A 43,107-nucleotide genomic window follows, 5' to 3' on the forward strand; every position below is an offset into this window, starting at 1 on the left:
GGACAGCGCGGCGCCGCCGAAGCGGCGGCGGAACAGGGCCGCCCGCGAGCGGGAGATCCTGGAGGCGGCCGAGCGGATCTTCGGCGAGCGCGGCTATCAGGGCACGTCGATGGACGATGTCGCCGCCGACGTCGGGGTGTCGAAGCCGCTGATCTACCAGTACTACGGCTCCAAGGACGGCCTGTTCCTCGCGTGCCTGGCGCGCCTGCGCACGCAGCTCCTGGAGACCGTGGCCGACGCGGTGATGGCCGCGACGGACGCGGAGGACGTTCTGTACGCCGGTTTCGTCGCCTGGTTCCAGTTCCTCGACGACCACCCGCAGGCGTGGTCGGTCCTGATCGACGAAGGCATGCTCAGCACCGGACCGGCCGCCGGCCCCGCCGCCGCGGCCACCGATGAGGTCCGCGCCGCCTTCATCGAACTCATCTCCACCATGGTCCGGATGAACCTCCCACCCGGCCGCACCGCCGACGACGACGAGATCGAGATCGTTGCCCAAAGCATCTCCGGCGCCACAGAACGGCTGGCCATCTGGCGCAGCCGCGCCGCTGAACCACCCTCGCCGGAGAAGGTCGCCCGAACCCTCAAAGACCTCCTCTGGCAGGGCCTCCAGACCCTCCGCAACTCCTGACGGCGCTGGTTTGCGGTGTTCAATCACGAACCACCTGGCTACGAATGCCCGTTCTGCCGACTGGCCGCCGGAGGCGAAGACCACCTGACCAGCCAGGCCGACATCGTCCTCCGAACCGGCCGCGCACTGGCCTTCGTCGCCTCCCGCTGGTGGCCGAACAACCGCGGCCACGTCCTGGTCGTACCAACCGCCCACCACGAGAACCTCTACGACCTGCCGGCCATCGACGGTCACGCCGTACACGACGCAGTACGGGAGATCGCCATCGCGATCCGCCACACCTATGACTGCGATGGCATCTCTACCAGGCAACACAACGAACCAGCCGGCTACCAAGACGCCTGGCACTACCACGTCCACGTCTTCCCGAGATACCCCGACGACAACCTCTACAACACCAGGCACCTCCCAGATCCGGCCACAGCGGACGAACGCCGACCCTACGTACGCCGCCTCCGCGCGTACTTGGATTAGTTGCCAAAGGCATCGGTTATCCACAGGTGCGAGCTGTTGTGGATGACTGGGTGCAGTCCTGTGGACAACTGAATCCCTTGAAAACAAGGGTTCCCGGCTTTGGAAACTGTCGGTGGGTGTCTCTAGAGTTGCCGGTATGGAACTCCTGGGCGAGCGGCCGGTGTGGTCGATGAGTAGCAGCGAGAAGCTGACCACTCTCGACACCCTCGACGCCGAACTCGCCCGCCTGGAAACCTACCGCCTCCACCTCATCGCCGCCCTCGACCACGACGGCCACGCCGAGGAGATCGGCGCCCACGACACCGCCCAACTCCTCACCTTCCGCTACCGCCTCGACCCACCCCAAGCCCGCCGCGACCTCCGCCTCGCCCGAGCCCTCCCCAAATACCCCACCGTCGCCAACGCTCTACCCGACACCACGCCAGAGGCACAGGCAGAGGCATGGCCCGAGGCTGAGGTGTTCCTGCGCCCCGCCCAGGCCGAAGCCATCGTCTTCGCCCTCGAAAGGGTCCCGACCACGGTCCCCGTCGAAGACCTCGCCGTCGCCGAACGCGAACTCGTCAAACTGGCCCGCCACCTCAACCCCAGCGAACTCCGCAAAGCCGCCCAGCGCGCCCGCGACCTCCTCGACACCGACGGCCCCGAACCCACCGAACACCAGGCCTACGCCCGCGAATCCCTGACCCTGACGACCGCCGACAACGGCGTGAAGTTCCGCGGCTACCTAGCCAACGACAACGCAGAACTCCTCCGCACCCTCATCCACACCGGCGCCCGCCCCCACCGCACCATCGACGGCGAGCTCGACCCCCGCCCCCGCGACAAACGCCAAGCCGACGCCCTCACCACCGCCCTCACCATCGCCGCCGCCGCCACCGACACCGGCTTCAAACTCCGCACCACGCACACGACAGCCGCAGCAGCCACCCAGCCCATAACCGACGCCGACACGCCAACCTCAGCCACCAGCCCGACAGCCACCACCATCACCACCGGTCCCGCAACGTCCCTCGTGGACCGAACGGCAGCGACGAGCGGCTGGCTGCCCGGCTTCGGCGCCAAAGCCAACATCACCGTCACCATCGACCTACACGACCTCAAAGCCGCCACCGCCAACGCCATCGGTGACACCGTCTACAGCGACGGCCTCTCCGCAGCCACCATCCGCCGCCTCGCCTGCGACGCCAACATCATCCCCCTCGTCCTCGGCTCCAACTCCGAACCCCTCGACGTCGGCCGCGCCGAACGCCTCGTCACCCGAGCAATCCGCCGCGCCCTCAACACCCGCGACAAGGGCTGCGTCATCTGCGGCGCACCACCCGTCCAATGCGACGCCCACCACCTCACCTCCTGGATCGACAACGGCCCCACCGCCATCCACAACCTCGCCCTCCTCTGCCGCCGCCATCACACCGACCTCCACAACGGCCACTGGACCATCACCATCACCAACGGCGTCGTCCACGTAACCCGCCCCACCTGGGCCGACCCACCTCCCCCAAGCCGCAGCGTCCAACGAGCTCATCAACCGCGCCCCGTCCAAGGCGCCGACCTCGTGGCCGCCGAGAGCTCCCCGGGACAACCGCACGAACCCAACGCCGGTCATTTATGGCACATGTCCGCCCCACCCTCACCACCCGCCGGACCAACCCCATCGGGTCCTCTCCGCACGCCCCCATCGCGCACCGCTCCTCCCCGTGTACCCACACCGCCAGGCCCCGGCCCGACGCCTCCACCATCCGCGGACACGGCACCGGCTGCCCACAACTCGGATGTTCTCGGCGACCGGGAGCCGGATGTCGACCACGTCGCCTCAAGCCCCACCACACCAGGCACGACCCCATCGGGGGTGATCACCGCCTCGCCCACGCCCGACTCCTCCAGCCTCGCCACAAACACAACCCGCCCAGGCCTGCTCCACCGACGCCTCCAAGCCGAGCACCCCGAAGGCATCACACCATCCGCCCTCCGCGAAGCCGCAAGCCTCGCCATCTGGGGCGAACCTCCCACCCCCACCCCCGAGCCCATCGCCCCAGACAGCACCCCACTCCCCGACGATCCCCCAAACGACCACCCCGACCGATTCGCCGACCCATGGCAAGACCCCAGAACCACCTCCGGACCCGCGCCATAACCCACCCACGCGGACCGGCGGCCCGAAGCCACCACCACGACAAGGCTGCGAACCGCCGCTGCCCGCAGCCGTCGATCGTCGCCGCACATGCGCGTCCTAGAACCGGTCGCGTCGACCTCGGGACCCGATCAACTCGCCAAACTCACGGCTGCCGCGAATGCCGAGATCGGTTGGCGCCCTGGCTCAGCCGGCGATCCTCACCTGCGCTCCACCGAGCCCACCGCCGCGTCACCACGTCCCGCCCAAGGCATACGCGCACCATCCACGCCCGCAACCGCAGTCGCCACCTGCGCCGGACGCGATCAACAGACCACCTCCCCAGGCGGCGAACCCTCGCGCCACCGCGCTCCGCCCACCCATCGCCTATCCACCCCGGCACCCACGCCAAGCCGGTGGCTCGTGACACGGCTCTGCGCCACCGCCGCGAAGAGGCGTCCTTCTGCGTCACCCGCCCCCAGCTCGGCGACACAGGCCGGGTGTCCACAGCACCCCGCGCCAAGCCCTTCGGCGCGTGACACCGATCCGCGTCCGCCGCCGAAGGTGGCCGATCGGGCAGCCGCCGCGGAGCGGTGTTCTTTTGGACTAGTCCCCGTGCTGACGGATGTCATGGGTGGGTCGTGACGGGCGATCCAGGGGTGGGGCGACGGCCGGCGGAAAGCTACAGGTATGACGACAACGACTGCGGTCAGCCTGCGGGGTGTGACCAAGAAGTATGGGGACGTGCAGGCCGTCGCCGGGGTGGATCTGACCATCCGGGCCGGTGAGGTGGTGGCGTTGCTGGGGCCGAACGGTGCCGGTAAGTCGACGACGATCGAGATGCTGCTCGGGCTGGTGAAGCCGGATCAGGGCAGCGTGCAGGTGTACGACGGGACGCCGGTCGAGGCGATTGCCAAGGGCCATGTCGGGGTGATGTTGCAGAGCGGCGGGATCATCGAGGACGCCAAGGTCGGCGAGCTGCTGAACCTGGTGGCCGGCCTGCACAAGGACCCGATGCCGGTGAAGGAAGCGCTCGAGCGGGCCGGGATCGCCGACCTGACCGACCGGAAGATGAAGGGCCTGTCCGGCGGCCAGAAGCAGCGGGTGCGGTTCGCGATGGCGATCATTCCGCAGCCTGAGCTGATCGTGCTCGACGAGCCGACCACCGGCATGGACGTCGAGTCCCGGCGCGACTTCTGGGCGTCGATGCACGACGAGACCGCGCGCGGCCGGACCGTGCTGTTCGCGACGCACTATCTGGAAGAGGCCGACGCGTACGCCGACCGCGTGGTGCTGATGCGGCACGGCAAAGTCGTTGCCGATGGCACCGCTGCGCAGATCAAGGCGAGCGTGTCCGGCCGGACCATCCGGGCCACCGTTCCCGGTGCCGACCTGGCTGCGCTCGCGTCGCTGCCCGGCGTACGGAATGTCGAGACGCGCGGCGAGGTCGTTCTGCTGCAGTGCGCGGACTCCGACGACACCCTGCGTTACCTGCTGGAGAACACAGCAGCCCACGACATCGAAGTCACGTCCGCCGACCTGGAGGACGCCGTACTGGCCATCAGCGCAGAGCAGGAGAGCCTGGCATGAACCGCGACTACTTGATCTTCGACATCCGCCGCACGCTGCGGAACCGGCGGGTGCTGATCTTCTCGATCCTGATGCCGCTGGTGCTGTTCATGATCTTCGGCATGACGCTGCCGAAGGACGCCAGCGAGGGCGGGATCTCCGCGATCGCGTACGTGATGGTGAGTATGGCGATGTTCGGCTCGATGTCCGCGGCGATGAGCAGCGGCGGCGTGATCGCGGCCGAGCGCGACGGCGGCTGGAACCGGACGCTCCGGCTCACCCCGCTGAAGCCGCAGGCGTACGTCGTCACCAAGGTGATCCTGTCCCTGCTGCTGGCGATCCCGCCGCTGCTAGTCGTGTTCGTCTTCGGCATGATCTTCGGCCACGTGCACCTGAGTCTTAGCCAGTGGGTGACGGTCGCGCTGGTCTCCTGGCTCGGCGCCCTGCCGTTCGCGGCCATCGGCCTGGTCATCGGGTACATCGCCAAGCCGGACAGCGTGCAGCCGATCACCGGTCTGAGCACGATGCTGATCGCGGCCTTCGGCGGACTGTGGCTGCCGGTCGACCAGATGCCGTCGATCATGAAGCACATTGCCCAGCTGACCCCGGCGTACTGGACCGGTCTGACCTCCCGTAGTGCGCTGACCGCGGGCGGCGTGGACACCCAGGCGCTGCTGGTGGTGCTCGGCTGGACCGTCGTCCTCGGGATGATCGGCCTGCGCCGATTCCGCGCCGACACCGCGCGGGCCTGAGCTCGGGACCCGGTCTCGACACCGAACCCACTACCGTGACCATCATGAGGACGCTGCCAACCCTGCTGGATGGGCCGGACCGGGAACGGACCGGACCCGGCCGGTGGGGTTGGCTGGCGGCCGGGATCTGGTTGTTCTACCTGTCCCAGCCGTTCGAGGAGATCCTCGATCACCAGCATGGCCCGACCCGGGTCCTCGGTTTGGTCACGGTGATCCTGTTCGCGGCGTCGTACCTCGGTTTCTTCGCCTGGATCCGCTGGGTCGGGCTCGGCGTCGGCGGGCTGCCGACCTGGCAACGGCTGGCCTACCTGGCGGGCATGCTCGCGCTGTGCCTGCTGATGCTGCCGTCGGCCGGCCAGAAGGCGCTCACCTGCCTGGTCTACATCGCGGCGATCGCGATGATGGCGCTCGACGTCCGGCTCGCCGTGGGGATCGTCGCGGTCCTGCTCGGAGGCGCCGAGCTGTCGATGCGGCTGGTGCCGGGCTGGTCCGATGACGGCAGCTACGGGTTCGCGATCTTCCTCGGCGCGCTGGCGGTGTTCGGCCTGCGGCGGGCGATCCAGCGCAGTATCGAGCTCAACGCGACCCGCAAGGACATGGCCGAGCTGGCCGTGCAGGAGGAACGGAACCGGTTCGCCCGGGACCTGCACGACATCCTCGGCCACTCGCTGACCGTCATCACCGTGAAGGCGGAGCTGGCCGGCAAGTTGATCGAGGCGAACCCCGAGCGAGCCGCGGCCGAGGTGGCCGATGTGGAGAGTCTCGCCCGGGCTGCGCTGGCCGATGTCCGGGCGGCGGTCGCGGGATACCGCGAGCTGAGTCTGGCCGGCGAGCTGGTGTCCGCCCAGGCCGCACTCCAGGCAGCCGAGATCAAGGCCGATCTTCCGACCACGATCGACGAGGTCCCGGAGGAGATCCGGGAGCTCTTCGCCTGGGTGATCCGGGAGGGCGTGACGAACGTCGTACGGCACTCGGGGGCGAAGCGCTGCACGATCAAGCTCAGCGCCACCCAGATCGAGGTCATCGACGACGGCAAGGGCCCGACACCCGGCGGGGGCGCGTCCGGGCACGGGCTCGTGGGGTTGCGCGAGCGGGCGGACCAGGCCGGCGCGAGTGTGCAGGTCGGCCAGGCACCTGGCGGCGGATTCCGACTGGCTGTCAGAGTTGGCCCGTGAGTATCCGACTGCTGATCGCCGACGACCAGGCACTGGTCCGTGGAGCCCTGGCCGCGTTGCTGGATCTCGAGTCCGACCTGGAGGTGGTGTCCGAGGTCAGCCGTGGTGACGAGGTGATCGAGGCCGCGAAGGCGACCAAGCCGGACGTCGCCCTGCTGGACGTCGAGATGCCGGGACTCGACGGGATCGAGGCCGCCGCGGCACTGCGGTCCGCCGTGCCCGGGGTCCGGGTGCTGATGGTGACCACCTTCGGCCGGCCCGGGTACCTGCGCCGCGCGATGGAGGCGGGTGCTGCCGGTTTCGTCGTGAAGGACACTCCCGCGACCCAGCTCGCGGACGCCGTCCGCCGGGTGCACCAAGGTCTCCGCGTGGTCGATCCGTCACTGGCCGCCGAGACCCTGGTCGCGGGAACGAGCCCGCTGACCGGCCGGGAGTCCGACGTACTGCGCGCCGCCCGGGAGGGAGGCACGGTCGCTGACATCGCCAAGGAGCTCCACCTGTCCGAAGGCACCGTCCGGAACCACCTCTCCGCCGCCATCGGCAAGACCGGCGCACGCACCCGGGCCGAGGCCGCCCGGATCGCCCTCGACAACGGGTGGTTGTAGTCCGGTCACAACCTCTAGGCTGACGCTCTAGGGGAGGGGGATCTACGATGTCGATCGAGCAATTCAGTGTGGCGGGGCGGCTGGCGGACACCGGTGAGGGGATCACCGGGGACGAGTTGCAGCTGGCGGCGCGGAATCACGGGATGCCGCTGGAGGGGCTGCGGTACGAACTGACGCCGCCCGGACTGCACTACGTGCTGGTGCACTACGACATCCCGGCAACGAACGCGGCCAATTGGCGGCTCACTGTGGACGGGTGCGTCGAGCAACCGTTGTCGTTCGGGCTGACCGAGATGCGGGCGATGGGACGCCGGACCGTCCGGGTGACGTTGGAGTGCGCGGGCAACGGGCGGGCCGCGTTGCAGCCGCGGCCGATCAGCCAGCCCTGGTTGACCGAAGCCGTCGGTACGGCGGAATGGACCGGCGTGCTGCTGTCCGATCTGCTGCGGGCGGCCGGGATCCGCGAGGATGCCGTGGACGTGGTGTTCACCGGCGCGGATCACGGCGTGGAGCGCGGGGTCGAGCAGGATTATCAGCGCGGGTTGAGTGTGACCGAGGCGATCGACTCCGGCGCGATCGTCGCCTGGGAGATGAACGGTCAGCCGCTGCCGCCGCAGCACGGGTACCCGCTGCGCCTCGTCGTACCCGGGTGGTACGGAATGGCGAGCGTGAAATGGCTGCGGTCGATCGAGCTGATCGACCACGAGTTCGACGGGTTCCAGAACGCGGTCGCGTACCGGATCCGCACCGCGCCGGACGACCCCGGTGAAGCGGTCACCAGGATCGAGCCGCGGGCGCTGCTGATCCCGCCGGGCTTCCCCGACTTCATGAGCCGGCACCGGTTCGTTGCCGCTGGCACCGTTCCGCTGCTGGGCCGGGCCTGGTCCGGCTGGGCGCCGATCGAGCGGGTCGAGGTCAGCACCGACGCCGGGGTGAACTGGCACGAGGCCACGTTGGATGCCCTCGGCAACGACGAGCTCGCCTGGCGGGCCTTCGCCTACGACTGGGAGGCCACGCCCGGCGAGCACGTGCTCACGGTCCGCGCGTACGACGCCAGCGGCCGCGAGCAACCGATCGAGGCCGGCTGGAACCGCGGCGGTTTCGCCAACAACACCGCCCAGCGGATCAGCGTTTTGGTCACCTGAGCCGCGTGTCGCTGGACGGTTCCGGCGTACTGGAGTTACATCCTGGAGACGTACACGGTCTCACTCCAGGAGTGGTGCGGTGAACGAGTCGGGCACTGAGATCCACCTGCACGCGCGGGTCTTCCGGACCGCCGGCGAGTGGTACGCCGATGTCGACGACGAACTCGATCCACAGCCGGACAACCCACTCTGGTGGGGCTCCTACGACTCCCAACGAGCCGCCATCGACGCAGCCTGCTCCCGAATAGCAGCCATGCACCTCGCCCTCCACACCCCCAACTCACTCCGGCTTGTTGTGTGAGTCGCCGCCTACGCGGTACGGGGTGGTGATGCCTTCGTACATGAGGTGGGTCATCAGGCCCTCGGAGGCGTGCGGGAGGTTGTGGCAGTGGTCCATCCAGAGGCCTGGGTTGTCGGCGACGAAGGCGATCTCGTAGGTCTGCTTGTTGCCGACCTCGAGGGTGTCGACCCACCAGGGTGAGCCGGTCGCGGCGACGCCGTTGCGGGACAGGACGACGGCGTGGTGACCGTGCAGGTGCATCGGATGCGCCTGGCCACTGGTGTTCGAGATCGTCATCCGGACAATGTTGCCCTCGGCAACCATGTACATCGGGACGTCGGGGAACTTGTGCCCGTTGATCGTCCACCACAGTCCCGGCTTCCCGTCGAGGAACCCGGGTCGCCGCCCGATCCGGTACTCGAAGTTCCGATCAGCGTGAGCCGGATCGAACCCGAGCGGCGCCGCCGTACCGTACGTCAGCAGATCCACCGTCTCCCCCGGCAGCTCGCCCGAAGGCGGATCCACCGGCCCGATCCCCAGCGACACCGCGGCCGCACCCGCCACTAACCGCATGCCTTCGGCCGGCACGACAGCCTCCAGATCCACCCGCGCCCCGGCGGCCAACGGGTACGCCGCAGTCAGAGGCGTCGGCCCGTGAACCTCCCGGCCATCCACCGCGACCACCTTGTACGGCGTCCCGAGCAGCCCGACCCGCAGGATCGCGTTGTCGGTGTTGATCACCCGGACCCGCGCCGTCGTCCCCGCCGGCAACTCGACCCGCTGACTCCCCGTCCGCCCGTTGATCGTCCGCTTACCGTCGTACGTATGGATCGCGGCGACCACCTCACCAGGCGTTGCCGGCGCGATCACGATCGGGCCGAACAGCCCACCCTTCACCTCGTCACTCGACACCTGGTGCGAGTGGTACCAGTACGTCCCGGCCTGCGCCGCCTTGAACCGGTACACATGCTTCCCACCCACGGGTACGGCGTCCTGCGTCACTCCGGCGACCCCGTCCTCGGCGTTGGGTACGTCGATCCCGTGCCAGTGCAGCGTCGCACCATCGGACACGGACTCGTTCACGAACGTCACCTGGACGAGATCGCCAACGCGAGCCCGGATCAGCGGACCAGGCGAGGTCCCGTTGACCGTGTAGCCGTCGACCGTCTCACCACTGGCCAGCTGGAACTTCTGCTTCCGCGCCGTCAGCGTCACCGCGACATCCGGCGTACCGGTGGCCGGGCCGGTGAGATCCGCGACGCTCATCCCACCGTGGTGATGGTCATGCCCACCAGCATGGCCGCCGCCGTAGTCGGCGTACCCCATGTCGGCCGGGTTGTAGGAGCTGGGGACGAGGCTGGTCGCCCAGAGATACCCCAGCGGTACGAGTACCGCCAGCGTGATCCCCAGCGCGACCAGCCGGCCCCACCTTCGCCGGGATGTGGGCTCAGCCACTGGTGGTCACAGGCTGCTTCGGTACGACGGCCCGCCGTCCGGCAGAACTCGCTATACCTGCGATCGCCAGACCGTTGACGGCGTGCAGCACCCCAAGCGCCGGGATCCCGAAGGACACCACCGCGAGAAGGAACTGCAGCACGACCAGTCCGACCACGATCCCGGCCATCGTCCGCCCGCGCGGGACGTCGGTCAGGAACGACACGATCAGGAAGACCAGCGCGAGCAGACCGATCACCATGCCGGCGACGCTGTGGTAGGTCTGCCCGAGGTTGCTGTAGTCGGCCCCGATCGAGGTCCCGTCGTCAGCGTCCTTGTCGACGGTGAACAAGGCCAGCGCGATCGACGCGACCTGGAGCACCACCGCGAGTGCGATCAGCTGACCGAGCACCCGGTAGACGGCCCTCATGCCCGCCGCTCCATCCGGCGCTTCCGGATGATGAACACCGCGGCCACGATCAACGCGAACGGCAGGACCGGCGGATGCCCGGCATCCACCACGCAGGCGATCGACGCCAGCAGCCCGACGACGCCGATCGCGACCAGCAACGGGAACGGAAGCCGGCCGAGCGGCCCCTTCTCGGGCCGCCGCGCGCCGAAGGGACCCGGCTGCTGAGCCTTGGGGCCACCAGCCTGGCGAGCGCCCGGAAGATCCGTGAACAACGCGGCCAGATCGGCGTCCGTCTTCGCCTGCAGGGCCTGGTCGATGCGCTCGGCGTGTTCCTCCGCGCTGAGCCGGCCGGCTTCGTAGTGCTCGCCCAGACGCTTGATGGCGTCCTCGCGTTCGCTGTCGCCGATGCGGATCGGACCGCCCGGCCTCTCGTCGCCCATGACTCTCCTCGGTGCTCGTGAATCGATGGCACCAAGGTTGTCGTCCGGAGCCCTCTTACCGCGTCGCCTCAGCGGCGACACCTCTCCTACCCCCGGAGGAGCACACTGCACCGCTGGACGCAGTACGGCGTACTCCCCCGGGCGTAGACGGATCCCGGGGAAACCCTGGCGCGGCCGCCAGGGTCCCCGGCATCCTCAGGCGTTGGCCGAGAGGATCTTGTTCACGTCGTTGTTGGCCTTCGCGAGCGAACCCGGCTCGGCCTCGAACGACATCACCGCGTCCATCGCCGGCGTCATCACCGCGGTCACGTCCGCGGCGTTCGGGTTGGCCGGGTACGGGAAGACGTCACCCGCCTCGACCGGTTCCAGGAACGGCGTGACGTCCCAGCCGTTCTTGGCGAACGCCGCCTTCGCCGCCGGCATGCTCGCCGCCACCGCCGGGAACACCACACCCGCCTTGGCGACGATGTCCTGCGCGGTCTGCGAGCCGAGGAACTTCACCCAGGCCCAGGACGCCTCCCGCCGGGTGGTGCCCGCCCAGATGGTGTCAGCCAGCCCGTTCATCATCGACATCCGTTTCCCGACCGGGCCGATCGGGAGCCGGGCCAGCTTGGTCTTCACCTGCTTCAGACCGCCGTACGTCCCGAGCATCCAGGATCCGTTCGGGGTGATCGCGTACTTTCCCGCACCGAAGCTCGTGGTGACGTCCACCCCGGACTTCGCCTGCGCGTACGTCGGCATGTACCCCTTGGTGATGAGTCCACGCCACCAGCCGATCGTGTCGGTGAACTTCGGGTCGCCGTAGAAGAACTTCGTCCCCCACGGCTCGCCCTCGGAGTACTTCCAGCCGTTGATCGCGGCGTACCAGCTCCAACTGGTCTGACCGTCGCCACCGCCGGCGTCGGAGTACCCGAGTCCGTAGACCTTGACGTCGTCCTTGTCGAACCCCGGCTGGTCGCCGCGGCGCCCCTTGGAGTCCACTGTCAGCCGGCGGACGACCTGCTCGAAGGTGCCGCCGTCCCGCGGGTTCCAGGTCATCGAGTTGAGCTGCTCGGGGCTGATCCCGGCCGCCTCGGTGAAGGCGCTGTTGTAGAAGTAGACCTCGGTGTCCCAGTCCTTCGGCAGGCCGTACCGCTTGCCGTCGGCCCCGATCCAGCGATCCGCCAGTCCCTTCTGGTAGATGCTCAGATCCAGGTTGTCCTTGGCAACGAAATCGTCGATCGGCAGCACCTGGCCCTTGTCCGCGAACAGCGGGTACTTCGACGAGTGCCCGGTGAACACGTCCGGCGCGGTGTCGGAGATGAACCCGGTCACCAGCTTGGACCAGTAGTCGTTCCAGCCGTACTGCTCGATCTTCACCGTGTACTGCGGGTTCTGCTCGTGGAAGACCTTCGCGGCCTCGGTGTACATCGGCAGCTGCGCGGAATCCCACAGCCAGTAGATGACCTCGCCCTGACCGCGGGCCGCGGCACCGTTGTTGCATCCGGCAACCGCCGACGCGGCGAGCCCGGCCAGTCCGGCCTTGAGCAGTGTCCGTCTCGAGAGTTTCATCGGATACCTCACTTGATCCCGGAGAAGCCGATGGAGTTGGTGATCTTCTTGGCGAACGCCAGGAACAGGATGATCATCGGCAGCGCCGCGATCAGCGTCGCGGCCATCAGGCCGGCCCAGTCCGGTCCGCCCTGCGGCGTCTGCGACCGGAACACGCCGAGCGCGACCGTCAGCACCCGGACGTTCTCCTGCTGGCCGACCAGCAGCGGCCAGAAGTAGTCGTTCCAGGAGTTGATGTAGGTCAGGATCGCGAGCGTGGCGATCGGCGCCGCGCTCATCGGGATGATCAGGCCGAAGAAGATCCGCCGGTGCCCGGCACCGTCGATCATCGCCGCCTCCTCCAGCTCCCGGTTGATCCCGAGGAAGAACTGGCGCAGGAAGAAGATCGCGAACGGCGTCATGAACGCACCCGGCAGGATGATGCCGGCGAAGCTGTTCAGCAGGCCGAGGTTCTTGATCAGCACGAAGTTCGGCAGCGTGGTGAAGATCGGCGGCACCATCAGCGCGGCCAGGAACAGCGCGAACACCTTGTCCCGCCCGGGCCAGCGCAGCCGGGCGAACGCGTACGCCGCCATCGCGCTGAAGAACACCTGGCAGACCGTCGTGATGGTTGCCACGACCAACGAGTTGCGCAGGTACAGCCAGAAGTTGACGGCCGCCCCCGAACCACCCTGGGCCTGGGCCTCCTCGATCGTCGACAGTCCGAGCACCCGCTTGAACGCGCCCAGCGTGGACTCCACCGGGAGCAGCGAGCTCGGGTGGCCGGGAAGCTGGGTGTTGTCGGACAGCGCCGTACGCAGCATCCAGTAGAACGGGAACAGCGTGACGATCAGCAGCACGATCAGGAACGCCCAGGCGACGACCCGGCCGACGTTCAACTCCCGCACAGAATGAGACGACAGCCTCATGCCAGATCACTCTCCTTCGCGCGCAGCAGCCGGAGCTGCAGCAGGGAGACCACCGCGAGGATCGCGAACAGCACCAGCGCCATCGCGGAGGCGTACCCGAAGTCGAACCGGGTGAACGCCCGCTCGTAGATGTAGTAGTAGATGACCCGGGTCGCGTTGATCGGGCCGCCCTGCGTGGTCACCGCGACGGTGTCGAAGATCTGGAACGACCCGATCATGGTGACCACCAGGACCATCACCAGAACAGGCCGCAGCAGCGGCAGCGTGATCCGCCAGAACGTCTTCCACTCCGTCGACCCGTCCACCTCGGCCGCCTCGTAGACGTAGTTCGGGATCGTCTGCAGGCCGGCGAACACCAGCAGGGCCGTGTAGCCCATGTGCCGCCAGATGTTGATCCCCGCAACCGTCGGGATCGCCCAGTGCGAGTCGCCGAAGAACGCGACCGGATCGATCCCGATCCAGGTCAGGCCCTGGTTCACGATGCCGACCTGGAAGTCCAGCATCCAGTACCAGACCAGCGCGACCACCACGTTCGCGACCAGGTACGGCAGCAGGATCGCCGCGCGGACCGTGATCGACTTGGTCAGCCGGTACATCAGCATCGCGATCCCGATCGCCAGGATCGTCTGCACGCCGATGTTGATCACGACGTACTCGACCGTGACCAGCAGCGCGTTCCAGAAGAAGCTGTCCTGGATCATCCGCCGGTAGTTGTCCAGGCCGTTGAACTGCGGCGCGGACAGCAGGCTGTACTCGGTGAAGCTCAGGTAGGCGCCGCGCAGGGTCGGCCAGATGTAGAACACGACGAAGCCGAGCGTGGCCGGGGCCAGGAAGATCATTGCGACCTTCAGGTCCCCCAGGCTCCGCCGCCTACCGGGCGGAGCCTTCCGATCCCCGTGATCTCGCCTGCTGTCGGGTGGTGCGTTGGTGGTCACGGTCACGGGGATCTCCTTCTCAGTCTGCGATCGACCGGGCTTAGTCGATCGCGGTCACTTCCAGCAAGATCGCGCTCTCAGGCCACTGGGCCGGGATCAGCACCCCGGCCGAGGCCAGTGCGGCACCGTTCAGTTCGACGCTTCCACCGTTGGCCGACCAGGCCGCCGTCCGCGACTCGGGACCGGGTGTCGCGACCTTGCTCACTCGGTAGGTCCGCTGCGGGTCGAGCCCGGGCAGCCGGACCCGGCCGACGGCCGACGTGACCGACTGCGTCAGCTGTACGGCGGCGTACACGGCGCGGGCGCGGTCCGGGGAAACCACGCCGTGCAGGAGGAAGTCGGCCGGACCGCGGTCGGCGCGGACGACCGTGCCGGTGTGCAGCAACGGCCGCAGTTCCTTGTGCAGGGCGACCCAGCCGGCCAGCTCCGCCCGCTCCTCGGGAGAGGCGGACGCGATGTCCCACTCGATGCCGAAGTGGCCGAACAGCGCGGTGATCGCGCGGAACGACAGCGACTGGGTGCGGCCCGTGGTGTGCGCTCGCGGCGGGCCGATGTGGCAGCCGATCAGCTCCGGCGGCAGCAGCAGCTGCGTGTACCGCTGGATCGTCTGGCGCTCGAGCGCGTCGTTGCTGTCGCTGCCCCAGATCCGGTCGGTGCGCTCCAGGATGCCGAGGTCGACGCGGGCGCCGCCGGACGAGCACGACTCGATCTCCAGGCCCGGGTGCCGGCGCTTCAGCTCGTCGATCAGCCGGTACACGGCCAGCGTCTGCTCGTGGATGCCGGCGGTCCCGGTCAACTGGTTGCCGCCGTCGACGAAGTCCCGGTTGTGGTCCCACTTCAGGTACGCGATGTCGTACTCGCTCAGCAGGCTGTCGAGCCGCTCGAGGATGTAGTCGTACGCCGCCGGGACGCCGAGGTTCAGGCCCTGCTGATGCCGCGCGGTCGGGGGCATCCGGTGGCCGGTGGCCAGGATCCAGTCCGGGTGCTCGCGAGCCAGGTCGGAGTCCGGGTTCACCATCTCCGGCTCGACCCAGAGGCCGAACTGCAGGCCGTGACCCCGGACGTGGTCGACGAGCGGGTGCAGGCCCTTCGGCCAGATCCCTTCGTCGACGTACCAGTCACCGAGCCCCGCGTGGTCGTCGCGCCGGCCGCGGAACCACCCGTCGTCGAGCACGAACCGCTCCGCGCCGACCTCGGCGGCCGCGTCCGCGAGCGCCTTCAGCTTGTCCAGGTCGAGATCGAAGTAGACGGCTTCCCAGGTGTTCAGTACGACGGGACGCTCGGTCTTCGGGTGGTTCGGCCGGGCCCGCAGGTACTCGTGGAACCGGGCGGACAGCCGGTCGAGTCCGACGCCGTACGAACCGTAGATCCACGGAGTGCTGTAGGTGCCTTCCGGCTGCACGCGACCCTCGCCGGGGAGGAGCAGCTCGCCGCCGCCGATCACGCCGTACCCGCTCATGCCGCGCTCGGCGTACGAGCGGTGGTTGCCGCTCCAAGCGGTGTGCACCGACCAGATCTCGCCGGTGCCGAAGTCGAAGCCGGGCGTACCGGCGATCAGCAGCAGGGTCGCGTCGGCGCCGGTGCGGCCGCGGCGGTTGTCGCGGATGTGCGCACCTTGGGTGAACGCGTGCCGCTGCGGGTGCCGCTCGCCGATGTGGCGACCGGTCATGTCGAGCAGTTCGGTCGCCTCGGTCGGGACCGGGAGTGCGAGGACCAGGCCGTCGACCGTGTACGGCGTCTTACCGGTGTTCGTGAGGTCGGCCTTGGCCCGAACGAGACCGCTGTCGGTCAGCTCGATGGTCAGGCGGATCGTGAGCCCGGCGTCGGGATCCTCCGCGTCGACCTGCACCGCGTTGTCGGACTGCGCGACGCTGGTCAGCCGGAAGCTCGCGGAGAAGTTCTGCCCGTCGCGGTGGCCGCACAGGCCCGGCAGGCCGAACCAGCCGGTGGCGTGCTCCGGCACGATCGCGATCGGCTGGTTGTCGTCCAGGCCGTTACCGTCCTGGACCGCACCGGCCCCACGCCTCAGTTCCAGCAGAGCTTTCCCGGTCAGCTCACCCAGATCCGCACCCCAGTGCAGGACGGACGGAAGGGCCGGACCTGAGCAGTCCAGCACCAGGCTGACCCCGGCAGCGCGAAGCTGTAGCACCTCGATGTTCGACACTGTTGATTCACTCTGCTTTCTGATTGATTTCAGGACGGAACTATTTACCCCGCGGCCCCAGATGTCAATGCTTCACGAAGTTAAGTAAATACTTTACGACTGGCATCGTTGTCAGCCCAGAGGTTGGGGAACCGCTCTCCCCGCAGCGCGGTCAGAACGACAGGCGCGCCCGTACCGGCAACTCGTGCAACGCAGGCTCAGACTCCGGCCGGTCGGGCAGCGCGCTAGCCGCCTCGGCTTCGTCCAGCGCAGCCTGCAGCCGGCTGACATCCTCGGCCAGCCGCTCCCCCTGCACCCCGTCGATCGGAGCATGCTCGGCCTCGGCCTTGGCGGCCATCAGCTCCGGCAGGTACGGCGGCCGCTCGGGCAGCTCGAGCTCGCGAAGGTCGGCCTGGACGATGCCGGTCCGCATCAGATTGATGCCGGTCAGCAGCACCCGGAAGGTGTAGAGCAGCGGCTTGAGCTCACCGTTCCTCTGGAAGAAGTCCCACTGGGTCTTCGCGAATCCGCGGTAGTGGTGAGCGTGCCACTTGGTCAGCAGCCGGCCGCCAGGGCGACCAGTTCCTCATGCTCCGGCGTGGTGACCACGACCAAGGGCGAGAGCACCTGCTCCAGCACGTAGCCATTGCGGCGCGGCATCAGGCGGGCGAACTTCGCCAGGTCGTGGGTGACGAGGCCGACCTCGGCCTCGTTCTCGAACCAGGTCCGGTCCAGGGTCTCCGGGCCGGTGCGCAGACCAACCACCTCGGCCGCGGGCAGGACGTGTACGCCGCGCAGGTCGACGTCAGAGTCTCGGGACGGGAAGCCATAGAGGTGCGCGCCGGAGACCGTGGCGAAGATCAGGCGGTAGGGCTGCTCACCCATGATCTGACGCAGCTCGGCGTAGTCGAGGGTGCGCATGTCACGTGTCACGGATGTTCCTCTTCCGGACGGACCTGAGCCAGGTGTCGACTCTGGCGGCATCGGGTGTTGCCGGCAGGACAGTCCGTTGCAGCGCGTCGTCCAGATCCTCATGCAGCGACAGCCGCCAGTGCTCGACCTCGTCCCACGACAGCTCGCCGCGCTTGACCGCGAGCAGACGTTCGCGGTGCGGGCCGACGTCGACGACAAGTCTTGCCTCAAGCAACAGAGTGCGGGCCGCGAGCAACAACCGGATCAGATGCATGACGTGCTTCCACTTCGGCGCACCGTCGCGGCGGAAGTCCGCCTCCAGCTTCTTGAACTGGCTCAGCACATAGCCCGAGTACGTCTGGTAGGCCAGCTGGGACAGGAAGGCCTCGCGCAGGTCGACCAGCTCCTCCCCCAGCGGCGTCTGCCGGACGACGAGCGGCGAGTGCAGCACCTCGAGGAGATTCGGGTTCGCCTTCAGCGCGAGCTCGCAGAACCGCTCGACCTCCCACGAGAACCACTCCGGCTCCGGCCCGTCGACATGCGTCGGTGGCTTGGCGAGGGACCAGAAGGACTCGGTCGGCGCCACGTAGACCCCGCGCGTATCCGTGTCCGAGGTATCGGTGTCCAGACCGAATGCCCGCGACCCCACGACCGCGGCGTAGATCGTGTGCTCCAGCACCAAACGGTCGCCGTCAGGCTGATCCAATTCGATCGCCTCGTCCTGGTACGCCGTACGCAGACTCAACTGCTCGCGTTGGGCCAGGGTCTCCCGGCCGTCGACGAGCCGGACTGTGTAGCGGCCGTCCGGGGTGATGCCGGCGACCCGGCCGGTGGCGCCGCGCTGCGCCGTACCGCCGTGCTCATCGGGCGCGGCGACGCGGATCACCACTTGCGTCCCCACCGGCAACTGCGGCCCCTGCACCGACATGCCGCCATGCTCCCCCACAACCGGACCACCCGGACGCCCAGCCCATCCCAATTGCCACCTCCACAGCACTCTCAGCGTGCCGGAGCCCCGCATGCGCCATTGGAATGGCCTGGCGGTCCGCCCATCTATTGACAGATTTTTCTGTCAATAGGAGATTGGGGGCATGCTGCGGTACGTCGAGGAGCCCGAGAAGGTGCGGTTGGCGTTGTCGCCGATCCGGCGGCAGCTGCTGGAGTTGCTGCGGGAGCCGTCGTCGGCGACGCAGCTCGCGGCCGCGCTGGAGCTCCCTCGGCAGCGGGTGAACTACCACCTGCGCGAGCTGGAGAAGGCCGGGCTGGTCGAGCTGGTCGAGGAGCGGCAGCGGCGTGGGTTCACCGAGCGGATCCTGCGCGCATCGTCCTCTCTTGTCGTCGATCCAGCCGTGATGGGCAGGGCGTTCACTGAGATCCATGACCAGTACGCCGCTGAGCACCTGGTCGACGTGGCAGCCGGCACGGTCCGGGACGTGGCCCGGATGCAGAGCGCGGCCGATGCCGCGGGCAAGCGGCTGCTGACGTTCACACTCGAAGCCGAGGTCCGCTTCGCCGAGCCCGGCGACATTCACCGCTTCACCGACGCGCTGACCGAGGCGGTCCGGCGGACGGTCGAGCAGTTCGACACCGAGGGCGGGCGCGCGTACCGGCTGATCGCGGGCGGCCACCCGGCGCCCCGCCGTACCGAAGGAGACTCATGAACGACGAGAGACCACAGATCGTGGTGACCGTGGCGGCGCCTGTCGAGACGGTCTGGCAGGCGTTGCGGGAGAAGGAGAAGATCCGGCACTGGCACGGCTGGGAGTACGAGGGACCCCAAGGCGGGCTGGAGGAGGAGATCGACCTCATCTACTACAGCCACGCCGTCGAGGAGGGCACGACGCTGACGCTCGGCAGCGGCGACGAGTTCGTGGTCGAGCCGGTCGAGGGCGGGTCGCGGATCACGCTGACCCGGGCACCGCACGGCGCCAACCCCGAGTGGGAGGCGTACTACGACGACGTCACCGAGGGCTGGACGACGTTCCTGAACCAGCTGCGGTTCGCGGTGGAGCACCACCCCGGCGACGCCCGCCACACCCTGTTCTACTCCGGGACCGGCCCGCTCTCCCCGATGGCCGAGCTCGGCATCTCCCCCGGCCCGGCCGGCAGCTCCTACGAGCTCGAGCTGGTGGGCGAGCAGGTCAAGGGCGAGGTCTGGTACACCTCCGAGCACCAGGTCGGCCTGACAGTAGATGCCTGGGGCAACGGCCTGCTGGTGCTCAGCCACATCCCGCCCGGCGAGCAGAAACCCGACGGCGCCACGATGGCCGTCCTCAGCCTGTACGGCGACACCGACTGCGACGCCCTCGACGCCCGCTGGCACACCTGGTGGGACCCCCGCTACCCAGAAAAACTCGACCTCGGGACTTGAGCTCCGGAGCTACGCCGGATACGGGATGACACGCAGTTTCTCGCCCGGGAAGATTCCAACCTCGGCAAGTCGCCGGTCATCGACGGACTGACGCTTCTTCCGCGCCCAGGCCGTTCCGATGGCGTCGAAAACGGTGCCTTGCTCGGAGACAAGAGCCCAGCTCTCGAGGTACTGGAATGGTCTGATGTGCGGAGCCATCGCGAAATACAGTGCGTCAAGCAACTCGCGGACCGTGGCGTCCTCGTCGACCGGAAACAGCACTGGACTCCGCTCCGGCGCTACCGCATCGATCTCCACCTCGACGCTGCTCGACACCACCGCCTGCTGGAACTGATCGGCCAGCTCCTCCCGCTTGCCGGAGGTGCCGTCCGATTGGCCGACGAGGAGCTCCGCGACCGCTTTGCCGTAGACGTGGACTTCTGCGCGACTGTTCCGACTGACACCGGCCGCGTACATCTCGGGCGTGATCTCCCCGGAGTACTCGCGAGGCGGGTACAGCTTGGGCGCGTGATTGGTCAGTAGCCACACAAAGACGACAAAGACCCCGATCGGGAAAGCCACCGCGAAGATCGCGAACAACAGCCGCGCGGCGCCGTCCGTGGTGATCGACGCGACTCCGGCCGTCACTTCGCTGAGTGCGATGAACAGCGCGATGATCCACAGCGGAGAGGCCCCGCTCGGGGCGTTGGACGTGGTCAGCGGCACAGCGTGCTCCAAGGTCTGCTCAGTTGACCGCAGACTCCCCACCACTGTCCGCGACAAACTCTCGGAGGAGTCTCGAGCAACGATTCTGACACGGCGGTGACAGGGCGCAAAGGTGTCAGCACTCTCGGTCTACCGGAGGAGGTTACCCGGAAGTACATTTTTGCCGACGGTGGTCGGGTGGGGGTCCTGACGATCACCGAACTCCGGCGAGAGAGGCCCTCCGGTGGTCCTTCCGACCTCTGTTTTTCCGTCCTGGCGTCGAGTGTCCCTGATCCTTGTGCTCTCCATGACCGGCCTCGGCCTGGTCGCCACCCCCGCGCACGCCGATGGCCCGGGGTCCGGAACGCCGTACGTCGTCACCGTCGGCGACTCCTACATCTCGGGCGAGGCCGGCCGCTGGGCCGGCAGCTCGAACAACTCCGAGGCGCCGGCCGACGCGCTCGGTGCGCACGCCTACCACGACAACGCGAGCCATACCGCCGAGCAGATCCCGAAGTGTCACCGCAGCCAGTCGGACGAGGCGTACATCGGCGGCGGGGTCGGCGGGCTGAACCTGGCCTGCTCCGGTGCTCGCACCACGACCGGCACCGGCGACGACTTCAAGCCGGGGATCGACTTCTACGACAACGGCGCCGGCCGGCAGGGCCAGGCGAAGATGCTGCAGGTGTTCGCAGCCACTCACAACGTCAAGCAGGTGGTCGTGTCGATCGGCGGCAACGACTTCAACTTCGCGGCGATCGTGACGCAGTGCGTGCAGGACTTCCTGCTCTCGCCGTCCTGGTTCCCGGACTACTGCCGGGACGACTCGTCGGTCGTCAACAACTTCACGTCCGCCAACATCACCGCCGTACGCGGCCGGATCGCCACCGCGTTCCAGAACATCCGCACCGCCATGCGGAACGCCGGGTACGGCGACAACGCGTGGTCTCTGGTCGTGCAGACGTACCCGTCACCGATTCCGGCCGCCAGCGGGTTCAGGTACGGGCAGAGCGGTTACACCCGGCAGAGTGTCGGTGGCTGCGGCTTCTGGAACGCGGACGCCGACTGGGCGAACAGCACGGCCCTCGTCAACATCAACAACACCGTCCGCGCCGCCATGGGCCAGTCCGGCCTGACCAACACCCGCCTGCTCGAGCTCCAGTCCGCCTTCAACGGCCGGCGCCTGTGTGAGAACACGGTCGGCCTCTACGAGGAAGTCGGCCTGTCCTCGTGGACCCAACCGACCGCGGTCGACAAGACCGAGTGGATCAACCAGATCCGCACCGTCACCACGGTCGGTTCCAACTACTACATCCAGGAATCCCTCCACCCCAACTACTGGGCCCAGCTGGCCCTCCGCTCCTGCGTCCGCCAGACCTACACCCAATCCCGAGGCGGCACCTGCACGATCTCCGGCACCGGCCTCCTCAACGGCGAACCCCGCATGACCCTCAACTAGCCCTTCTTGGGCCGAGCGTAGGCAACGGATGCTGACGTGTCCCCTCCCAGTACTTCCATCAGGTCAGCATTCCGCTTACGTTCGGCCCGAGTATTCACCGGCACCTCGACGTGCATGGCGTCGTACATCGCGAACCGATCCAGATCCATACACGTCTTGATTGCCGCACCCCAGGCCAAGGCGGACGCCACCGCGCCCCGATACGTGATGTACGCAAAGCCGTACGGCACCAGCGCGACGAGCAACCACCAGCCCGCAGCCAGCAACCAGACGGTCGTGATGGCCGCCGACAGCAACCCATAGAACGCCAGCCGAATCGACACATCCATCTGCTCGCGCGAGTCATCGAGGTACGCCGCCCGGGCCGGCGCCGCCGTCATCGCAAGATGCGGCGCGAGGGTGATGAGGTCGAGTCCGTACGGTTGTCCGACCGCATCCTCGGTCTGCCGCAGCGCGTTGCCGAGCCGAGTCGGCAGCAGGCGGTCGGCGTCGGTCGGCATCGTGTCCAGAACCTTCAGGATCGCGTCCTCGGCGAGCGTCAGGCCGTGAACCGGCGAGCCCTCCGGCACCGCCGACATAGTGACCCGTCGCTTCGCCAACTGCTCCTGGTCCTTCTCCAGCTTGGCGAACTTCTCCGCGCCGACCTTCTCTTTGATCATCGCGTCAAGGAGAAGCTCGCGGCGCGCGGCGAGCGCGCCGGCTCGGCTCTCCAGCCGTTGCTGCCGGGACCGATGACGTAGCGCCAGGGCGGTAGCCAGGCGCACGGCGAAGGGACGCGGACCCCAGTACCCCTCCAGCAATTGCGTCGTGGCAAACAGGAGCGGATGCACCGCGAAGCTCAGCAACAACGAAGCGGCGAGCGCAAGGCCGAAATCGCTCGCCGTCCAGTGCTCGAATGCGTCGCCCGCCCCGCTGAGCTTGAACTTGCCGAGAGGTTCTGCCGCGCCCCTGAGTGCAACCATCCAGACGACGAACATCAGCGACGGCAGCAACGACGTCAGGCTGAAATAGCGGCCGATCTGGTTTCCGACCGACGTCGCGGCCTCGGAGAGTCCCGCGGCCATCAGTCCTCGTCCTGCTCGTCCCACTCGTCCCAACCGCAACCGCCGCAGAACAGGGTTCCGTTCCGGTCACGTTTGAGGAAGCCGGTCTGGCAATGCTCGCAGCGATCACCCTCCTTGCGCTTGGGCGTCCCCGCCGCCTGCGGGTTGCCGCCCCTCAACCCCAGGCCTGCCAAGGTGCGCACCAGCACGATCGTCGTGGCGCGTAGCCGACCGTTCATCGCGGACCTCCCACCCCTGGTGACTGTCAGTATGTCCCTCGGACCGGGCGGGGAGCCAGGGGCGGCGCGGCGGGGGCCTTGGATCGGCGGGGCTTGAGATGCTGTGGGCTGAGGTGGAGGGAGCGCGGGATGCGGGTGCGACAGGTGACGGTGTGGGCGGTGCCTGTGCTTGTTGTTGCCGTGCTGGCTGGGACCAGTGCTTTGTTTGGTGAGGCTGCTGCCGCGATCGTGCTCGGGGTCTTTGTTGCCTTCGGCGTCGGCTGGGCGGTGGGAGCAGGTATTGATCCGGCGACGAAGGTCAAGCTGCCGACTTCGCTCGTACCGAAGAAGCCTGCGTCGCTGGTGAGTGGGGTCGATCTGAGTGGGGCCGATCTGAGTGGTGCTGACCTGACCGGCGCGGATCTGCGTGGGCTGGATCTGCGGGATGTGAAGCTCAACCGGGCGATTCTTCGGGATGCGGATCTCCGGGGTGCGCGGTTGTCGCAGGAGCCTGACCAGTGAGCCGGCCGCCGTACCCTCGATGGGGTACGGCGGCCGGCGTGTTTCAGGTCAGCTCAGGTTGAGGCCTGTGTCGTCGATGACGAACGAGGTCTGCAGGGAGCTGTCTTCGGTGCCGGTGAAGCTGATCGACACCGTTTGACCGGCGAACGACGACACGTTGAACGACTTCAGCGAGTAGCCACTCGCCTTGTTCAGGTTCGAGTACGTCGCCAGCGTGGTCGTGCCCGCCTTCACGGTGAGCTTGTCGTACTGCGTGGTCGTGGTGGTCTCGGCGGAGTCGATGTGCAGGTAGAACGACAACGTCGCGCTGCACCCGGCCGGGATCGCCACCGACTGGCTCAGAGTGTCGGTGTGGGTGCTGCCGTAGCCGTCCAGCCAGGCCTTCCAGGTACCGCTACGCGCGGGCTGGGAGGCGGTGTTGTCGATCACCCCGGCCGACGCCGACCACGGCGCCGCCGTACCGGTCTCGAAGCCCGGGTTTCCGAGCTTCTGGCCGGAGCAGCCACCGGTGCCGCCGATGGTGAAGGTGAACGACGTGCTGCCCGAACCACCGGCACTCGCGGTCGCCGTCGCGGTGACGTTGAAGGTGCCGCTGGCGGTCGGGGTGCCGGACACGGTCCCGGTGGAGGAACCGATCGTGATCCCGCCCGGCAGGCCGCTCGCGGACCAGGTGTACGGCGCGGTGCCGCCGGTCGCCGACAGCGTGAACGACGCGATCGCCGTACCGACCGTACCGGTCTTGTTGCCCGGGTTCGTGACGGTGACGCCGCCGCTGACGGTGCAGGTCGGGTCAGCGGCCTGCGCCGGAACGCTGACCGCGTCCCACGCCGCCTTCACGGTGTTGAACTCGGTGCAGCTGCCCGGGAACAGGTTCTTCGCCGCGGTCAGGGTCCAGGTCCGGTACTTCAGGTACGAGCTGCTGCTGGTCTTCATCAGCATCGCGTTGTACATGATCCGGATCGCCTTCTGGATGCCCAGGCCGGTGACCGTCGAGCTGTTGCAGGTCGGGCTCGACGGCGAGCCGTTGCTGCCCTGCGAGAGCAGGTAGAACCAGTGGTTGCCGGGGCCGGCCGCGGCGTGCACCTCGGTGCCCGGGATCGAGCTCGAGTAGCAGTTCGGGTCGCCGAGGGCCGACGGGTTGTACATGTTGCGGATCGGGCCGCTGCCGACCAGGTTGACCTCTTCGCCGACCAGGAAGTCCGGCGGGTCGTACGCCGCCGCCTGGTTGCTGTACCACTCGGTCGCCGCGCCGAACGTGTCGGCGACGAACTCCTGGGTGCCGCTGCCGGAGATACCGCCCGGCGTGTGGTCGTCGATCCCGTGACCCATCTCATGGGCCAGGACGTCGATCGAGCCGATCCAGCCACCGGCGGTGTTCTTGCCGATCTGGACCTGGGTGCCGTCGTAATACGCGTTCTGGTCGTTCAGGCCGACGCGGATCGGCCAGGCGCCACCATTGCCGTCCATGCCGTTACGGCCGAGCCAGTCGGTCAGCATGTGCTTCTCGGTCTGCGCAGCGAACAAGGCGTCGACGCAGCCGGTCTCCTTGTTGGTGGCCGTCCCGTTGCCCCAGTTGTCGTCCGGACCGGAGAACGTGGTGTTGTTCGCCGCGTCCTGGCAGGACAGGTTGGTGGTGTTCGGGTCCTTCATCGAGTACGTGCTGCCGGTCAGGGTCGTGTCCAGGTGAACCGGGTTCGGACCGCTGTAGACCGCCGTACCGTTGCCGGCCATCACGTGTTCCTTGGTGCCGAGCACCTTGCCGCTCTGCGCGTCGACGTACACCGACAGGCTGGACGGCTCGTGACCGTTGTTGCCGCTGACCCTGGACTGCCACGCCAGCTTCGGCGTGCCGTTGAGGGCGTAGACGGCCAGCGTCGGCGTGGTGGACGAGTCCACGTGCTTGAGCTGCTTGGTCGCCGTCGCCTTGGCGGCCGCCGCAGTGACCTTCGCGGTCGTCGACAGATCGGGTACGGCGGTGGTCTGGGAGACCGAGGTGGACTTCACGGCCCCGTTGGCATCGGTGACCACGACGAAGTCACCACCGATCACCGGGAGACCCTTGAACGAGCGCTCGTACGGGACGTACTGCAGACCCGAGGGCTCGGAGATCACCGGCTTCGCGGTGAACTGGTCGTTCTTCCCGGCGTGCAGACCGGCCGGCCGGTTGGCGACCAGTGAGGAGGCAGCGTCGGCGGCGTACGCCTTGGACTGTGCCTGCGACGGCCGGGGAGGTGGTGCCGCGGTCGGAGCGGCTCCGGCCGCTGAAGACCCGAGGGCGGCGAGTGCCGCTACCGCGAGGCTGGTGACAGCCAGTACGGCGGCGGGCTTGCGGGAACGCTGAAACAAGACCATGGATGTGGTCCCTTCGCGACAACGGTGCTGGGCGGGTTGCGCCTCGCCGGACTGCAGACGGGTGCACCACCTCCGTCTGGGACCTCCGGCCTATCCACCGGTTTGCTGCCCTCCCCCTTCCATCGGCCGCCGATGAATCGCGCGGACGGACACTATGCCCGCGCCCCGGGCCGGGCAAGGCGCTGCAATGCCGTTGGCACGAGTCAGACAATGACCTCGTTGTCATGCCCGCGTCGGCAACATCACGCCGGCCGATTTCGGGGTGGCCTGGACCAATCGTGGGCGTTGCGGGCAGAATCGCGCAGACGGGTAGGCTGCCGGCTGGGGTGTGAGTGGAAACCGAATTCGCGCTGTCACTCGGTACGCAGCGGTGGACGCTGTCGGCCGGGGGCGACGACGTCACCATCGGGCGTGCCTCGAACGCGTCCGTCCGGCTCCAGGCCGATGACCAGATCTCCCGTATCCACGCCCGCCTGACCCGCACCGGTACGACGTGGACCCTGCACGACGAGTCCCGCAACGGCACCGGCCTCAACGGCCGCCGCCTCGCCGCCCCCACCCCCCTCACCAACAACGACCGGATCCACATAGGCCGCTCAGTCCTCACCTTCCACGAATCCCAGCCGGCCCCGAACCCGTCCGCCTTCACCTCACCCCCCGCCCCCTCCGCCCCGCCGCCCACCGCATCACCGGCCGCCGCGTCGACCCCCTCTGCTCCGCCCGCAGCCACCCCGGCTCCCACACCCGCCGCGCCACCAGTTACCCCAGCGACGCCTCCGCCCACCCCCGCCGCACCTCCCTCAGCCACCCCAGCCGGCCAGTACCCGTCACACGAGCCCCACTCGCCGGCCAACGCGAATGCCCCAACCCCGTTCACCGAGGATCCAGCCGCCCCTGCGCCGCCGGCTCCTCGAGCAACACCCCCGCCCGCCGGCGCAGCCCCACCACCGACCCACGACGAGCGTGGGCAGCGCCCGTTCGAGCCTGGGGCGGGTGAGCAGCGCCCGTTCGAGTCTGAGCAGCGCCCGTTCGAGCCTGAGGAGCGTGAGCGGAGGCCGTTCAACTTCGCGGAGTCCGAGCCTCATGACGCTCCCGCCCCGCCGTCGGCAGCACCCGACGGGCCCCGCCGAACGGATGCCCCCAGCAACTTCGCGATCTTCCCGGCGGATCCGTCGTACCCAGACTCCGGCGAACCGCCGTACCAAGGCCCCGGCGAGCCGGAGGATCGCGCGCCCGACGCCGCCTGGGCCGCGTACCCGTCGGCGGACAACCCCGAGCCGGCCCGCTCCCCGTGGGACAACCCGCCGGCCGCACAGATCGAGCAGTCCCAGCCCAACTGGAACGAATCGGCAAGCTGGCCCGACATCCGCCAAGGCGACCCGCCAGACCACCGCCTCCCCTCCGCCGACCGCACCACAGGCGACCGCGGCCGGAACGGAGACCGGGACCGCACCCGGAACAGGGACCGCGACCGCGCCGGGGTCATGACCGGAGAGGGCGACGAAGAGGTCGGCACCGTCCGCCTGCTGCGCGTTCTGCTGGTCGCGGCGTTCATCATCGTCCTCGGCCTGCTGATCAACCTGACCGTCACGTTCCTCGCCGACGGCCCCGGCGGCGCGCTGCGCTGGCTGATCCCCCCGGCGATCGCCCTGGTCGTGGCCATGATCGTGGCCCTCCTCGACGCCGCCGCGCCGACCAACCGCGCCCCCGGCCGCCTCGACGTCTCGATCATCATCGCGATCGTCGTCGTACTCCTCGGCGTCGGCGTCGGCGGGTTCGCCCTCACCGCGGGAGCCCAGTACGTCGGCGGCTACCTGACCGGCAACGAGTCTGGCGAGGACCGCCTGATCAAACCCGTCGCCAAGCCCGCCGGCAGCCTCACCGTCACGGTCGAGAACGTCACGTACACCAGCCACTTCACCCGCGTAGAAGTCAAGCTCACCAACGCCGGCAAGCAGCCCGTCTCGCTCCCCCTCACGAACACCGCCACCTTCGCTGGCGAGGACGGCAGCGCCCTCCGCGCCGACACCTCACGCAGCCAGTGGCCCGGCAGCATCCCGAACGGCGGCTCCGACCACGGCACCATCACCTTCAAGGGCCACCTCCCGGACGCCACCACCTCAGCCACTCTCACCCTGAAGTCCGGTGACGCCGGAGTGGCCGTCGCCGGCCTGACCCTCAGCAACTGATCCCGACGACCCTGCCTTCCCCGGTCGACCCATCGACAGAGTTACATCGAAGATTGATATAGTTCCCCCTATGGCGGAGCAGTTGGACGTGGATCGGCTGACCACGGTGATCGAGGACTTCAACACGATCTTCATCCGGTTGCCGTCGGTGCGGAGGTTCAACTTCTCGACGCTGTCGGTGCTGCACACGCTGTCACGCAAAGGACCGCTGCGGCTGACCGACCTGCTGGCGACCGAGCAACTCAAGCAGCCCGCCCTGACCAGCCTGGTCGCAAAGCTCGAACAAGACGGGCTCCTGCAACGCCGCCCCGACCCCACCGACGGACGCGCGATGCTCCTGTCGCTGACCAGCGCCGGCCGCCAGATCGTCCACTCCCGCCACGCCAACCGGGTCACCAAGCTGACCCACCTGATCGACCAGCTGGCCCCAGAGGAGCGCGCCGTACTCGCGAGCTCCGTAAATGTCCTCACCCGCCTGACCGAGATCGCCGCCGAGGACACCCCATGACCGCACCTGTGAGGCACCCGATGACCGACCTGGTACCAACACCGATCCACGTCCCCGACGAGGTCCTCGACGACCTCCGCCGCCGGCTCACCGCGACCAAGTGGCCGCTGGACGTAGGCAACGACGACGGCTTCTACGGCGTACGCCGTACCCGCCTCCAGCCCCTGGTCGAGTACTGGGCCGACGGGTACGACTGGCGCGCGGCGGAGCGGGCGATCAACGCGTACGAGCACTACCGCGTCGGCGTAGGCGGCGTCCCCGTGCACTTCCTACGCAAGCCCGGCGTCGGACCGAACCCGATCCCGCTGATCCTCAGTCACGGCTGGCCGTGGACGTTCTGGCACTGGTCGAAGGTGATTGGCCAGCTCGCCGACCCAGCGTCGTACGGCGGTGATCCGGCCGACGCGTTCGACGTGATCGTGCCCTCACTGCCCGGGTTCGGGTTCTCCACGCCGCTGACGAACCAGCCGGACATGAACTTCTGGAAGATCGCCGACGTCTGGCACGAGCTGATGACCGGCGTGCTCGGCCACCCGAAGTACGCCGCCGCGGGGTGCGATGTCGGCGCGCTGGTGACCGGGCAACTCGGGCACAAGTACGCCGACGAGCTCTACGGGATCCACATCGGTTCGGGGCTGAAGCTCAGCTTCTTCAACGGCGACCGCGGCTGGGACCTGAGCGGCGGCAATCCGATCCCGTCCGGCCTGCCGTCGATCGTCCACAATCGGATTGTCGAACTCGAACGTCGCTTCGCCGCGCACCTGGCCACCCATGTGCTGGACCCGAGCACCCTCGGCTTCGGCCTGGCCGACTCACCGGCCGGCATGCTGGCCTGGATCCTCGAGCGCTGGTTGAGCTGGTCCGAGGGCGACAAGGCGTTCAGCGACGACGACCTGCTCACCCACGCGACGATCTACTGGGCCGGCAACGCGATCGACACCTCGATCCGCACCTACGCCAACAACAACCGCTACCCATGGACCCCGTCGCACGACCGTACGCCGGTCATCGAGGCCCCGACCGGCATCACCTTCGTCGGCTACGAGAACCCACCCGGCGTCAGCACCCCCGAAGAGCGCATCCAGAACTTCCTGAACAGCGACCGCGCCTCCTGGTACAACCACACCAACCTCACCGCCCACCCCCACGGCGGCCACTTCATCCCCTGGGAACTCCCCACCGAATGGACCACCGACCTCCGCCGCACCTTCCGCCCCCTCCGATGACCTCAGTCGCGCAGATCGTCAGCAGGTCTCAGCGGTAGTCGGCGAGCCGGGGGTGGTTGCGCCAGGCGGGCATTGTTGCCATGTAGGCGAGGGTGTCGGCCTCGATCTTGGCGCGCGGGTCGCCGGGGTTGCGGCGTTCCTGCCAGGACACCATCGAGGCGAACCGGGTGTCGAAGTCCTGAAGGTTGCCATCGGCATCGACGCAGTGCACGCAGTACCGGCCGCTCTCGATCGGCATGCTGCAACTCTCGCACGTGCTGGTCATGGTCATTGCTCGGCTCCGTTCGAACGGACGAGGGTGGACAAGGTGGTGAGCAGCGCGGCCCGGTCGCCGGGTGACAGAGCGCCGAACGCGTCGGCCAGCGCGGCGACGCTCAGCACGTCGCGATCAGCCTTCAGTACGGCGAAACCCTCCGGCGACAGCCACACGAGCGTGCGGCGCCGGTCCTGCGGATCGCGCTCACGCTCCAGCACACCTTTCGACTCGAGCTGAGTCACGATGTCGCTGACCACCGACTGCGCGCGGTCCAGGTGCAGCGCGATGTCGCCGACGGTCAACGGCCCGGTCTGCGAGAGGTGCTGCAGGACTGCCCGGCTCGCGCCGGACATCTCGTTCCGCTTCCCGTCCCGCCGGTGAAACCGCAGGTACGTCTCGCGGAACAGATCAGCGAACGCCTGGGCGTCCTCTTCGGCCGTGCTCACACAGAGACTGTCCACCCGGCCCAATCCATCGTCAATCCCGATGCATTGGCACTCGCCGGTCGACAATCCGTACGTCGTGCTCCACCTGGGACCGCTCCGCACGGACGATGACCCGGCGGATCTGCTGAGCCACGACATCCGGGGCGTTCTCGTCAGGCGCGTTGTGGTCGAGGTCGGGCAGGATCGAGTACTCGGCGCCGGGCAGGATGGCTGCGAGGCGCGGGAGTACGCCGGTCAGGTACGCGGGCGACTTCTCACCACCGAGGAGAAGGGTCCGCGACGCGATCCCGGCGTACCGGCTGCCGTCGGAGTCGAGGCGGGCGATCTCGCCGATCTCGGCCGGCGTGGCCGGCATCAGGTCGCGCGTCTCGCGCCCGCCGGACCCGTGCAGCATCAGGAAAGCAATTGCCCACAGCAACGGTGTCGCCTTGAACGGCACCAGGCCCGTGCCCTTGAGGAACGTCTCCATCGCCGCCGTACGGTGGCCGGCGTCGAGCTGTTCGGTGAATGTGCTCAGCCAACTCGCGTCGAACGATCCGTCGATGCTCACCGCCGGTTCGTAGACAACCAGCGCATCCAGCGGCCGCCGCAGTCCCACATGCAGCGCCACCAGCCCGCCGTAGCTGTGCCCGAACACCATCTGTGCGCCGGTGTCCTCCATCACAGCGAGTACGTCGTCGACCTCGGTCTCCACGCTGTACGACGTACCGCGCGGCCCACTCACTCCACGGCCGCGCCGCTCGATCACGTGCACCGCGTGAGCCCCCGCCAGCCCCCGAGCCAGGCCCTCGTAATGGTGAGCCCGCCGATTGTTCCCCGGAATCACCACGATCCCCGGACCGGCGCCGAAACTCTGCACCCCGATCGGCGCACCGTCCCTCGCGGCGATCATGTCCTGTCGCCAGTCAACCCCACGCATCCCCGACCTCCCTCATCCGTGACCCCACGATGCCCACCCCCGCTGGCACCCACCTGGCATCCCTCTGTCACAACCCACCAGCAGCCCCACATCTGCCCGATCCGGCGATATTTCACTGACGGTGGCTGCACGCATGCGTGACGAGATCAGGAGCTGCCGGCCCGGGTGAGCAGGTGTGTGCGCTCGGCTTCGTTCGAGGTGAGCACGGCGGCACGCTCGAACTCGGCTCGTGCTTCCGCGGAGCGGCCGAGCTTGGCCAGCAGGTCGCCGCGCACGCTCGGCAGCAGGTGGTAGCTGTGCAGCACGGCGACGCCGAGCAATCCGTCGGTCACAGCGAGCCCGGCGGCCGGTCCGTCGGCCATCGACACGGCAACCGCGCGGTTCAGTTCGACGATCGGCGAGCGGGTCAGCGCGACGAGGTCGCCGTACAGGGAGGCGATGCGCACCCAGTCGGTGTCCTCAGCACGCGGTGCTCTGGCGTGGCAGGCCGCGATCTGCGCCTGGATGACGTAGGAGACGGTGCCGTCGATCTCCTCGGCCCGCTCCAGCGCGGCGAGACCGTGCGTGATCAGCAACCGGTCCCAGCGAGCCCGGTCCTGCTTGTCGAGCGTGACGATCTCGCCGTCGGGCCCGGTGCGGGCGCGCAGCCGGGACGCCTGGATCTCCATCAACGCCACCAGAGCATGCGTCTCGGCCTCGCCGGCTGCCAACGCGGCGAGCATGCGGCCGAGGCGCATCGCCTCCTGGCACAGCTCGGCGCGCGCCCACTGCTCGCCGGCGGTGGCCGTATAGCCCTCGTTGAAGACCAGGTAGACGGCCTCGAGGACGGAGCTCAGCCGGTCGGCGAGTTCATCGCCGACGGGAACCTCGAAGGACACGTCGGCCTCGGTGAGCGCCTTCTTCGCCCGGGTGATCCGTGCTGCCATCGTGGTCGTCCGGACCAGGAAGGCGCGGGCGATCTCCTCGGTCGACAGCCCGGCGACCAGCTTCAGGGTGAGGGCCACGCGGGCATCGATCGACAGCACCGGGTGGCACGCGGTGAACATCAGCCGCAGTACGTCGTCTTCGACGTGCGGGCCGAACTCGATCTCGTCCATCGGAGCCTCGTGATCACTGAGTTCGTGACCGAGCAGTTCGACCTTGCTCCGCAGTGTCACGGCGCGACGAATCGTGTCGACGCCGCGGCGGTGCGCCACGGCCATCAGCCAGGCGCCCGGAGCGTCCGGGACACCTGACTCGGGCCACTGCTCGAGCGCCGCGACGAGTGCGTCCTGCGCAAGGTCTTCGGCCAGCCCGACATCGCGCACGACACGGGCCAGGCCGGCGATCAGCCTGGCGGATTCGATCCGCCAGACCGCGTCGATCGCCTGCTGGGTCGCAGAGGTCACTACTGCTGGGCGGCGGACTCTGCGCTCATCCGCTGCTCGGCCGCCGCGATCTCGGCCGGCAGGGAGTCGCCGAAGTCGTCAGCGTCGAAGATCTTGCGGAGTTCGACCTCGCAGTCGCGCAACGGCGAGCGCTTGACCCACTCGACGGCCTCCTCCATCGAGGCGACCTCCCAGATCGAGAAGCCGGCGATCAGCTCCTTCGTCTCGGCGAACGGGCCGTCGATCACGCGGGTGTTGCCGTCGGCGTCGAAGGCGACCCGCTTGCCCTTGCTGGTCGGCTGCAGTCCGTCGGCGGCCAGCACGACGCCCGCCTCGACGAGCTTCTCGTTGAACTCGTTCATCGCGGCGAACTCCTCGGCGGAACCCAACTCGCCGGCCTCGGACTGCTCCGTCGCCTTGCCCAGAACCATGACCTTCATCGCTGTGCTCCTTCGCGTCCGCCCGGGATCGGCCCCTTGACCGATTCAACCCTGGCTCACCCCTGCGTCGAACGGGAAGGGACGGATTCGACACGACGCCGAAGTTTTCTCGCGCGGCCCGGGACCAGGTGGGTGCCAGACGCGAGAAGGGCCGGCCCAGGTGGGCCGGCCCTTCTCGTACGGGGGTGGAGGTGGCGGGAATCGAACCCGCGTCCTTCAGCGTCGCTCCAAGACTTCTCCGGGCGCAGTCTGCTAGACGTTTTCTCAGCCCCAGCACTCTCGCAGACGAAGTCGCTGACAGGCTCAGTCACTGTAAATGTCCCGTACTAACCCCGTGACCGGGCTAGCACAGCAAGCTTCCTAGCTGAGGCCAGGAACCGGGTCGGAAGCATCCCCGGGCTGACCGCTTCTTTAGGTGCTCAGGCCGTCAGGCGGCGAGAGCGAAGCTACTGCGCGAATTAACGTTGGCAGTTATTGGTTTCCAGAGATCGTTAACGAGATAACCCTGGATCCTCGGCCCGCTTCTCTTGGAACTAACGTCCAAAGTCGAAACCGTTCACCCCCTGTTGAGTTGTCAAACTCCCACCAGCCCCGAGAGGCGGGTGGAAGATCCACACTACCAAGTCCAACAGACCGCCCGCACCTCACATTCCCCGGAGCAGCCTGCGGGGGCGTTCAACCGGGGAGCTACTTGATCAGGCGGAGCGTGAACGGGTAGCGGAAGTTCGAGCCGACCGCGGTGGCCAGGCCGCCGATGCCGGTGAGGATGAACCAGAGGATGCCCAGCAGCGGGAACAGGAAGCCCGTGAAGCCGTGCGTCACCCCGGTCGCGATCCCGAGCAGGGCGAACGCCCCGAACGCGCTCAGCTGGAAGTTCAGCGCCTCGACCGCGTGCCTGCGGACCGCCGGGTTCTTCTGACCGGCCGTCGCGACCACGATCGCCGGCCCGACGAAGAACGTCGGGTACCCGAGCCAGTGCGCGACCGTCCCCATCCCGCGCCCGTTGGCGTCGTACCGCTGGAGCGGGGCCGGGCGGGTGAAGGCGGCGGGCGCGTACGTCGGGACCGGCCGGGAGACGAGTCCGTCGAACGTGCTGTTCAGTTCGGCCCTGGTCCGGGCCTTCAGCGCCAGTTCCAGCCGGGTGTCGAACTCGGCGTGGTCGAGTCGGCCGTCGGCGTACATTTCTTTCAGGATCTCGACGGCGCGATCCCGTTGAGCCGGCGTCACCAGCAGGTCTGAAGTGGACATGCCTCCACTCTGCGCGCCGGGCGCCGCGCACCCCATCGGGTGCAGCCCCGAGCAACCCCTGACCCGACCCCAGCCGGCACTCGGGTACGCCGGAGGCCGACCGGGCTCAGCGCCCGCGGGTCCGATCCGACAGGGCGCGCCGGGCCTCGCGGTCGGCCTGGCGCTCGGCCAGGGCCTGCCGCTTGTCGTAGTCCTTCTTACCGCGCCCGGTGGCGAGCTCGACCTTCGCGTACCCGTCCTTGAAGTACAGCGAGAGCGGGATCAGCGACACGCCCTGCTGCTCGACCGCCCTGATCAGCTTCTGCATCTCATCCTTGTGCAGCAGCAGCTTGCGGGTCCGCCGGGGCTCGTGGTTGGTCCAGGTCCCGTGCTTGTACTCAGGGATGTGCATCCCCTGCAGCCACAGCTCGTTCCCCCGGATCGCGGCGAACGCGTCGACCAGGGAGGCCCGGCCCTGCCGCAGGGACTTCACCTCGGTCCCCGTCAGCACCAGCCCGGCCTCCACCACGTCCTCGATGTGGTAGTCGTGTCGCGCCTTCCGGTTCTGCGCGATCGGCTTCTGCTGGCCGGTCTGTTTCACCATCCGACCAGTATCCCAGATTCGTCAGAGCCACTTCATCGGATTAACCACGTTGCCGTCCTGGTAGACCATGAAGTGCAGGTGGCAGCCGGTGGAGTAGCCGGTCGTCCCGGCGTACCCGATGATCTCGCCCTTGCTGACCCGCTCACCGACGTGGGCCTTGTAGCGCGACAGGTGGTTGTAGACGGTCGTGATCGAGGAGCCGTCCATCACTCCGTGTGAGATGAACAGCCGGTTGCCGTAACCGCCGTTGTAGTACTTGTCGGTCACCACCCCATCGGCCGCGGCGCGGATCGGCGTACCGCAGGGAGCGCGGAAGTCGGTGCCGTCGTGCAGCTTCCAGTAGTGCAGCACCGGGTGGAACCGCATGCCGTACGGCGACGTGATGTAGCTGCTCACCGGGTAGCTGAGTCCGCCGTCACCGGAGTTGTCCGGGATCTTCCGCGGCGGCCGGCCCTCCTTGCGCGCCTTCGCCCGCTCGGCCTTCTCAGCGGCCGCCTTGCGGCGTGCCGCGGCGGCCTTCTCGGCCTTCGCCCGGGCGATCAGGATCTGCTGGACCCGGGTCCGCTCGGCCAGCAGCGAGTTGTACTGCGCGAGCTCGGTGTTCTTCTCCTTCTCGGCGGCCTTGTAGGCGACCAGCTTGACCTGCGCGATCGCGGCGGCCTCGGCCTTGTCGGCCGCGACCTGCTCGGTCAGCTCGGTGACCTGCTGGACCGTCCGGGCGGCCTCGGCCCGGGCGTCCGCGGCGGCCTTCTCGGCGGCAGCGACCTTGACCCGCTTGCTGGCAAGCTGCGCCTGGGCGTTGTTCAGGTTGGTGATCGCGTTGCCCTGGATGCCGAACACGTTCCGCTGCACCTGCATCCCGGTGGCGATCTCGGCCGGCGACGCGCCGCGCAGCGCGATCGACAGCCCGACCAGGCTGTTCTGCTGCTGGTACGCCGAGCGCACGGCCCGGCCGGCCACGGCGCGCTTCTCCGCGATCAGCCGCTCGCCGGTCTCGACGTCGGCGACCGCCGCACGCAAGGCCAGTTCGGCGCCGGCGAGCTTGCTCGCGGCCACCAGATCGGCGGCCTTCGCGGCGGCCAGTTTGCCCTGGGCGGCGGCGTACCGGACCTGGACGGCCTGGTACTTCACCTCCGCCTGGTTGTAGGCGGCAACGGACTTGCCGAGCTGATCGGACGCCTCGGCGAGATCAGCCTTCTGCTGGTTGATCTGCGAGTCGAGTTGCTTCTTCTTGGCGGCTGGATCGGGCGGGTCCGCCTGGGCAGACGGAACCGCCGCCAGGACTCCGGCGGACAGGGACAGGACAAGGCAGCAAGCGGCGACCACCGTCTGCCGGCCCTGCGGTCTCGTGCGCGATCGCGGGTACGGCGGAGTGGAGGTGCCGGTGCTGTCGTCTCGCTTGATGCTCCCCCGCTGACGCGGGTTCGCACCGGGGAAGTGCGGGACCACAGGTCGACCCCTTGCTCTGGATGAAGTTGTCGTGCGGTACAGGAGTTACTGCTGTGACTCCTGGTACTGCACGATAAGTCACCCGGGTCAGACTTTGAGGTATTTCCGCGTTGTCAGGAATGTCGGGACGACGGCCAGGACGACGCCGGCCACGACCATGATGAGCGTCGCCTGGAGGGTTTCGGTCGCGCCGACCCACTGCCACACCCTGAACGTCTCCTCGGCACGCTTCATGACCAGCAGGTACACACCGAGCCACAAGGTTCCGCAGGCAAGTGCAGCGCCGATCAGGGCGGCCAGCACCGCCTCCAGCAGGAACGGCAACTGGATGTAGAAGTTCGACGCTCCGACCAGCCGCATGATGCCTATCTCGCGTCTGCGAGCGTACGCGGCGAGCCGGATCGTGTTCGAGATCTGCATCAGCGCGGCGACCAGCAGCAGACCCGCGGCCACCAGCGCGCCGACTTGCAAGAAGTTCAGCGCATTGAAGAGCGGATCGAGGTACTGCCTGAGGTCCTGGACCGTGTCGACGCCGGGCAGGCCGCTGACCGCGCTGACCAGGTTCTGGTAGCGCTGGGGATCGCGCAGCTTGACCCGGAAGGACTCCTGCATCTGGTCCTCGGTGACCGTGCTGACGATCGGCGAGTCCTTGTACAGCTTCTTGAACGAGTCGAACGCTTCCTTCTTCGACTCCGAGAACACGCCGTCCGGCGCGGTGTCCGGGTTCTGCGTGATGACCTGCTGGATCCGGTTCTTCTGCTCCTGCGTCACCTCGGCGCCGGAGCAGCCGCGGCCGCCGGAGTCCTTGGTGCAGAGGAAGACCGAGATCTGGATCTTGTCGTACCAGTTCCCCTTCATCAGGTCGACCTGCTCGCGGGCGAGCAGCGCGCTGCCGAACAGCGACAGCGAGACCCAGATGGTGACGACGACCGCGATCGTCATCGAGAGGTTCCGCTTCAGGCCGATGCCGAGGTCGGAGAGGATGTAGTTCAAGCGCATCAGTCAGTAATCCCTGTTCTCAGTGCTGGTAGCCGTAGACGCCGCGCGACTCGTCGCGGACGACATGACCGTTCTCCAGCTCGATCACACGCTTGCGCATCTGGTCGACGATCGACACGTCGTGGGTGGCCATCACCACCGTGGTGCCGGTCCGGTTGATCCGGTCCAGCAGCTTCATGATGCCCACCGACGTACCAGGGTCCAGGTTTCCGGTCGGCTCGTCGGCGATCAGGATCATCGGCCGGTTCACGAACGCGCGGGCGATCGCGACCCGCTGCTGCTCACCGCCCGACAGCTCGTCGGGGAGGCGGTCCTCCTTGCCGTCCAGGCCGACCAGCTCCAGCACCTCGGGCACCGTCTTGCGGATGTGCGAGCGGGGCTTGCCGATCACCTGCAGGGCGAACGCCACGTTCTCCGAGACGGTCTTGTTCGGCAGCAGGCGGAAGTCCTGGAACACGGTGCCGATCTGCCGGCGCATCTGCGGGATCCGCCAGCTGGCCAGCCGGTTCAGGTCCTTGCCGGCCACCATGATGTGACCCTTGGACGTCCGGTGCTCACGCAGGACCAGACGCAGGAACGTCGACTTGCCGGACCCGGAGGTGCCGACCAGGAAGACGAACTCGCCTTTTTCGATCTCGACGTTGACGTTCAGCAGAGCGGCCTTGGACTGGCCCTCGTACGTCTTGGACACATTCTCGAAGCGGATCACGGGATCATCCGGCCGTGGTCGGGAACAGGGAGCGACGCGACGGTAACCACGTGGTGCACCGTACGCCACCGGAGCGGCCGTCGATCAGTGTAGGTGCTCCACGGCGTGCCGCCGACCTGACAGGCCGCTCCGTACGCGCGCGTCCGATAGCCGGTGCACGGCGTACTACGCCTGGGATCAGGCCGGGCTGGGAGCCACGCCGTTGTCCGGGCGAGCGTCGGCGATGCGGGCCAGGACTGGCTCGGGTTTGCGGCCGGCGCGGCGGGCCGCCTCGACGTGCAGCCGGGCCAGCTCGACGGCCTGGCGGGAGACCTTCAAGGTCCTCTTCTCAGCCATTCTCACCGTCTCCCTCGACGATCTCGACGTCCAAGTCCGCAATATCAGCGTACGCGGCCGGGCCGACCCGGTCGATCGCGACGGAGCCGGTCAGCGCGGCGACCAGTTCGTAGTCCTCAGGTTGTAGCAGTTCGGAACGCATGAGCGAACGCAGCGTGACCACGCCCGCGTCCGTGCCCGCGTCCGTACCCTCGAGGATCTGCTCGACTGCCCACCGGACCATGCGCATGGTCTCCTCGCGATGCCGCCAGGTGTTCAGCTCGCGATCCGACTTGCGGACCATGTACGAACCCAGCGCGACGCCACCGAGGACGAGCAGCGGACTGAGGGCGGCCATGATGATACCCACCACACCGATCCAGGTCGGAATCACGGACACACCCTGGCACTCATCAATGTTCTCCCAATTCCATGGTGATGACCGGTCGATGATGCTACGAAGGAGCATTCCACCGGCCACCGACAGAACCGCCAGCATGACAAGGAGCAGTGTCATCATGATGGACGACTCCGACGCGTACGACGTGTTCGTACAGGGAACCGTGTTCCTCGACATCGTGCTGACCGGCCTCGAGTCGGCCCCGACCACCGGGACCGAGATCTTCGCCGAGGGCATGGGGTCCTGCCCCGGCGGTGTCGCGAACTTCGCCATCGCCGCCAGCCGGCTCGGTCTGAAGACCGGCCTCGCCGCAGTCTTCGGTGACGACGTGTACGCCGACTTCTGCTGGCGGACCCTGGCCGACCAGGAGAGCGTTGACCTGTCGCACTCGCGCCGGATCGGTCACTGGCACTCGCCCGTCACGGTGTCGATGTCGCTCGAGCGGGACCGGGCCATGGTGACGCACGCGCACGAGGCTCCCGGCGACCCGAGCAAACTCGTCGGGCCGGGCCTGAAGACCCGTTCCGCGATCGTCCCGGTCGAGGACGAACTCCCCGGCTGGACCGTCGAGGCGATGCAGTCCGGGGCGCTGCTGTTCGGCGACGTCGGCTGGGACCCGACCGACGAGTGGTCACCCGCGGTGCTCGACGTACTCGAGGGATTCCACGCGTTCACCCCGAACGCGACCGAGGCGATGGCCTACACCCGTACCGACACCCCGAAGGCCGCGCTGCACAAGCTGGCCGAGCGGGTCCCGCTCGCGGTGGTCACGAACGGTGCGGACGGCGTACTCGCGATCGACTCGACGACCGGGGAGGAGGAGCAGGTGCCCGCCCTCCCGGTCCGCTCGTACGACCCGACCGGTGCCGGCGATGTCTTCCTCGCCTCGCTCGTCCTCGGCACGCTCCGCGGCTGGCCGCTCGCCCATCGCCTGGCCTTCGGCAACCTCTGCGCCGGCCTGTCCGTGCAGCACTTCGGCGGCTCGCTCGCGGCCCCCGGCTGGGGCGACATCATCGACTGGGTCCGCGACCACAGCCGCCACCGGCCCGGGGGCGTCGACCCCGAGATCCTCAAGCACTACACGTTCATCGGCGACGTCCTCCCCGAAGGCCCGGTCCCGATCGTCCGCCGCGCCTCGGCCACCATCGCCCGCCTGTCGGACGCCTGACGGTCGCGGCAACGAGGGCGAGCAGGAGCCCGGCCGCCAGGAACCCGTGCGACGGGCTTGTCCGGTCGATCGCGAGACCGGCGAGTGCCGAACCGCCCGCGCTGCCGAGGTTGTTCGCGGTGTTGATCCAGGTGCTCGCCTCGGTGCGCTGGTACGGCGGGGTTAGGTCGTCCGCGGCCAGGTAGGACACCACGAACAACGGCGCCACGGCGACACCGGCGGCGGCCATCACCACCCCGAGCACGACCAGGTTGGTTGCAAGAGACGCCGACAGTAGGCCGACGGCCAGTACGCCGATCAGCCCGGCGAGATGGGTCTGCCATGACCGGGTGTGCCGGCGGCGAGCCCAGAGGAGCCCGCCGACGGCACTGCCGAGGCCGATCCCTGCCTCGACGTACCCGGCCGCGCCCGGGCTACCAGCGCGCTGGGCGACGCCGGCGACGCAGAGATACGCGACGCTGACTCCTGAGGCCGTGACCATGATGACGAGCAGGATCCGTCGCAGCCCGGGGATGACGAGCGGCCCCAAGGGGTGGCGGCTCGGCGGAGGCGCGGTCGTGGACTTGGCCACCGGACTGGTGACCATCGCGATGGTGCCGACGACCATGAGCCCCGCGCTGCAGGCGAGGGCCGCGGGCGCGGACACGATGCTGATCAGGACGCCGGCGAGCAAAGGCCCGGCCAGGAACAGTGTCTCCTCGGAGACCGCATCCAAGGCATAGGCCCGTTCCTTGAGCGGCGATCCGTCGGTGAGCAGTCGCCAGTTGGACCGCATCGACGGTCCCAGCGGAGGTGCGAGCAGTCCAGCCGCGCCTACGACCAAGAGGTTGCTCGTGGCAAACGCGAGTACGACCAAGGCGACAGAGCAACCAACCGCCAGCAGCGGGAGTATCCGGCGCTGGCTGTAGCGGTCGACGAGTCGTGCCTTATAGGGCATCGACAGCGACGCAAGGCCGAACAGCGCGACCGCGGCACCGGCCGTGGCGAACGAGTCGGTGGACTGCTGGACAGTGAAAAGCAACGACAACGGGAGCAGACCGTACGACAGCCGGCCGACCAGCGCGGGCACGAACGTGCGCAGCGCAGCCGGCAACAGCAGCACATCACGGTAGCTCCCGGCACGAGCAGTGCCGGACAAGAGAAGACTCCTGAGGTTCCACGACGCCCAACCAGACGCCGCCCAACGAACAAGGGCTCAACCGCAATCGGGGAGCGCTGTCTAGTCACAGGAGCGGTACATGCGGGACAGCATACGACAACCACCGCGGAGCGGGTCAGTCCAATGTTCCCCGGGGAGACACCCAGAGCTGAGGTTGTCCGGTGACGGCGGAGATGTGCTCGAAGTCGGCGTCGTAGTGCAGAACGATGGCGCCGTGCTGCTCGGCGATCGCGGCAGTGAGCAGATCGATCACCCCAGCCGCTCGATGATGGCCACGAGCAGCCATCCGCACTTGCACCTCACGGGCACGCTCGGCGATGGACTCCGTGACGGGCAAGTTGACGTACAACGACCGCCTGCGCTCGGCAATCGCCTTCACACCGGACAGATCACGTCCTGAGTAGCCGGCTTCGAGATCGACCGTGACACAGGTGGCGGCGGCCCGGTCGACGATCAACCCGGCGATGACCGACCGTACCGCTGGATGCTTGGACCGGGCTTGCGCCGAAGTATCGACCAGATACAGCTTTCCTACGGCAGAAACCGTGCTCAACGCCGCGCCCCGCGCATGATGTCTGGGTCATCGATGTCCGGTCCGACGCCGAGGGCGTACGGATCGTCGAGCAGTGCCTCGATGCGTTCGCGCCGTCTGGCCACGAACTCGAGGGCGGCGTTCACCGTGTCCTTCTTCGTCACTGTCCCCAGCTCCTTCGCCGCGAGCGCCAGCGCCTCGTCGTCCACATCGATCACCGTCTTCATGCCGACGACCATATGTCTGGATATATATACGCCGGTAGGTCCGTATATACAAATTGATCGAATCGTTGCCATCGGGAGTCTGGCTCGCGAGCTGGAATTGCCGTCTGCGCGCACCGCGACCGTCGTAGGGTCGGGGGGGGTGCGCGGGCTGTGGGACTGCGCGGATGGAGGTTGTGGGATGGCGGGTGCTGGGATCAGTCGGCGGCGGGTGCTGGGGCTCGGGGCCGGGCTGGCGGCGATGGCGGTGGCTGGGTGTGGGTCGAACAGCGGGCGGCCGGAGTCGGGCGGGTCGAGTGGATCCAAGCCGGCGTTGGCGCAGTGGTACCACCAGTACGGCGAGGCTGGGACGCAGCAGGCGGTCGAGCGGTACGCGAAGGCCTACCCGGACGCGACCGTGACGGTGCAGTGGTCGCCGGGTGACTACGACAAGAAGACCTCGACCGCGCTGCTCACCGACCAGGGGCCGGACGTCTTCGAGTACGGTAACGGGCCGACCATCGACATGATCAAGGGCAACCAGGTCGTCGAACTGACCGACCTGCTCGGTGACGCCAAGGCTGACTTCACCCCGTCGCTGATCGACCGGATGACCTACCAGGACAAGCTTTACGGCATCCCGCAGGTCACCGACATGCAGCTGCTCGTCTACCGCAAGAGCCTGCTCAGCGCGGCCGGCGTGCAGCCGCCGCAGACCGTCGACGAACTGCTCGACGCCGCCAAGAAGCTGACCAACGACAAGACCAAAGGGGCTCTTCACGATCGAGGGTGTAGTTGTGGTCTGAAGCCGCCGGTTTCGAGTAGTGATCTGGCGATGTAGTTGGTGAGGTTGCGGAAGCCGAGTG

General features: G+C 68.1%; 46 protein-coding genes, 1 other RNA gene and 1 pseudogene. 18 read left to right on the top strand and 30 right to left on the bottom strand.

From position 1 onward, the window contains the following. From ACZ3HV_RS19690 to ACZ3HV_RS19730, 9 genes are all read left to right on the top strand, one after another. Positions 1 to 631 (top strand): TetR/AcrR family transcriptional regulator (locus ACZ3HV_RS19690; RefSeq protein ID WP_465686241.1); only part of this gene is annotated, 631 nt, incomplete at its 5' end. Positions 632 to 646: 15 nt separating this feature from the next. Next, positions 647 to 1,105, top strand: a complete 459-nt coding sequence (locus tag ACZ3HV_RS19695; protein WP_465686243.1) for an HIT family protein — start codon at positions 647 to 649, stop codon at positions 1,103 to 1,105. A gap of 136 nt (positions 1,106 to 1,241) precedes the next feature. Next, positions 1,242 to 3,239 (top strand): HNH endonuclease signature motif containing protein, encoded by a 1,998-nt coding sequence (locus tag ACZ3HV_RS19700; RefSeq protein WP_465686245.1) that lies wholly within the window; start codon positions 1,242 to 1,244, stop codon positions 3,237 to 3,239. A 666-nt stretch (positions 3,240 to 3,905) separates the two neighbouring features. Beyond that, positions 3,906 to 4,805, top strand: a complete 900-nt coding sequence (locus ACZ3HV_RS19705) for an ABC transporter ATP-binding protein (protein WP_360380126.1) — start codon at positions 3,906 to 3,908, stop codon at positions 4,803 to 4,805. Beyond that, entirely contained in the window at positions 4,802 to 5,536 is a 735-nt protein-coding gene (locus tag ACZ3HV_RS19710) for an ABC transporter permease (RefSeq protein ID WP_360380123.1), read from the top strand. The genes ACZ3HV_RS19705 and ACZ3HV_RS19710 overlap by 4 nt, the downstream gene beginning before the upstream one ends. 44 nt (positions 5,537 to 5,580) lie before the next feature. Further along, positions 5,581 to 6,711, top strand: a complete 1,131-nt coding sequence (locus ACZ3HV_RS19715) for a sensor histidine kinase (RefSeq protein ID WP_465686247.1) — start codon at positions 5,581 to 5,583, stop codon at positions 6,709 to 6,711. Then, complete coding sequence (locus ACZ3HV_RS19720; protein WP_360380117.1) at positions 6,708 to 7,316, top strand: response regulator transcription factor; 609 nt, start codon at positions 6,708 to 6,710, stop codon at positions 7,314 to 7,316. The genes ACZ3HV_RS19715 and ACZ3HV_RS19720 overlap by 4 nt, the downstream gene beginning before the upstream one ends. Before the next feature lie 47 nt (positions 7,317 to 7,363). Further along, on the top strand, positions 7,364 to 8,461 hold the full coding sequence (locus tag ACZ3HV_RS19725) for a sulfite oxidase (protein WP_360380114.1): 1,098 nt from the start codon (positions 7,364 to 7,366) through the stop codon (positions 8,459 to 8,461). Between the two features lie 79 nt (positions 8,462 to 8,540). Further along, a complete protein-coding gene (locus ACZ3HV_RS19730) occupies positions 8,541 to 8,762 on the top strand; it encodes a hypothetical protein (protein ID WP_465686250.1) in 222 nt (73 codons plus the stop codon). Here the strand turns inward: ACZ3HV_RS19730 and ACZ3HV_RS19735 are convergent. From ACZ3HV_RS19735 to ACZ3HV_RS19780, 10 genes are all read right to left on the bottom strand, one after another. Next, complete coding sequence (locus ACZ3HV_RS19735; RefSeq protein WP_465686252.1) at positions 8,742 to 10,196, bottom strand: multicopper oxidase family protein; 1,455 nt, start codon at positions 10,194 to 10,196, stop codon at positions 8,742 to 8,744. The genes ACZ3HV_RS19730 and ACZ3HV_RS19735 overlap by 21 nt on opposite strands. Then, positions 10,189 to 10,605 (bottom strand): hypothetical protein, encoded by a 417-nt coding sequence (locus ACZ3HV_RS19740; RefSeq protein ID WP_360380107.1) that lies wholly within the window; start codon positions 10,603 to 10,605, stop codon positions 10,189 to 10,191. Before ACZ3HV_RS19740 ends, ACZ3HV_RS19735 begins: the two co-directional genes overlap by 8 nt. Beyond that, the gene (locus ACZ3HV_RS19745) at positions 10,602 to 11,027 is read right to left on the bottom strand and encodes a DUF1707 SHOCT-like domain-containing protein (RefSeq protein WP_465686254.1); all 426 of its coding nucleotides are present in this window, start codon (positions 11,025 to 11,027) and stop codon (positions 10,602 to 10,604) included. The genes ACZ3HV_RS19740 and ACZ3HV_RS19745 overlap by 4 nt, the downstream gene beginning before the upstream one ends. 195 nt (positions 11,028 to 11,222) lie before the next feature. Beyond that, positions 11,223 to 12,578: an ABC transporter substrate-binding protein gene (locus ACZ3HV_RS19750; protein ID WP_465686256.1), complete on the bottom strand. Its 1,356-nt coding sequence runs from the start codon at positions 12,576 to 12,578 to the stop codon at positions 11,223 to 11,225. A gap of 8 nt (positions 12,579 to 12,586) precedes the next feature. After that, positions 12,587 to 13,486, bottom strand: coding sequence for a carbohydrate ABC transporter permease (locus tag ACZ3HV_RS19755; RefSeq protein ID WP_465686258.1), 900 nt, complete (start codon positions 13,484 to 13,486; stop codon positions 12,587 to 12,589). Then, complete coding sequence (locus ACZ3HV_RS19760; protein WP_465686260.1) at positions 13,483 to 14,427, bottom strand: carbohydrate ABC transporter permease; 945 nt, start codon at positions 14,425 to 14,427, stop codon at positions 13,483 to 13,485. Before ACZ3HV_RS19760 ends, ACZ3HV_RS19755 begins: the two co-directional genes overlap by 4 nt. A 34-nt stretch (positions 14,428 to 14,461) precedes the next feature. After that, the gene (locus ACZ3HV_RS19765; protein WP_465686262.1) at positions 14,462 to 16,585 is read right to left on the bottom strand and encodes an alpha-galactosidase; all 2,124 of its coding nucleotides are present in this window, start codon (positions 16,583 to 16,585) and stop codon (positions 14,462 to 14,464) included. A gap of 151 nt (positions 16,586 to 16,736) precedes the next feature. Beyond that, entirely contained in the window at positions 16,737 to 17,126 is a 390-nt protein-coding gene (locus ACZ3HV_RS19770; RefSeq protein ID WP_465686329.1) for a DNA polymerase beta superfamily protein, read from the bottom strand. After that, positions 17,120 to 17,497: a nucleotidyltransferase domain-containing protein gene (locus tag ACZ3HV_RS19775; protein ID WP_465686264.1), complete on the bottom strand. Its 378-nt coding sequence runs from the start codon at positions 17,495 to 17,497 to the stop codon at positions 17,120 to 17,122. Before ACZ3HV_RS19775 ends, ACZ3HV_RS19770 begins: the two co-directional genes overlap by 7 nt. Continuing rightward, complete coding sequence (locus tag ACZ3HV_RS19780) at positions 17,487 to 18,404, bottom strand: nucleotidyltransferase domain-containing protein (protein ID WP_465686266.1); 918 nt, start codon at positions 18,402 to 18,404, stop codon at positions 17,487 to 17,489. Before ACZ3HV_RS19780 ends, ACZ3HV_RS19775 begins: the two co-directional genes overlap by 11 nt. 163 nt (positions 18,405 to 18,567) lie before the next feature. Between ACZ3HV_RS19780 and ACZ3HV_RS19785 the strand changes: the two genes are divergently transcribed. Beyond that, positions 18,568 to 19,137 carry a helix-turn-helix domain-containing protein gene (locus ACZ3HV_RS19785; protein ID WP_465686268.1) on the top strand — a complete coding sequence of 190 codons (570 nt, stop codon included), beginning with the start codon at positions 18,568 to 18,570 and terminating at the stop codon, positions 19,135 to 19,137. Continuing rightward, the gene (locus tag ACZ3HV_RS19790) at positions 19,134 to 19,847 is read left to right on the top strand and encodes an SRPBCC family protein (RefSeq protein ID WP_465686270.1); all 714 of its coding nucleotides are present in this window, start codon (positions 19,134 to 19,136) and stop codon (positions 19,845 to 19,847) included. The genes ACZ3HV_RS19785 and ACZ3HV_RS19790 overlap by 4 nt, the downstream gene beginning before the upstream one ends. A gap of 9 nt (positions 19,848 to 19,856) precedes the next feature. On the opposite strand, the gene ACZ3HV_RS19795 is transcribed toward ACZ3HV_RS19790, so the two are convergent. Continuing rightward, complete coding sequence (locus ACZ3HV_RS19795; RefSeq protein WP_465686272.1) at positions 19,857 to 20,552, bottom strand: hypothetical protein; 696 nt, start codon at positions 20,550 to 20,552, stop codon at positions 19,857 to 19,859. A 286-nt stretch (positions 20,553 to 20,838) separates the two neighbouring features. On the opposite strand from ACZ3HV_RS19795, the gene ACZ3HV_RS19800 reads away from it, so the two are divergent. Then, a complete protein-coding gene (locus ACZ3HV_RS19800) occupies positions 20,839 to 21,990 on the top strand; it encodes an SGNH/GDSL hydrolase family protein (RefSeq protein ID WP_465686274.1) in 1,152 nt (383 codons plus the stop codon). On the opposite strand, the gene ACZ3HV_RS19805 is transcribed toward ACZ3HV_RS19800, so the two are convergent. Together ACZ3HV_RS19805 and ACZ3HV_RS19810 are read right to left on the bottom strand one after the other, a co-directional pair. After that, positions 21,987 to 23,054 (bottom strand): hypothetical protein, encoded by a 1,068-nt coding sequence (locus ACZ3HV_RS19805; RefSeq protein ID WP_465686276.1) that lies wholly within the window; start codon positions 23,052 to 23,054, stop codon positions 21,987 to 21,989. The two genes, ACZ3HV_RS19800 and ACZ3HV_RS19805, sit on opposite strands and share 4 nt — an antisense overlap. Continuing rightward, positions 23,054 to 23,272, bottom strand: coding sequence for a hypothetical protein (locus ACZ3HV_RS19810; protein ID WP_465686278.1), 219 nt, complete (start codon positions 23,270 to 23,272; stop codon positions 23,054 to 23,056). Before ACZ3HV_RS19810 ends, ACZ3HV_RS19805 begins: the two co-directional genes overlap by 1 nt. A 129-nt stretch (positions 23,273 to 23,401) precedes the next feature. Here ACZ3HV_RS19810 and ACZ3HV_RS19815 point away from each other — a divergent pair, with 129 nt between their 5' ends. Beyond that, a complete protein-coding gene (locus ACZ3HV_RS19815; RefSeq protein WP_465686280.1) occupies positions 23,402 to 23,773 on the top strand; it encodes a pentapeptide repeat-containing protein in 372 nt (123 codons plus the stop codon). 48 nt (positions 23,774 to 23,821) lie between these two features. Here ACZ3HV_RS19815 and ACZ3HV_RS19820 read toward each other — a convergent pair whose 3' ends face one another. Further along, the gene (locus ACZ3HV_RS19820; protein WP_465686282.1) at positions 23,822 to 26,125 is read right to left on the bottom strand and encodes a M4 family metallopeptidase; all 2,304 of its coding nucleotides are present in this window, start codon (positions 26,123 to 26,125) and stop codon (positions 23,822 to 23,824) included. A 332-nt stretch (positions 26,126 to 26,457) separates the two neighbouring features. Between ACZ3HV_RS19820 and ACZ3HV_RS19825 the strand changes: the two genes are divergently transcribed. From ACZ3HV_RS19825 to ACZ3HV_RS19835, 3 genes are all read left to right on the top strand, one after another. Beyond that, positions 26,458 to 28,314, top strand: coding sequence for an FHA domain-containing protein (locus tag ACZ3HV_RS19825; protein WP_465686284.1), 1,857 nt, complete (start codon positions 26,458 to 26,460; stop codon positions 28,312 to 28,314). 70 nt (positions 28,315 to 28,384) lie between these two features. After that, the gene (locus tag ACZ3HV_RS19830; RefSeq protein WP_465686286.1) at positions 28,385 to 28,822 is read left to right on the top strand and encodes a MarR family winged helix-turn-helix transcriptional regulator; all 438 of its coding nucleotides are present in this window, start codon (positions 28,385 to 28,387) and stop codon (positions 28,820 to 28,822) included. After that, the gene (locus ACZ3HV_RS19835; protein WP_465686287.1) at positions 28,819 to 30,048 is read left to right on the top strand and encodes an epoxide hydrolase family protein; all 1,230 of its coding nucleotides are present in this window, start codon (positions 28,819 to 28,821) and stop codon (positions 30,046 to 30,048) included. Before ACZ3HV_RS19830 ends, ACZ3HV_RS19835 begins: the two co-directional genes overlap by 4 nt. 28 nt (positions 30,049 to 30,076) lie before the next feature. Here the strand turns inward: ACZ3HV_RS19835 and ACZ3HV_RS19840 are convergent, their stop codons facing one another. From ACZ3HV_RS19840 to ACZ3HV_RS19900, 13 genes are all read right to left on the bottom strand, one after another. Further along, entirely contained in the window at positions 30,077 to 30,286 is a 210-nt protein-coding gene (locus ACZ3HV_RS19840) for a hypothetical protein (protein ID WP_465686289.1), read from the bottom strand. 29 nt (positions 30,287 to 30,315) lie between these two features. Continuing rightward, positions 30,316 to 30,750: a MarR family winged helix-turn-helix transcriptional regulator gene (locus ACZ3HV_RS19845; RefSeq protein WP_465686291.1), complete on the bottom strand. Its 435-nt coding sequence runs from the start codon at positions 30,748 to 30,750 to the stop codon at positions 30,316 to 30,318. A 31-nt stretch (positions 30,751 to 30,781) separates the two neighbouring features. Next, positions 30,782 to 31,669: an alpha/beta fold hydrolase gene (locus ACZ3HV_RS19850; protein WP_465686293.1), complete on the bottom strand. Its 888-nt coding sequence runs from the start codon at positions 31,667 to 31,669 to the stop codon at positions 30,782 to 30,784. A 146-nt stretch (positions 31,670 to 31,815) separates the two neighbouring features. Then, positions 31,816 to 33,057, bottom strand: a complete 1,242-nt coding sequence (locus ACZ3HV_RS19855) for an RNA polymerase sigma factor (RefSeq protein WP_465686295.1) — start codon at positions 33,055 to 33,057, stop codon at positions 31,816 to 31,818. Continuing rightward, the gene (locus tag ACZ3HV_RS19860; protein ID WP_465686297.1) at positions 33,057 to 33,476 is read right to left on the bottom strand and encodes a YciI family protein; all 420 of its coding nucleotides are present in this window, start codon (positions 33,474 to 33,476) and stop codon (positions 33,057 to 33,059) included. The genes ACZ3HV_RS19855 and ACZ3HV_RS19860 overlap by 1 nt, the downstream gene beginning before the upstream one ends. 183 nt (positions 33,477 to 33,659) lie before the next feature. After that, positions 33,660 to 34,040: a transfer-messenger RNA gene (ssrA, locus tag ACZ3HV_RS19865) on the bottom strand. A 123-nt stretch (positions 34,041 to 34,163) separates the two neighbouring features. Continuing rightward, positions 34,164 to 34,724 carry a DUF1707 and DUF4870 domain-containing protein gene (locus tag ACZ3HV_RS19870; RefSeq protein ID WP_360378228.1) on the bottom strand — a complete coding sequence of 187 codons (561 nt, stop codon included), beginning with the start codon at positions 34,722 to 34,724 and terminating at the stop codon, positions 34,164 to 34,166. Positions 34,725 to 34,830: 106 nt separating this feature from the next. Continuing rightward, on the bottom strand, positions 34,831 to 35,307 hold the full coding sequence (gene smpB / locus ACZ3HV_RS19875) for an SsrA-binding protein SmpB (RefSeq protein WP_360378225.1): 477 nt from the start codon (positions 35,305 to 35,307) through the stop codon (positions 34,831 to 34,833). Positions 35,308 to 35,328: 21 nt separating this feature from the next. Next, a complete protein-coding gene (locus ACZ3HV_RS19880) occupies positions 35,329 to 36,756 on the bottom strand; it encodes a peptidoglycan DD-metalloendopeptidase family protein (protein ID WP_465686299.1) in 1,428 nt (475 codons plus the stop codon). 87 nt (positions 36,757 to 36,843) lie between these two features. After that, the gene (gene ftsX / locus ACZ3HV_RS19885; protein WP_465686301.1) at positions 36,844 to 37,755 is read right to left on the bottom strand and encodes a permease-like cell division protein FtsX; all 912 of its coding nucleotides are present in this window, start codon (positions 37,753 to 37,755) and stop codon (positions 36,844 to 36,846) included. Between the two features lie 19 nt (positions 37,756 to 37,774). Further along, complete coding sequence (gene ftsE / locus ACZ3HV_RS19890) at positions 37,775 to 38,464, bottom strand: cell division ATP-binding protein FtsE (RefSeq protein ID WP_360378217.1); 690 nt, start codon at positions 38,462 to 38,464, stop codon at positions 37,775 to 37,777. A 177-nt stretch (positions 38,465 to 38,641) separates the two neighbouring features. After that, positions 38,642 to 38,800, bottom strand: coding sequence for a hypothetical protein (locus ACZ3HV_RS19895; RefSeq protein WP_465686303.1), 159 nt, complete (start codon positions 38,798 to 38,800; stop codon positions 38,642 to 38,644). Then, on the bottom strand, positions 38,793 to 39,173 hold the full coding sequence (locus ACZ3HV_RS19900) for a hypothetical protein (protein ID WP_465686305.1): 381 nt from the start codon (positions 39,171 to 39,173) through the stop codon (positions 38,793 to 38,795). Before ACZ3HV_RS19900 ends, ACZ3HV_RS19895 begins: the two co-directional genes overlap by 8 nt. A 124-nt stretch (positions 39,174 to 39,297) precedes the next feature. Here ACZ3HV_RS19900 and ACZ3HV_RS19905 point away from each other — a divergent pair, with 124 nt between their 5' ends. After that, positions 39,298 to 40,347, top strand: coding sequence for a carbohydrate kinase family protein (locus ACZ3HV_RS19905; protein ID WP_465686307.1), 1,050 nt, complete (start codon positions 39,298 to 39,300; stop codon positions 40,345 to 40,347). On the opposite strand, the gene ACZ3HV_RS19910 is transcribed toward ACZ3HV_RS19905, so the two are convergent. The 3 genes from ACZ3HV_RS19910 to ACZ3HV_RS19920 form a co-directional block, all read right to left on the bottom strand. Continuing rightward, positions 40,265 to 41,485: an MFS transporter gene (locus tag ACZ3HV_RS19910; RefSeq protein ID WP_465686309.1), complete on the bottom strand. Its 1,221-nt coding sequence runs from the start codon at positions 41,483 to 41,485 to the stop codon at positions 40,265 to 40,267. The genes ACZ3HV_RS19905 and ACZ3HV_RS19910 overlap by 83 nt on opposite strands. 136 nt (positions 41,486 to 41,621) lie before the next feature. Beyond that, positions 41,622 to 42,059 carry a PIN domain-containing protein gene (locus tag ACZ3HV_RS19915; RefSeq protein WP_465686311.1) on the bottom strand — a complete coding sequence of 146 codons (438 nt, stop codon included), beginning with the start codon at positions 42,057 to 42,059 and terminating at the stop codon, positions 41,622 to 41,624. Beyond that, positions 42,056 to 42,265, bottom strand: a complete 210-nt coding sequence (locus ACZ3HV_RS19920) for a type II toxin-antitoxin system VapB family antitoxin (RefSeq protein ID WP_465686313.1) — start codon at positions 42,263 to 42,265, stop codon at positions 42,056 to 42,058. Before ACZ3HV_RS19920 ends, ACZ3HV_RS19915 begins: the two co-directional genes overlap by 4 nt. A 238-nt stretch (positions 42,266 to 42,503) precedes the next feature. On the opposite strand from ACZ3HV_RS19920, the pseudogene ACZ3HV_RS19925 reads away from it, so the two are divergent. Beyond that, positions 42,504 to 42,998, top strand: a pseudogene (locus ACZ3HV_RS19925) (ABC transporter substrate-binding protein); the annotation flags it as partial. Positions 42,999 to 43,107: the final 109 nt, after the last annotated feature.

This window comes from Kribbella sp. NPDC020701, assembly GCF_055562215.1.

Bases quoted from the DNA above. Each gene is read 5' to 3' on its own strand.
- ACZ3HV_RS19710 (WP_360380123.1), top strand. From the start codon at position 4,802: ATGAACCGCGACTACTTGATCTTCGACATCCGCCGCACGCTGCGGAAC.
- ACZ3HV_RS19780 (WP_465686266.1), bottom strand. From the start codon at position 18,404: ATGTCGGTGCAGGGGCCGCAGTTGCCGGTGGGGACGCAAGTGGTGATC.
- ACZ3HV_RS19830 (WP_465686286.1), top strand. From the start codon at position 28,385: ATGGCGGAGCAGTTGGACGTGGATCGGCTGACCACGGTGATCGAGGAC.
- ACZ3HV_RS19920 (WP_465686313.1), bottom strand. From the start codon at position 42,265: ATGAAGACGGTGATCGATGTGGACGACGAGGCGCTGGCGCTCGCGGCG.
- ACZ3HV_RS19805 (WP_465686276.1), bottom strand. From the start codon at position 23,054: ATGGCCGCGGGACTCTCCGAGGCCGCGACGTCGGTCGGAAACCAGATC.
- ACZ3HV_RS19755 (WP_465686258.1), bottom strand. From the start codon at position 13,486: ATGAGGCTGTCGTCTCATTCTGTGCGGGAGTTGAACGTCGGCCGGGTC.
- ACZ3HV_RS19905 (WP_465686307.1), top strand. From the start codon at position 39,298: ATGATGGACGACTCCGACGCGTACGACGTGTTCGTACAGGGAACCGTG.
- ACZ3HV_RS19840 (WP_465686289.1), bottom strand. From the start codon at position 30,286: ATGCCGATCGAGAGCGGCCGGTACTGCGTGCACTGCGTCGATGCCGAT.
- ACZ3HV_RS19790 (WP_465686270.1), top strand. From the start codon at position 19,134: ATGAACGACGAGAGACCACAGATCGTGGTGACCGTGGCGGCGCCTGTC.
- ACZ3HV_RS19750 (WP_465686256.1), bottom strand. From the start codon at position 12,578: ATGAAACTCTCGAGACGGACACTGCTCAAGGCCGGACTGGCCGGGCTC.
- ACZ3HV_RS19870 (WP_360378228.1), bottom strand. From the start codon at position 34,724: ATGTCCACTTCAGACCTGCTGGTGACGCCGGCTCAACGGGATCGCGCC.
- ACZ3HV_RS19815 (WP_465686280.1), top strand. From the start codon at position 23,402: ATGCGGGTGCGACAGGTGACGGTGTGGGCGGTGCCTGTGCTTGTTGTT.
- ACZ3HV_RS19715 (WP_465686247.1), top strand. From the start codon at position 5,581: ATGAGGACGCTGCCAACCCTGCTGGATGGGCCGGACCGGGAACGGACC.
- ACZ3HV_RS19785 (WP_465686268.1), top strand. From the start codon at position 18,568: ATGCTGCGGTACGTCGAGGAGCCCGAGAAGGTGCGGTTGGCGTTGTCG.
- ACZ3HV_RS19800 (WP_465686274.1), top strand. From the start codon at position 20,839: ATGACCGGCCTCGGCCTGGTCGCCACCCCCGCGCACGCCGATGGCCCG.
- smpB (WP_360378225.1), bottom strand. From the start codon at position 35,307: ATGGTGAAACAGACCGGCCAGCAGAAGCCGATCGCGCAGAACCGGAAG.
- ACZ3HV_RS19745 (WP_465686254.1), bottom strand. From the start codon at position 11,027: ATGGGCGACGAGAGGCCGGGCGGTCCGATCCGCATCGGCGACAGCGAA.
- ACZ3HV_RS19700 (WP_465686245.1), top strand. From the start codon at position 1,242: ATGGAACTCCTGGGCGAGCGGCCGGTGTGGTCGATGAGTAGCAGCGAG.
- ACZ3HV_RS19725 (WP_360380114.1), top strand. From the start codon at position 7,364: ATGTCGATCGAGCAATTCAGTGTGGCGGGGCGGCTGGCGGACACCGGT.
- ACZ3HV_RS19850 (WP_465686293.1), bottom strand. From the start codon at position 31,669: ATGCGTGGGGTTGACTGGCGACAGGACATGATCGCCGCGAGGGACGGT.
- ftsX (WP_465686301.1), bottom strand. From the start codon at position 37,755: ATGCGCTTGAACTACATCCTCTCCGACCTCGGCATCGGCCTGAAGCGG.
- ACZ3HV_RS19860 (WP_465686297.1), bottom strand. From the start codon at position 33,476: ATGAAGGTCATGGTTCTGGGCAAGGCGACGGAGCAGTCCGAGGCCGGC.
- ACZ3HV_RS19895 (WP_465686303.1), bottom strand. From the start codon at position 38,800: ATGGCTGAGAAGAGGACCTTGAAGGTCTCCCGCCAGGCCGTCGAGCTG.
- ACZ3HV_RS19820 (WP_465686282.1), bottom strand. From the start codon at position 26,125: ATGGTCTTGTTTCAGCGTTCCCGCAAGCCCGCCGCCGTACTGGCTGTC.
- ACZ3HV_RS19740 (WP_360380107.1), bottom strand. From the start codon at position 10,605: ATGAGGGCCGTCTACCGGGTGCTCGGTCAGCTGATCGCACTCGCGGTG.
- ACZ3HV_RS19705 (WP_360380126.1), top strand. From the start codon at position 3,906: ATGACGACAACGACTGCGGTCAGCCTGCGGGGTGTGACCAAGAAGTAT.
- ACZ3HV_RS19835 (WP_465686287.1), top strand. From the start codon at position 28,819: ATGACCGCACCTGTGAGGCACCCGATGACCGACCTGGTACCAACACCG.
- ACZ3HV_RS19810 (WP_465686278.1), bottom strand. From the start codon at position 23,272: ATGAACGGTCGGCTACGCGCCACGACGATCGTGCTGGTGCGCACCTTG.